Origin of the sequence: Lacibacter luteus (assembly GCF_004118265.1) — a bacterium.
GTDB classification, from domain to species: Bacteria; Bacteroidota; Bacteroidia; order Chitinophagales; family Chitinophagaceae; genus Lacibacter; species Lacibacter luteus.
The window spans coordinates 1,095,756-1,153,426 of record NZ_SDHW01000001.1 but is presented as its reverse complement, the minus strand read 5'-3'; the positions used below and the strand labels follow the sequence as shown (position 1 = coordinate 1,153,426).

Genomic DNA, 57,671 nt, shown 5'->3' with positions numbered 1-57,671 from the left:
TTGGAATTGGGCTATATCTTGTAAAGCAACTGGTGGAAGAACATAAAGGCAGGATCAGTTATGAAAGCAAAGAAGGAGGGGGCACAAGTTTTCTTGTTCAATTGAAAAAAGGAAAAGAGCATTTTGGCAATGTGGTTGTTCGTGAGGCAAGTGTAAAAAATGAAAGTTCACTGCTTGCAGAAATTGATGATGGAATGGAACCTGTGCCTGTTGCAGGTAAAATTGCAACAGATGGTTTGGAATCAGTAGTAAGCGAAAAGCCATCTATTCTTGTAACCGACGATAATGTGCAGCTTAGGAACTACCTGGTGCAGATTTTCAGAACTGCTTTCATTGTGCATGAAGCAGGAAGTGCAGAAGAAGGGTTAAAGCTTGCCAAAGAACTACAGCCCGATGTGATCATTAGTGATTTGGTAATGGAGGAAATGACGGGGCTGGACTTTTGTAAGGCGGTGAAGGAATCGCAAACGCTTGGGCATATTCCTTTTATATTAATTACAGGAACCGATTCGCCGGAATCGAAGCTGAAGGGGATTGAATACGGCGCCGACGATTATATTACCAAGCCTTTTGAAAAAGATATGTTGGTGGCAAGGGTGCAAAGCCTGCTTAAAAAGCAGGAAAATCTGCAGAAGTATTTTTACAACGAGATCACCCATCAGCAAAACAGCCTCAACATTTCCGGCGAGTACAAGGAGTTTCTGGAAGCTTGTATTGCCGTAGTTGAACGCAATCTCGACAGGGATGAGTTTAACATACAGGTGCTGGCAACCGAAATGGGTATGAGCCACAGCAAACTTTACAAAAAGATCAAGACCATTTCCGGGCAAAGTGCCAACGCCTTTATCCGTTTCATCCGGTTGCGGAAAGCGGCCGAGCTGTTCATCAACTCCGATTATAATATTAATGAAACGGCTTTTTATGTAGGTATTAAAGACATCAAATATTTCCGGGAGCAGTTTGCCAAAACCTTCGGTATGAAGCCATCAGAGTACATAGAAAAGTACCGGAAGAACCTCGGCAAGAACTATAAATTGAACGAAAAAGTAAAAAAATAGAAACGTTCTGGCTAGTTTGAAGGTCTCAAAATATTACCGTTAAAAATTTCGGCTGCCCCTTTATAGGGGCTTTTTTGTGGCATTTACCCCTGTTTTTTGGCTAAAAATCCGAATTTACCCCCTTATTGTACTGTATAGCCCCCTTTTTACCCCTCCCGTCATTTGTACTTTTAAATCCGATTTTCACATTAATGATTGCTAAGAAATTACTTGCTGTATGAGATTATTCAATTTTAAGTTCAAGGAACCAGCCCTGCCTGCCGAAAGGCAAATGCAGTTACTCCCCGGTTCCGTTACTGCCAAAACTAAGCCCCTAAACATTCCGATTATGACTAGAACCCCCAAAAGGGCACTGCTGCTTTTTGCCTGTGCGATAAGCATGGGTACGTTTGCCTCTGCCCAGGAAAAGAAAGAAAAAAAAGATAGCAGCAAGCCGGCTGCTGTCCCGGTTCAGTTGATTTACACGACTGCGCCGAAACATTTAACGGCAACCTCAACCGAGTCGCTTTACTCAAAAGACATTTTAAAGTCGCCGGTAACAAGTGTAAAAAGTACATTAACCGGTCGTATGGCTGGCTTGTACAGCTACCAGGCTTCGGGCCAACCCGGTGCCGATGGCGCATCGGTTAGTTTGCGTGGCCAGGATCCGTTGGTAATTATTGATGGTGTGGTGGCCAACCTCAGCATTTTTAATCTGGAAGATGTTGAAAGTGTTACCCTGCAAAAAGATGCATTAAGTACAGCTATGCTGGGTATGCGTGGCAGCAATGGTGCATTATTAATTACTACACGAAAAGGTAAGCCGCAAACACAAAGTATTTCGTTTACTGCGCAAACAAGTTTTCAAAGTTCATTAGGTTTTCCAAAAACACTGAGCGCTTACGACTATGCTACCTTACATAACGAAGCATCGTTAAACGATGGCGTACCTGTACGCTATACCCAAGCCGATCTGGATGCGTATAAAAACGGAACCGATCCTTTAGGTCATCCCAATGTTAACTGGAGAGATCAGGTGCTTACAAACAGTTCTCGTTTCGATCGCTACTCATTAAATGCATCGGGCGGTAACGGCTTTGCCCGTTATTATGTTTCGCTGGAGCATGTAAACCAAACGGGGTTCTTTGTAACATCCGATAAGAATAATTACAATACCAATAATAATTTTAAATCTTACGTTATCCGCAGTAATGTTGATATCAATGTAACAAAAGCATTAAGCGGTGGTATTTATTTATTAGGCCGTATTCTCAGTGGTGCAGAGCCCGGCAGCGGCACAGTTTCTATTTTAGGCTCATTAATAAACACGCCCAATAATTCGTATCCTGTTTATAATCCTACAGGAACGTTTGGTGGTACCAATCTTTTTCAGAATAATATTCTTGCACAAACCATTGCTTCGGGTTACCGCTTAAACTACAAACGTGATATGTTGGCCAACTTTTACCTCCAGCAAAAACTCGATGGTATTACTCCCGGTTTGTACGCTCAAATAAAAACATCCTTCAACGCAACACTGTCCGAAGATATTAACCGCAGTAAATCATTTGCTGTTTTTCAAGCCATCACAACTACCAATCCGGTAACATACAATCAGTATGGTGTAAACGGTACGCAGGCAAACGGCAACGGCATCGGTTACCAGGGACGTAACAACTACACTGAATTTTCTGTTGGTTACGATCGTGTATTTGGTAAACACGGTGTTAATGCAATAGTTCTTGCAAACAGCGAAAACAGTGTTAGTGGCGGCGATCTTCCATATACCATCAGTGGTATTTCGGGTCGTGCATCGTATAATTTTAATGAGAAGTATGTTGCAGAAGCTGCGTTTGGATACAATGGTTCTAACCGCTATCCTCCTTCAGGCGATTTTAAACGTGCATTTTTTCCTGCTGCAGGTTTAGCATGGAATGTTGATAAGGAAGAGTTTCTTGCACAGCAGAAATTCATCAGCCGTTTAAAGCTTTATGGTTCATTTGGTAAAACAGGTTGGGATGATCCCGGATATTTCAGTTACTACCAACGCTTCTTTGATGCAGGCAGCCCGTACTTCGGTACTTCTGCCGGAACGCAAACTGCTATTACCGAACAACCTCTTGCAAATCCGAACATCGATTTCGAAAAAGCAAATAAGTTTAATGCAGGTGTTGATGCCGCATTCTTAAATGATCGCTTAACTTTTTCAGTTGAATATTTCAATAACAAGTATTTCGATCTGTTACAGATCCGTGGCCGCAGTTCTTCCATTATCGGTAACACTTACCCTCGTGAAAACATTGGTATTAACCGTTACACAGGTTCCGAATTTAAACTGGGCTGGCAGGAAAAAACAGCAAAAGGATTTCAATACTTTGCCTTGTTGAATGCAAGTGTGTTGCGTACCAAAGTGATTTATATGGATGAAGTATTTCGTCCGTATTACTGGATGCAGCGTACAGGTTGGGCAGTTGGACAAACTTTTGGTTATGTAGCAGATGGATTGTTTCAAACACAGGATGAAATTAACCGCAGTGCAACAACTGTTGGATATACGCCACAACCCGGCGACATTAAATACAAAGATCTCAACAAAGATGGTGTTATCGATCAGCTCGATGAGAAAGCAATTGGTCGTAAATACCAGCCGCTTATCTTCTTTGGATTGTCGTTAGGTGCAGAGTTTAAGGGTTTTGATTTCAGTGCACTTATTCAGGGTGTAACCAATCGTGATGTATATGTTGGCGGTTCAAGCATCTGGGCTTTCCAGAACAATGGTTTCGGCCAGGCATATGAAAATAATCTCAACCGCTGGACACCTGCAACTGCTGCAACAGCAACATATCCCCGTCTTAATCTTGGTTCTAACGGTAACAATCATGCGCAATCTTCTTTCTGGTTACGTAATGGCGATTACGTACGCTTAAAACAAATTGAACTGGGTTACAGTGTTCCGCAAAAATGGATCACACGGATTAAGCTCGATAACATCCGCCTGTTTGCAAGAGGTTATAATCTCTTTACACTCGCCTCTAAAGAATTAGACGATCGTGATCCGGAAGTGATCAGTGCATTCAGTTACCCCATGCAACGATTAGTAAACTTTGGCTTAAACATTAAACTGTAAAACGCTGCTATATGAAACGAAGAATAATTTTAAAAGCTGCTCTTTGCAGTCTGCTGCTGGCAATGTTGTTTACCAACAGTTGTAAAAAAGTAGAAACCGTACCGAAAGATTGGTTTGGGTCGGATCTTGTGTTCGATACATTGGATCGTTTGGGTACAGTAGCTGCATTTAACTTAAATGATCTCTATAATTATATCCCCAACGGCTTTAACCGTATTGGCGGCGATTTCTTAGATGCTGCAAGTGGCGATGCAATACCAAGCCGTAACAATACCTTGGTGGAGTATTACACAAATCGCCGTGTAAGTGTGGTAAGTAACCCCGATCCTTATTGGGGAAACAGTTATGCAGGCATCCGCCGTACAAATATTTTTATGCAGAACATCAACAAAGTTCCTATTGTTGAAACAGATGCTGCAACAATTGCACAGGCAAAACTTACACGTCAATACTGGAGAGCAGAGGCCCGTTTTATCCGTGTACTTATGTATTTCGAATTGCTGAAACGTTATGGCGGAGTACCGCTTATCGGCGATAAAATTTTTACGCTTGATGACAATCTGCAGATTCCCCGTAACACGTTTGAGCAATGTGTAAACTACATTGTAAGCGAATGCAATATTGTAAAAGACAGCTTACGCAAAGAAGCGATTGCTGATGGCGATTGGGGAAGAGTACCACGTGGTGCAGCCATCGCATTAAAGTGCCGTGTGTTGTTATACGCTGCAAGTCCGTTGTTTAATGGTGGTGGTATTGAAACCGATCCTGTAAAGCGTGCGTTAGCAGGTTATCCTGCTTACGATGCAAACCGTTGGAATGCTGTAATTGCAGCGGCTGAGGAATTACGCAATCTTGCATATTATAAATTAAACGATGCAGGCACGCCTAATTTCTTTGCATCAACTTTTATTACAAAGAAGAATGCAGAAATTATTCTTGCTAAACAAAGCTCCAATAATACCGGCTTGGAAAATACACAGGCACCTGTAGGTTTTGCAGGTGTTGCTGCAAGCCAGGGTTTTACAAGCCCAACGCAAAACCTGGTAGATGCATTTCCGATGCTGAATGGTTTACAACCGTTTAATGCGGATGGTACAATCAACACAGCGTCGGGCTACAGCGCAAGTAACCCTTATACAAACCGTGATCCACGTTTGGATGTAACGGTGTTCCGCAATGGTTATGCATGGTTAGGCCGTACAGTAGAAACTTATGAAGGTGGTCGTGATAAACCAAACACCTCTTCTACAGCAGTACAAACAAAAACAGGTTATTACCTGCGTAAATTTTTGGGCAACTTTCCAACAGGTTCTACTTACTCAAATCAAAGTCACAACTTTCCCATATTCCGTTATGCAGAAACATTGTTGAATTATGCAGAAGCATTAAACGAAGTGGGCAGGGTGGAAGATGCTGTTACACAAATTGGATTAATCCGTAAACGTGCAGGAATTACTGCGGGCAGCAATAACCGTTATGGTATACGTGCCGGCATTACACAAACCGAAATGCGTGAAGTGGTACGTAACGAACGTCGTATTGAACTGGCATTTGAAGAGCATCGCTTCTGGGATATCCGCCGCTGGAAAACAGCTGCTGTTGAGTTAGCTGCTCCTGTATTTGGTATGCGCATCACTTTATCGGGAAGTACACTTACCTATCAGAAAGTACAGGTGGGCACACTTCAGTTTGATCCGAAATTGTATCACATGCCGATTCCTTACGATGAGATGATCAAGAATCTTGCGCTCATTCAAAACGAAGGATGGTAATCAATCAAACTAACAGCTTAAAAAAAAGACAATGAAAAAAATAATTTATATACTGTTTATTCAACTGCTTGCAATGGCACAGTTGCAGGCACAGAACAGAGTTGTTACCGGTTTGGTTTCCGATTCTGCGGGTCCTGTAGTTGGTGCCAGTGTGGTTGAAAGAGGCCTTACAAATAATGGAACTGTAACCGGTCCTGATGGCCGTTTTAAAATTACTTTAAAGGGAAAGAGTAATATACTTGTTGTTACAGGTGTGGGTTACCTGGAAATGCAGGTAAATGTTGCAAACAAATCGGAAATAAGTGTTGCGCTTACTCCCGATGCAGGTGGGCTCGAAGATGTGGTGATCGTTGGTTATGCCAAGCAAAAGAAAGTTACCTCAACAGGTTCGGTAAGTAGTGTGGCAGGTAAAGAGCTGCGTGATAATCCATCGGCAAGTTTGCAGAATACATTGGCCGGTCGTTTGCCAGGTTTCTTCTCGGTGCAGCCTTCCGGTCGTCCGGGTGCAGATGGTGCACAGTTTTTTGTACGTGGTATCAGCACGTATAACGGTTCTACTGCACCATTGATCATTGTAGATGATATTGAATTCAGTTACGATCAGTTTGCAAGACTCGATCCCAACGAAATTGAATCGCTGAGTATTTTAAAAGATGCATCCACAACGGCAGTATATGGTGTAAAGGGAGCGAACGGTGTGGTAATTATTACTACACGCAGAGGTAAAATTGGTGCGCCAAAAATTTCTGCAAGAATTGAAACGAGTTTACAACAGCCAACAAAAATTCCACGTTATCTCGATGCATACGAATCGGCTCTGTTGTACAACCAGGCGCAGATCAACGATAACAAGATCAATCCTGCAACAGGGTTTACTCCACGGTTTTCACAAACAGATCTTGATCACTACAAAAACGGAACCGATCCTTATGGTCACCCCAATGTTGATTGGTACAGTACATTGTTCAAACAATTCAGCAAACAGTACCGTGCCAACTTCGATATCAGCGGTGGTACAGAACGTGTAAAATACTTTGTGTCGCTTGGTGGTTTGTTCCAGGATGGTATGATCAAGAATTTCAGCAAGTCGCAGGATGTAAACGGCAACTATTATCACATGCGTTACAACTACCGCAGTAACCTCGATATTAAAGTAACCAATACAACCGATCTGCGTCTTGATCTTTACGGCAACATCGGCGAGATTAACACACCAAATGTTGGTAGCCCGTTTGGTTATAACGATGTGTTTTATGAATACAGCAGTTTTTATTCGTTAGCTCCGTTTGCTTATCCGGTATATAATCCCAATGGGACTTATGGTTACAGCACATGGCAGGTGAACGGTGGGTATAACAACGCATCGTACAACACCAATAACATTGTTGGCCGTTTAACTATGTATGGTTACAACCGTAACTACGAAAACAACATGAACTTAATTACTACTGCTACACAAAAACTCGACTTTCTTACGAAAGGTCTTTCGTTAAAGGGTACGTTAGCTTATGCAAGCAGTTATGGTTATTCAAGAAGTATGACGAGGGATCAGTTTCCGTCGTTTATACCAACTTACGATGCAGCAACATCTACCTACACTTATACTCCAAGAGACCCGAACGTGTATCGTGTGCGTCGTTTCTTTAGCGGATATGGTGCAGGAAGTACCATCCGTACATTAACAGCACAGCTGTTTTTAAACTACGATCGCACATTTGGTAAACATCATGTATATGGTTTGGCACTGGTAAGCCAAGGTACCGATCTGCGTTTCAGCTCCAACGCTATTTATAATTTCATTCCGAATAATTACCGTGGGTTTACAGGCCGTTTGGGTTATAACTTCAAAGAAAAATATCTTGTTGAATTTAACACGGCCTACAACGGATCTGATCGTTTTGCTAAAGCAAATCGATTCGGATTGTTTCCTGCAGCATCTGCAGGATGGAATATTGCGAAAGAAGATTTTGCAAAAAAACTACTCCGCAACTTTAACAACTTAAAACTCCGTGCATCGTATGGTTTAGTTGGTAACGATAAATTCGGCAGTGGCTTTTCTTACTACTATTTGCCAACATGGAGCAATTCCGGTTCCATCAACTTCGGTACAACTAGCAATGGCTTTACCGGTATTCGTGAAGGTGCTTTAGGTAACGACCAGGTTACCTGGGAAAAAGAAAAGAAGTTTGATCTTGGTTTAGACTTTGGGTTAGCTGGCAACAAATTTTCAGGTACATTGGAATATTTCAAAAACCAACGTTACGATATCCTTACTGCAAGAGGAACTGTTACGGCCGTATTCGGTCAAAGTTTGCCTCCTGTAAATCTTGGTATTGTTGACAATACAGGTTTTGAAGTTGAATTGAATTACAATGGTAAGATCGGTCGTGAATTTCAGTATCGTTTAAAAGCAACGTATTCGTTTGCAAAAAACAAAATTGTTTTCATGGACGAACCGAATTATGCAAACAAATACCAGGCTTTAACCGGCAACAGTATTGGTGTGCAACGTGTGTACCGCTGGATCGGCTATTATACTGACAGTACAGATATTGCCAACAGTGCAAGGCCCGGTCAAACACCTTACCCCGGCGATTTAAAATATGCTGATCTGAACAAAGATGGAAAAATTGATGGCTTTGATACTGAAGTAACAGGTTATCCAAACATACCTAATACAACATTTGGTTTCCAGATCGGATTTAACTACAAAGGATTTTCGGTAAACACATTCTTCCAGGGTTCAATGAACTTTAATGTACGTGCTGTTGCAGAAGCGATCCGTCCTTTTGCATCAAACCTGCAGGAGGTTCATAAATATGCATGGACTCCTGAATTAGGAAATAATGCACGCTTCCCAAGACTGTCGTTGGTGGCAGGCCCGAGTGATGCGTTATCATTCCCTTCAACATTTTATTTCATTTCAGGAAATTTCCTGCGTTTAAAAACAGCAGAGGTTGGTTACACCATTCCGCAGAAATGGATCAAACGTTTAAAGGTTGATAATATCCGCATCTATTCAAACGGCTACAATCTTTTTACATGGACAAAGCTTGACAAGTTGTATGAGTTCGATCCGGAAATTTCAACCAATACCGATCGTACAATTTATCCGCCACAACGGAGTGTAAACTTTGGTGTAAACGTTACTTTTTAATTCAATCCGAAATCATTAAGATATGAAGAAGATCATTTTTTTACTGGCCTTGCTTACAGGTTTACAAGCCTGCAAAAAGCAAAACTCTTTTCTCGACGGCCAGGCGATTGCGCTGGATGAAAACATGGTGTTTACAGATAGTATCCGCACCATGGCATTCTTAACAGGTATCTATTCCGATATTGCTTTCAGTTTTAATAAAGGCCGTTGGGATTCGCATGGTAATACCGAGCAGGCAACGGATGATGCAGAGTATACACTTTCAGGTGTTGCACAAATTGCAGTAATCTTATACAACGGTTCTATTTCTCCAACAACTTACGATACAAGAGGTATTGTTGGCGATTTCTGGAACACACCTTATACCAATATCCGCAGAGTAAATCTGTTGTTATCGAAACTGTCAAGTACTCCGCTTTCTGCTAGTTTGCAGGAACGTGTAAAAGGCGAAGCATTGTTTTTACGTGCATGGTACTATACACAGCTGTTAATTGCATATGGCGGTGTGCCTGTGGTTGGCGATAAAGTATATGGTAAAGATGATATCATCAATTTACCAAGAGAAACGTTTGCAAATACAGTTAAATCTATTACTGATGATCTTGATAAGGCAGCAGCATTGTTGCCTGCAATCTACCCGAACGACATTGATTATGGACGGGTAACAAAAGGGGCTTGCCAGGCATTAAAGTCGAGAGCATTGCTTTATGCTGCAAGCCCTTTATTTAACGGTGGATGTATTATTCCCGGTCACCAGGCAGAAGCATTGGTAAGTTACCCGGCTGCAAATACAAGTTATTGGCAGGCTGCTGCAGATGCAGCGAATGCAGTTATCGGCAGCGGAACTTATTCGTTGATGGTTGACAATACGACCAAGCCCGGTTATGGCTTTTACAATATGTTTTTACAACGTGTAAATCCTGAATACATTTTTGGTTACTATCGTGCACCGAACAGAGATTTTGAAGGTTATTATAATCCACGTACAAGAGGTGGAAGCTCTAACCGTTCGTTACCAACGCAGGATCTTGTTGATTGTTTCCCGATGAAGAATGGTTTGCAACCCTTCAATGCCGATGGTACAATTAATGCTGCATCTGGGTACAGTGCAACCAATCCTTACGTAAACCGTGATCCCCGTTTTAATAATTCCATTATCTACAATGGTTCAAGTTATTTTAATGCCACAGGTGGTCTTTCTCCGGTATATACTTTTGTAAACGGTACCGGTACCATTCCTGCACCTGTTGCTACACAGGATGCATTTGATGTTGGTACAACTACAGGTTACTTCAGTCGTAAAATGTGCGATTCGATGATCAGTGCAAACAGCAGTGCCAACACAAACCGTGCATGGCCGCTGATACGCTATGCAGAAATTTTATTGAACTATGCAGAAGCAATTAACGAAGCCGGACAAACTGCGTTGGCTTATCCGAAATTGATTGAACTGCGTCAACGTGCGGGTATCGATCCCGGTGCAAACAACATGTATGGTTTAAAAGAAAACATGACGAAGGAAGAAATGCGTGCAGTAGTACGTAACGAACGCCGTATTGAACTGGCGTTTGAAGATCATCGCTGGCACGATATACGCCGTTGGAAAATTGCGATGGTTACAAACAACCAGTACAATAAAGTGATGAAGATTACAAAGAACTCAAACGCTACATATACTTACGAAAGAAGAGAGTCTATCCGTCGTCATAACTTCCGTCCGGAAATGTATCTGATGCCGATACCAAGTGCAGAGATCAATAAAATGCCGGCGATGTTACAAAACCCCGGTTGGTAAAAAATAAAACAGATGAAGCTTACGAATTACCTGTTCCTGTTATTTGCTTTTCAATTGCATTGTTTGGTTGCAGTTGCGCAATCAACTGTACAAAATGCAACGCAGGTGAATGTAGGCGAAGGCTGGGCAGGTAATTCTGTTAATACCGTTGTGTTTCGTAAGAACTCATTGGTAACACATAAAGATGTTCAGTTTATCAGCTATTACGATGCAGATGGATTTGTGGTGTTGGGTAAACGAAAGTTGAATGAACAAAATTGGGAATTAAAACGCACTGCTTACAAAGGCAGTATCAAAGATGCACATAATAGCATCAGTATTGCTGTTGATGGAAATGGTTACCTGCACATGGCGTGGGATCATCACAATCATCCGTTGCGTTATGTAAAAAGTAAAGAGCCGTTGTCGCTGGAGTTGACAGAGAAAATGCCGATGACGGGTAAGGATGAAAACAAACTGAGTTATCCTGAGTTTTATCATTTGCCCAATGGTGATCTCTTGTTCTTTTATCGTGATGGCGGATCGGGCAATGGTAATATGGTGATGAACCGTTACGATGTTGCAATACAACAATGGAGTCGTGTTCAAACAAACTTAATTGATGGTGAAGGAAAACGTAATGCTTACTGGCAGGCTTGTGTAGATGCAAAAGGAACCATTCATGTTTCATGGGTGTGGCGTGAAAGCCCGGATGTGGCCAGTAATCATGATATGAGTTATGCATTGTCGAAAGATGGTGGACGCAGCTGGCAAAAATCAACGGGTGAATTGTATCAGTTGCCGATACGCATGGCAACAGCAGAAGTTGTTTGTACCATTCCGCAGAGCAGCGAACTCATCAACCAAACATCTATGACGACTGATGCTGATGGCAATGCTGTTATTGCGAGTTACTGGAAAGGAAAGAACAATGTGCCGCAATACAAGATCATCAGTAAAACAACAAAGGGTTGGGCTGTCACTGATCTTGGTTTTCGTACAAGCGATTTCAGTTTAAGTGGTGCAGGTACTAAACAAATACCGATTGCAAGACCGCAAGTGTTGTGTGTCGGCAGCGGAAAGAAAAAAGAAATCGTATTAGTGTTTCGTGATGCAGAAAGGGGCAATAAAGTTTCCATTGCCTGCGGTACTCCACAAAAATCAAACTGGAAAATTATTGATCTCACTACCGATGCTGTTGGCGCATGGGAGCCAAGCTATGATACAGAACTGTGGAAAGCAAAACAGCAACTGCATTTGTTTGTGCAACAGGTTACACAAGCCGATGGAGAAGGAGTGGTGAATACAAAACCACAAATGGTACAGGTGCTTGAGTGGCGTTTAAAAAAATAAATATCTGAATGAAGAAGGTAATTCATATGGGAAATTTGATCGCTGTTGTTGTATTGATGATTGCAGTAAGTTCCTGCAGTTCATCAAAACAAACAACAATAGCAGTATCGAAAGAAACGTTGTTGAGCATCATTGATAAAGCCAACACCTACTGGCAAACAACCAATCCTGTACATGGCCGGGCTTTTTGGGATAATGCTGCTTATCATACCGGCAATATGGAAGCCTATGCATTAACAAAGAAGGAAGCGTATAAAAATTATTCAGAAGCATGGTCGGTGAGGAATGAATGGAAAGGTGCAAAGAGTAATAATAAAGCCGAATGGAAATTCAACTATGGTGAGAAGGATGATTATGTATTGTTCGGCGATTGGCAGATCTGCTTTCAAACCTATATCGACCTGTATAATCTTGAGCCAAACGAAACAAAGATTGCACGTGCAAAAGAAGTGATGAGTTACCAGGTGAGCACTGCTGAAAATAAATACTGGTGGTGGGCCGATGGTTTGTACATGGTGATGCCGGTAATGACGAAGATGTATAAACTCACAGGCGATAAAATTTATCTCGACAAACTCTACGAATACTATACTTATGCCAACAGCATTATGTACGATGCAGAGGAGAAGATCTATTACCGTGATGCAAAGTATGTGTACCCCAAACACAAAAGTGCCAATGGTAAAAAAGATTTCTGGGCACGTGGTAACGGTTGGGTGTTTGCAGGTTTAGCAAAAGTGTTACAAGACTTGCCGAAGAATGATGCGCATTACAACGAATACGTAGAAAAATTCAGAGGCATGGCAGCAACATTAATAAATTATCAGCAGGCAGAGGGTCATTGGACAAGAAGCATTATGGATACAGCACATGCGCCGGGTTATGAAACAAGCGGCACTGCATTTTTCACCTATGCGTATTTGTGGGGAATGAACAATGGTTATTTAGATAAAGCAACTTATAAAGCAACAGCATTAAAAGGTTGGAATTATCTGCAGACAATTGCATTGCAGCCCGATGGTAAGATCGGTTATGTGCAACCAATTGGCGAAAGGGCTATTCCCGGACAAGTGGTTGATAAAAACTCTACAGCAAACTTTGGTGTAGGTGCTTTTTTACTGGCCGCATGCGAAATGGTTCGCTTTAGTGAAACGAAATAAGAAAGAGACAATTTCATATCAGTAGTTAATCGTAAACCGGCTGTTTCTACAGCCGGTTTCTTAAACAAAAACACAAAAAGTATTAAATCGAAAATATGTTCAGCAGAGTAGTTAGTCTATGTACCGCAGCATTGCTGCTTCTTAACAGTACAGCCTTTTCACAAACAACAAACGATTGGGAAAATCATCAGTTGATCGATGTAAACAAGGAAGCGTCACATGCTTCGTTTATGTTGTTTAATTCACAACAGGATGTTATTGCAGATGATTACAGTAAATCAGCGTTTCATCAATCGTTGAATGGCACCTGGAAATTTACTTATGTAGATAAACATGCAGACCGCATCAAAGATTTTTATCGTACCGATCTTAATACGGCAGCATGGAAAGAAATTGCTGTGCCTTCTAATTGGGAGTTGCAGGGTTTTGGTATTCCTATCTATACAAATATTACCTACCCACATCCGAGAAATCCTCCTTTTATCGGGGAGAATAATCCTGTGGGAACCTATCGTAAAGAATTTACCGTTGCAGATAACTGGAACGATAAAGAAGTGATCCTTCATTTTGGTTCTATCAGTGGCTGTGCGTTTATTTATGTAAACGGACAGAAAGTAGGCATGACCAAAGCATCAAAAACTGCTGCTGAATTCAATATCACAAAATACTTGCAGAAAGGAAAGAACCTGTTGGCGGTACAAGTGTTTCGCTGGCATGATGGAAGTTATTTAGAAGACCAGGATTTCTGGCGCTTCAGCGGTATTGAACGCAATGTGTTTTTGTTTGCGATGCCAAAGACAACGGTATGGGATTATTTCTTAAAGTCTGATCTCGATGCACAATACAAAAATGGTTTGTTTAGTGCCGATGTTGATCTGCGCCAGTTTGCAGGCAGCAATCAAAACAAAGGAACAGTTACAGTTGAGTTGTTTGATAAGCAAGGCAAAAAAGTATTCTCAGAAAAGAAAGAATATGTACCGGGTAAAGACAGTGTGCAGAAAATTTCTTTTGCAGGAACAATTAAGAATGTATTGAAATGGAGTGGTGAAACGCCGAATCTTTATAACTGTGTCATCACACATACAAGCGGTAATGAAACAACCTATACAGGAACAAGAATTGGTTTCCGTAAAGTGGAAATTAAAAATGCACAACTGCTGGTAAATGGTGTGGCAATTGAAGTGCGTGGTGTAAACCGTCACGAACATGATGCAGTTACCGGTCACACAACTTCAAAGGAATTGATGTTGAAAGATATTCAACTGATGAAGGAGTTTAACATCAATGCAGTTCGTTTATCACATTATCCGAATGATCCATTGTGGTACAAACTCTGTGATGAGTATGGCTTGTATTTGGTAGATGAAGCAAATATTGAAACACATGGCATGGGGGCAGAATTCCAGGCATGGTTCGATAAAGCAAAACATCCTGCTTACTTAGCTGATTGGGCACCTGCACATATGGATCGTATCAAACGCATGGTTGAGCGTGATAAGAATCATGCATCTATCATCATCTGGAGTTTAGGTAATGAATGTGGTAACGGTCTGGTGTTTCATGATGCATACAAATGGATCAAAGAAAGAGATAACAGTCGCCCTGTACAATTTGAACAGGCAGGTGAAGACTGGAATACAGATATTGTTTGTCCTATGTATCCACGTGTTGGTCACATGAAACGTTATGCGGATGATAAAACAAAAACACGTCCGTACATTATGTGTGAGTATTCGCATGCAATGGGCAACAGTAATGGTAACTTCCGCACTTACTTCGATATCATCCGCAGCAGCAAACATATGCAGGGTGGTTTCATTTGGGATTGGGTTGACCAGGGAATTGAAACAAAAGATGCAAACGGCAAAACATTTTATGCATACGGTGGAGATCTCGGTGCGTTCTATTGGCAGCATGATGAGAACGGTGTGGCCGATGGTTTAGTTAGCAGCGATCGTACACCTGATCCGGGTTTGTACGAAGTGAAGAAAGTGTATCAGCCAATTGATTTTTATGCAAAGGATATTGCAAAAGGAATCATCACGGTTAAGAACCGTTTCGATTTTACAAACACTAATCAATACAACTTTGCTTATACCTTGTTGCGTAATGGTGAAGTGGTGCATACAGGTGTATTTAAAGCAGATGTGTTACCACACGCTGAAAAAGACGTAACGCTTGAATTACCTGCCGATAAACTGAAAGAAGAAGGAGAGTATTTCCTGAATGTTGTTGCAACAGTTTCGAAACTGTCATCATCGGCAGTATTACCACTTGGTCATGCAATTGCCAATGAGCAGTTTACTGTGAAAGGAAATTATTTCCAAACGATTGTTGCTGCAAAAGCTGAACTGCAGATCAAGAAAGAAACAGACAAGATCAGTTTCCAATCAGGAAATCTTAGTGGTGAAATTGATTTGAAGCAAGGGGCTATCCGCAACTATCGAATAAAAGATGGTATGCAGTTAGGTCGTTTTCCTGAACCTTATTTCTGGCGCTCACCAACCGATAACGATTTTGGCAACGGTATGCCATGGAACTTAGGTATCTGGCGCAATGCACATCAAAACAGAAAAGTAAAATCAGTAAAAGCAGGTGAACAAACAGCCGAAGGTCTTGCTGTAAAAGTGGAATATGAATTAACAGGCATTGCAGTTCCTTACACCATCGATTATTTAATTCAGAATGATGGCAGTATTAAAGTAACTGCATCAATGGATATGACGGGAAGAGATTTGCCCGAGCTTCCACGCTTTGGTATGCGTATGCAATTGCCTTCGCAGTTTGATAGTTTACGTTACTACGGTCGTGGTCCTTGGGAAAACTATATCGATCGTAAAGAGAGTTCATTCCTCGGTGTTTATGCCGATAATGTAAGCAACCAGTTCTATGCGGGTTATATCCGTCCGCAGGAGAGTGGAAACAAAACCGATGTACGTTGGTTTACGTTAACAAGCCGTCGTGGTAATGGTTTGCGTATTGAAGGTGTGCAGCCTATCAGTTTTACTGCTATCAATCATTCGGTTGAAAGTCTTGATCCGGGTTTAAGCAAAAAGCAACAGCATCCAACCGATCTTCCTCCGGATAGAAATGTTTATCTCAACATCGATCTCAAACAACGAGGTGTTGGAGGCGATGATAGCTGGGGTGCATTGCCACACGATCAATATCGTTTGCTTGATAAAAAATACAGCTACAGTTATATTATTCGTTTGTTGAATTAGTTTTAGTACATCCATTCAAAATCTGTGTCCTTTATGTATGCTCTGTATCCTTCGTGTAACAGGGGTGCATAAAGGACACCAAGTTAAGAGCCACTTATAAATCGTTTTACAATCATGATCATTCGCTACTGCATTTATACATTCCTGGTCCTGGCTATTGCTTCCTGCAACAGGCATGCAGCAGGTAAAACAAAACAAACAACTGTTACGACAGATGGTTATACATTAGTGTGGGCCGATGAGTTTAACAGCAACGGCAAACCCGATACGGCCAACTGGAGTTACGAACGTGGTTTTGTACGCAACGAAGAATTACAATGGTATCAACCGGAGAATGCATTTTGTGAAAACGGCACATTAGTGATCGAAGCAAGAAAAGAACAGAAACCAAATCCTCGTTACCAGGCGGGCGCAAACGACTGGCGAAGAAAACGGGAAACCATCGAATACACTTCGTCTTGTTTGATCACTGCCGGAAAACGTCAGTGGTTGTATGGCCGTTTCGAAATGCGTGCACGCATCGACATACGCAGTGGTTTATGGCCTGCATGGTGGACGCTGGGTGTAAACAAACCCTGGCCCGGCAATGGCGAGATCGATATTATGGAATACTACCGTGGCAAATTGCTGGCAAACATTGCCTGCCTCGGCGGTAACCGAAAAGCTGAATGGTACAGCAATACCTTCAACATCGATTCGCTTGGTGGAAAAAAATGGGCCGATGCGTTTCATGTGTGGCGCATGGACTGGACAGAAGAATACATTGCGTTGTATTGCGATGAACAGTTACTGAATAAAGTAAATCTCGATGCGTTGGTAAACAAAGACGGCAGTAATTTTAATCCCTTCAAGCAACCGCATTACATGTTGCTTGATCTTGCTTTGGGAGGTATGAATGGAGGTGATCCTTCATCTACTCCTTTTCCAAACAGATTTGAAGTGGATTATGTAAGGGTGTATCAAAAAAAATAAAATGCAAACAAATAATAAACGATGACAGCCAGACGCAAGCAAGGTTTAATGCTGCTTTTTGCAGCACTGTGTTTAAGTGTATCAGCACAAACAAAGAAAGTATCTCCCAAAGAAAATTATTCAGCATACCTGTTTGCGTATTTCACAGGTAATGCAAAAGCAGAAGAGCAGATCTGTTTTGCCATCAGCAAAGATGGTTACAACTATCGTGCATTGAATAGTGGTAAGCCCATTATTCAATCAGCAGCTATCAGTGAAACAGGTGGTGTGCGTGATCCGCATATCTTACGTGGTGCCGATGGTAAAACCTTTTACATGGTTGTTACGGATATGGTTTCTGCTAATGGCTGGAGCTCCAACCGTGCAATGGTATTAATGAAATCAACTGATCTCATCAACTGGACTTCTTCTGTTGTAAATATTCAAAAACGATTTGCAGGTCAGGATAGTTTGTTGCGTGTATGGGCACCGCAAACCATTTACGATGCGGCTGCAAAAAAATACATGATTTATTTTTCCATGCAACATGGAAAAAATCCGGATAAGATCTACTATGCTTATGCCAACAAAGATTTTACTGATCTGGAAGCAGAACCCAAGCAATTGTTTTACAGTCCGGATAATGCTGCCTGTATTGATGGTGATATTGCAGAGAAAGATGGTAAGTTTTATTTGTTCTTTAAAACAGAAGATCGTCATCCCGGAATAAAAGTAGCTGTGTCCGATAAACTCACCGGTGGCTATCAAATGCAAAGCCCCGACTATGTGCAGCAAACAAAAAGTCCGGTTGAAGGTGCAGGCACATTTAAGCTGAATGATGGGAGTGGTTTTATATTGATGTATGACATGTACACCAGTGGCAAGTATCAGTTCACGAAAACAAAGGACTTAAAAGCATTCACTGTAGTTGATGAAGAAGTGTCGATGAATTTTCATCCACGTCATGGAACGGTGATGTCGATCACAACTGCAGAAGCAGAACGTTTGATGAAGAAATGGGGCGCTGCGGAAGATGTGCTGGGCAACGCTACATCCACACAAATAAAAAAGATCAACACCAAAGTTGATACGGTGAATAAAACAGTTTATCTGTCAGTAAAGCCAGGAACAAATCTCAAGGCATTCAATCCTGCTTTTCGTTTATTGCCTTCAACAACCGTTTCACCGGCAACAGCACAGGACTTTTCAAAAGCAGCGGTGAAGTATGTTGTGAATATTAAAGGGCAACAACCGCAAACATGGAATGTGATTGCAAAAGAAAATCACAATCCTGTACTGGAAGGATATTTTGCTGATCCTGATGTGTTGTATTCTGAAAAAACAAAGAAGTATTATATCTATCCAACAAGCGATGGCTTTAACGGATGGTCGGGCACTTACTTTAAAGCATTTTCTTCAACCGATTTAGTTAATTGGAAAGATGAAGGTGTAATTGTTGATCTGCTGAAAGATGTAAGCTGGGCAAAACGAAATGCATGGGCACCCTGCATTATTGAAAAGAAAGTAAACGGACAGTACAAATATTTTTACTACTTCACAGCTGCACAAAAAATTGGTGTAGCTGTTGCAGATGATCCTGCTGGTCCGTTTGTAGATATGGGCAAAGCATTGATCGATAAAAAACCGGAAGGAGTAAGAGGCGGACAGGAAATTGATCCGGAAGTATTCACCGATCCGCAAACAGGAAAAAGTTATTTGTACTGGGGCAATGGTTATATGGCTGTAGCCGAATTGAATGAAGATATGATCTCCTTGAAGCAGGAAACGTTGCAAACGATCAAAGTTGACAGAACTTTTCGTGAAGGAACAACGGTGTTCTTCCGCAATGGAGTTTATTATTTTTTATGGAGTGAAGATGATACACGCAGCGAAAACTATCGTGTGCGTTACGGAACATCCACATCGCCGCTTGGCCCTATCAATATTCCTGCAAACAATCTAGTGATAGCTAAAGATCCATCAACAGGTATTTATGGCACAGGACATAATTCTATTTTGCAAATTTCCGGTAAAGATGAATGGTATATCGTGTATCACCGGTTCAATTATCCAAAAGGAATTACCATGGGTAGTGCTGCAGGGTTTAACCGTGAAGTGTGTATTGATAAAATGGAATTTAATGCCGATGGAAGTATTAAACAGGTAACACCAACACATGAAGGTGTAAAGCCGTTGAAGTAAGTTTAACCGATCCAGGAATTCGCCAAAAAAAAGATGGGTTCGGAATAAATTAAATTCATTCACTCAAAAAATGGTCATGAAAAAATTGCTGCCTGTTATGCTGTTTTTGTTTGTAACCGTGCAAGCATGGTCGCAAAAACAAAAAGTAAAAAAGGAAACAGTAGTTGTGTTGGCTACAGGTGCTGAAGACCGTAAGTTCTGGCTGCAACAAATGGATAAGATGGTGCGGCCTGTTGTTCGCAGTCTTGCACACGATAGCTTACGCATCAATATGCCTACGAGGGTGTCTATAAAATCAGATAATCCTGAACACAGAAAGAAGGTGGCTTATCTCGAAATATTAGGCCGTGTATTAAGCGGAATAGCTCCCTGGTTGCAGGATAACAGTGGTAATGCGGAAGAAGTAGCATTGCGTAATCAATACAGAGAATGGGTATTGCAGGGACTTGCTAATGCAGTTGACAGTACCAAAAAAGATTTCATGCAGTTTGATATCGGTGGTCAACAATTAGTGGATGCATCGTTTGTAGCAGTTGGATTGATCAGGGCTCCGTGGATCATGGAGCATCTTGATGCAAGAACGAAAGAAAAATTGATTGCTTCCATTCGCACTACACGCCAGTTCCGTCCTGCATTCAGTAACTGGTTATTGTTTACTGCAATGAACGAAGCTTTCTTTGCAAAATATGGATATGAATGGGATGTGGTGCGTGTTGATTATGCGATGCGCCAGTTAGAACAATGGTATGTAGGCGATGGCATTTATATGGATGGAACATCTTATGCATTTGATTATTACAACAGCTTTGTGATACATCCTTACCTCGCAACAATATCAGAGGTCATCAGCAAAAAGACAAAGACTTATGATGCGATGATCGATAATATCTATAAACGCAACGAACGTTATGCTGTGATTCAGGAACGACTCATTAATGCTGATGGTACCTATCCGGCCACCGGTCGTTCGATCATTTACCGTGGCGCTGCATTTCATCATTTAGCAGATATGGCATGGAGAAAAAAACTGCCTGCTCAATTATCGCCTGCTTCTGTTCGTTGTGCACTTACGGCTGTCATTCAAAAAACATTGGAAAGTCCTACTACTTACGATGCGAACGGCTGGCTTACATTTGGACTTTATGGTGAACAATTAAGCATCGGCGACTCTTACAACAATGCAGGAAGTCCTTATTTATGTGATAATATATTTCTGCCATTAGGCTTGCCAGCTACTGATGATTTTTGGATGAAGCCTGCTGAGAAATTCAGTTCACAGAAGATATGGGCGGGAGAGGATTTTCCCGGCGATCATGCAAGTGGTCTTAAATAAAGTTGAAGAGTTGTATTAAACAGTAATAAACATAAAATGAAAGCAAGGTTATTTTTTTTAATTGTCATCTGTTTTCAATTGATGGGCAAAGCTCAAACGTATAAATTAAAAACCTTTGCGCTTTCTGATGTACGATTGCTTAACAGTCCGTTCAAACAGGCACAGGAAACAGATAAGAAATATATCCTTGCAATGGATATGGATCGTTTGCTTGCACCGTTTCTAAAAGAAGCAGGCATTGAAACAAAAACGATCGGCTATCCCAATTGGGAAAGCGATGGATTGGGTGGACATATTGGCGGGCATTATCTTTCTGCATTGGCGAATATGTATGCAGCAACAGGTGATGCAGAAGTTTTGCGGCGATTGAATTATATGATCGATCAATTAGAAAAATGCCAGCAGAAGGATGCAGATGGTTATGTAGGTGGCATACCCGGCGGTAAAAAAATGTGGCAGGATGTGGCTGCAGGAAAAATTAATGCCGGCGGTTTTTCGCTCAATGATAAATGGGTTCCACTCTATAATATTCATAAGCTGTATGCAGGATTGATCGATGCGTACAGCATAGCGGGCAATCAAAAAGCAAAAACAATTCTTGTAAAACTATCCGATTGGTTTTACAGTGTTGCATCGAAACTGACTGATGAGCAACTGCAAACAATTCTCCGCAGCGAACATGGTGGTATGAACGAAGCGTTTGCAGATGTGGCAGTGATCAGCGGCGATAAAAGATATTTAGAGCTTGCAAAACGTTTGTCACACAAAACAATTCTTGATCCACTGCTGCAACAAAAAGATGCACTCAATGGGTTACATGCCAACACACAAATACCAAAAGTGATCGGCTTTGCACGCATTGCCTCCATTGCAGGCGATAGCAGCTGGACAAATGCAGCCAACTTTTTCTGGAATACGGTTACACAACACAGGACTATTTCCATTGGAGGCAACAGCGTAAGAGAACATTTCAATCCGGCAACTGATTTTTCTTCCATGATCGAAACAAAAGAAGGCCCTGAAACCTGCAACAGTTACAATATGCTCAAGCTCTCGAAGCAATTGTTTCTTGCTCATCCTTCTGCTACATACATGGATTACTACGAACGTACACTATACAATCATATTCTTTCGTCGCAACATCCTGATGGTGGGTTTGTTTATTTCACACCTGTTCGTCCACGGCATTACCGTGTATACTCGCAACCGCAAATGGGTATGTGGTGTTGTGTTGGTACAGGTTTAGAAAATCATGGAAAGTATGGTGAGTTGATCTATGCACGCACTGCAAACGATCTGTATGTCAACTTCTTTATTCCATCCACACTTAACTGGAAAGAAAAAGGTTTGCAGGTAAAACAGGAAACAGCCTTTCCTTACAGTGAAGAAACGCAATTGAAGATCAGTATTAAAAAACCACAGCAGTTTGCAATTGTTTTCCGTTATCCTTCGTGGATAAAAGAAGGAGCGCTGAAAGTATTTGTAAATAATAAAGCAGTAGCCGTAAAACGAAATGCAGATGGTTATGCATCAGTAACACGTGTTTGGAAAACAGATGATGTGCTTACGATAAAATTACCAATGGAAATTAAAGCGGAGTTTTTGCCCGACAGTTCATCATGGGTATCATTTGTACGTGGCCCGATCGTATTAGCAGCTGCAACAGATTCAACAGGCTTAACTGGGCTGAAAGCAAATGAAAGTCGCAACGGACATATTGCAAACGGGCCTTCGTACCCGATAGATGATGCACCAATGTTCGTAACGGCTGATAAGAAAAATATTACATCACTGCAACCGGTAAAAGGCAAAGCATTTACCTATACTGCATCTTCATTTGTTTATCCGGCGAAGTATAAGGAGCTGCAATTAGTTCCTTTTTATACGATTCATGACAGTCGTTATATGTTGTACTGGCGATATGCCACACCAGCACAATTAGAAACCATTAAAGAAGAGATACGCAAAAAAGAAGAAGCGAAAATTGCATTGGAAAAAATAACTGTTGACCAGGTTGCTCCCGGTGAACAGCAACCGGAATCGGATCATTTTTTTAAAGGTGAACAAACAGAGTCGGGTGTGCATAGAGATGGTCACTGGCGCACAGCAAAGAAATGGTTCAGCTATGAATTGAAGAATGCAGATGCAACAGCACGCACATTACGCATTACTTATTTCGGGCAGGATCGTAACCGTTTGTTTGACATTTATGTGAATGATGTATTGCTGCAAACTGTTGAGCTGAACGGAACAAAAGGCGATCAGTTTTTTGATGAGGATTATGTATTGCCTGCTGAAGTAGCCAAACAAAAAATGATCATTGTGAAGTTTGTAGCAAAAGATAAATCAATCGCTGGTGGCATTTATTATGTGCGGTTGTTGAAATAAAAAATCATTTAAAAGTTGATAAATGAAAAAAGTATTACTGTTTTTGTTTTTTATCATGTCGTTTGTGAGTGCATTTGCACATCATCCCGACTCCGTTTTTGTAAAGGGATATACGACGGGTAAGAACGATAATAAAAACGGCTTGCACATCGCTTACAGTTTTGACGGTAAGAACTGGATCAGCATTGGTAACGAATTTTCTTTTTTGAGAAGCGATTACGGCAGATGGGGTTCAAGTAAAAAGATGTATGATCCTGTTTTGGTAAAGAACAGCAGCACAGAATGGGCTTGCTACTTTTTTACAGAAGCCGAGCATAAAGTGGTGGGCGTTGCAACCACGAGTGATCTTGTTTTATGGAAGCCGCAGGATTATTTTTTGTATGAGGAAGTGAAGAAAAAATTTCCGGCAATCAATAAAGCATTGAGCAATGCAACTGTTGTTTATAAACAACCTTGGAGTTTTGTGCAGGCGTTGATCAATCATACCGACCTGGAAGCATATCGGAATATGCAATACAGCGTAACAGCACAAAGTTTTGCAGAAAAAAATCCATCGCTGAAACCTGTGAATGTGTCATTAAATGTACACATGGATAGAAAGAAAACGATCAGCGATAAACTGGTTGGTGTGTTCTTTGAAGACTTGAACTATGCAGCCGATGGTGGCTTGTATGCAGAGCTGATCCAGAACAGGGATTTTGAATATTCATCGAAAGACAGAAGAGAATGGAACAGTACAACTAACTGGATAAATAAAAATGGAAAATTGATAATTGAAACTGCTCAGCCTGTTTCTAAAAATAATCCGCACTATGCTGTGTTGCAAAGCGGCGATGAAATTGTAAATAATGGATTTGATGGCATTGCTGTTACGGCAGGGGAGAAATATGATCTTTCCTTATTTGCACGTTCGGTAAACAAAGGAAGTCTGTCTGTTGTGTTGACAGATAGCAATGGCAACAAAATTTCAAATGAAATAACCATTGCGGCGAATGCTGCAAACTGGAAACAATACAAAGCAGTATTGATTGCAAACACATCATTCAAACATGCACGGCTTTCTGTTACTGCAAAAAAGAATGAAACAGCTGTTGATCTTATTTCACTTTTTCCACAAAAAACATTTAAGAACAGAAAGAATGGATTGAGAGCAGATCTTGCACAAGCCATTGCAGATATTAAACCTCGCTTTATGCGTTTCCCCGGTGGATGTCTGGCGCATGGCAATGGGTTGGATAATATTTATCAATGGAAAAATTCAATTGGTAAACTGGAAGAACGCAAACCTGATTTTAATTTATGGGGTTATCATCAAACAATGGGGCTTGGCTATTATGAGTACTTTCAGTTTTGTGAAGATATTGGTGCAGAGCCTTTGCCTGTACTTGCGGCTGGTGTTCCCTGTCAAAACTCAAGTCATCATCATCAAACAGGCATTGCAGGTCAGCAGGGTGGTATTCCGCTCAATGAAATGGATGCGTATATACAGGACATTCTCGATTTGATCGAATGGGCCAATGCAGATAAATCAACAACATGGGGAAAGCTGCGTGCAGCAGCAGGGCATCCTGCACCTTTCAATTTAAAATACATTGGCATCGGTAATGAAGATCTGATATCAGAAGTGTTCAAAGAACGCTTTGCAATGATCTACAAAGCCATTAAAGCGAAGTATCCTGACATGATCGTCATCGGAACAGTAGGGCCGTTTTACGAAGGAAGCGATTACAGTTTTGGTTGGGACTTTGCATCGGCAATGGGTGTGCCAATGGTGGATGAACATTATTATGTCCCACCGGCATGGTTGATCAATAACCAGGATTACTATGACAAGTACGATCGTACAAAACCGAAAGTTTATCTCGGTGAATATGCAGCACATGTAAGAGGCAGGCCCAACAATATGGAAACTGCTCTTGCAGAAGCGTTGTATTTGTGCAGTGTGGAACGAAACGGTGATGTAGTAGAAATGACTTCGTACGCACCATTGCTTGCGAAAGAAGGACACACGCAATGGAATCCGGATATGATCTACTTCAACAACAGCGAACTGAAACCCACGCCGGGTTATGAAGTCCAAAAGATGTTTGGCAACAATGCAGGTGAAGAATATATTGAAAGCAGTGTTACTGTCGATCATGGTAATGCAGATGTTCAAAAAAGGATTGCAACATCAATTGTAAAAGATGTAAAAACAGGCGACCTTATTATAAAGCTCGTTAACCTTTTACCTGTTGAAGCGACTGTTGATTTTAAAGATCTGCAGCTTGGCAATTATCAGATAGAAAAAACAGTACTACAAGGAAATCCTGATGATAAGAATTCAAAACCTGTAGTTACAAAGGAAGCTGTACAAAACAATAAACTGCTGTTGCCGAAATATTCTTTCACTGTTTTAAGAATAAAAATGAAATAACAATCGGATGAATAGTGAAGAGAAGTTGTTTCATGTCAATAGGCAGAATTGGAAATAAAGAGAAGGCGATTCAATTAGAATCGCCTTCTCTTTATAATAATAAATAAAAAAGCCACCCGAAGGCGGCTTTTAAAGCTGTGGAGAATACCGGATTCGAACCGGTGGCCTCTTGCATGCCATGCAAGCGCTCTAGCCAACTGAGCTAATTCCCCGATGGGTGGCAAATATAGCAGTTTTTAGAAAAGAAAATCATTCGCCTTTTTGCACTTATCTTGCGCTAACGATTGTAATTAATAAACTTTAGCTGTATGGATATTCAGTTCAACAGGAATGAAGATCAAATGAAACTTTCGCTTAGCGAAATGCGTAAACGTATGCAAAAGATCTATGAAGGTGGCGGTAAAAAATCAATCGAAAAACAACGTGAACGCAACAAACTTACTGCACGTGAACGCATCGACTATCTGAAAGATGCGGATAAACCATTTATTGAACTCGGTGCTTTTGCAGGTTACGAAATGTATTCAGAGCAAGGTGGTTGTCCGGCAGGTGGTACAGTTGCAGGCATTGGTTATGTGAGTGGACGGCAATGTATCATTGTTGCAAATGATCAAACAGTAAAAGCAGGTGCATGGTTTCCTATCAGCGGTAAAAAAAATCTGCGTTTGCAGGAGATAGCAATGGAGAATCGCTTGCCCGTTATTTATTTGGTTGATAGCGCCGGTGTATTTCTCCCAATGCAGGATGAAATTTTTCCCGATAAAGAACATTTCGGTCGCATCTTCCGCAACAATGCACGTATGAGTGCAATGGGCATCACACAAATTGCTGCTGTGATGGGCGCATGTGTTGCAGGAGGTGCTTATCTGCCGATCATGAGTGATGAAACATTGATGGTAGAAGGTAATGGTTCGATCTTTTTAGCCGGACCTTATTTAGTGAAAGCAGCAATTGGTGAAGATATTGATGCAGAAACATTGGGAGGTGCTGTTACACATACTGAGTTGAGTGGTATTGCCGATTATAAATTCAAGACCGAACAGGAATGCTTAGACGAAGTAAAGAAGTTGATGAGCAAACTAGGTGAAAAAAAGAAAGCCGGCTTTGATCGTATAGCTGCTAAGCTTCCAATAAAAAATGCTGAAGAATTGTATGGGTTATTCCCTGCCGATGGGAAGCCTTATGATATGCTTGAAGTTATTGAGCGAATTGTAGATGACAGCGATTTCGATCAGTTTAAACAGGACTATGGGAAAACCATTCTTTGCGGTTATGCACGTATCGATGGCTGGGCAGTTGGTATTGTAGCCAATCAACGAACCATTGTAAAGAATAAGAAAAATGAAATGCAGTTAGGCGGTGTGATCTATAACGACAGTGCCGATAAAGCTGCACGTTTTATCCTCAACTGTAATCAAAAGAAAATACCATTGGTGTTTTTGCAGGATGTAACCGGTTTTATGGTAGGTAGCAGAAGCGAACACAGCGGCATTATAAAAGATGGAGCTAAAATGGTGAATGCAGTTGCGAACAGTGTTGTACCTAAGATCACGATTGTAATTGGTAATTCTTATGGGGCCGGTAATTATGCCATGTGCGGCAAAGCATACGATCCACGGTTTATTTATGCATGGCCAACAGCAAAAATTGCGGTGATGGGCGGTGAGCAGGCAGCAAAAACATTGTTGCAGATACAGGTAGCTGCTATGAAAGCAAAGGGCAAAGAAGTAAGTGCGGAAGATGAGAACAAGTTGCTTGATGAAATTAAAGGCAGATACGAAGCGCAAACAACGCCTTACTATGCCGCTGCACGGTTATGGGTAGACGAAATTATCGATCCGGTTGAAACACGTAAAGTAATCAGCGAAGGAATTGCTGCAGCAAATAATAATCCGGATATGGATGATTTGCGAGTGGGGGTGTTTCAGGTGTAATGCAGCTTCGTCGGTACAGCCCCGGACCGGCAGACGTATTATAAAAGCAAAAGCCCCGATTCGGGGCTTTCTATATTTTGAAGCGTTATGTTTATCGCATCTCCTTCGACATCGCTCAGGATATTATTGCGCTGTTTTCAATTCCTTTGAGGTATTGAATAATGCATATCCACCAAAGAACATTGTGCAGAACAGAACTGTTGCAGCTAAGCTACCTCCGTAAAAAGGAATACCATCAACATAAGTTGCCATCAAACCTGCAAATGTTTTCGGATGACCATAACCACCACCACCGATCCATACTAAAAAGTTGCTGATAAGAAAATAAGCAGTCGGTCCGGCAAGTGCGCCAGCAAAAATCTGTAATACTTTCTTTTGGTTAATAAAGAAGCCGATTACCGTTAAGCCGACAAATAAAATATAGTTGGTTAACTGTCCGCCATAAAATCCTTTGATAGAAGAAAGCCCGGCACTGTATAGAACCTGGTACAATGCATCGCTAATGAACATGCTGAGGATAGGTAATGCAAATGCATATTTTTTATCCTTTATGACCGAACCTGCAAACAGTGCAATAGCGATTTGTGGTGCAAATCCGAACGGGCGACCGGGGATAATGCGGTAAAGTGCAGCTACAATAACGAGCGCAACCAATGTAATAATGTATGTTTTAGTCGACTTCATAAACCTGTATTAGGCAACAAAAATAACTAAAAACAGTTGCCGAACGTTCATTTTTTCAGGCTGCCATTCACGATATGTGGATAAGCGGGAATCGATTATTTTAGTGCTATGGCAAAACACATCAAAACAGGCGAAGAAGGAGAGGAGCTGGCAACAGCCTGGTTGCTTGCTCAGGGTTTTGCTATACTGCATCGCAACTGGAAGCATTCTTATTTTGAGCTGGATGTTGTTGCTGCTAAAAATGAGGTGTTGCATTTTGTAGAAGTTAAAACAAGAACAACCGACACCTACGGTCATCCTGAAGAGGGAGTAACAGAAAAAAAGTTAGAACGGTTGATGAATGCAGGTGAAGAATACCTGCAGCAATATCCCGGTTGGAAGAGGATTCAGTACGATATACTCAGCATTCGGTTACACAAATACAAAGCACCGGAGTATTTTTTTCTGGAAGACATCAGTTGATCACAAAGTGAATACCAACCATGCTATTATTGATGTATAATTTTTTTTGAAAATTTAATTATCTGATAAGAGCAAGGTTGCCTTTCCGCTCAACTTTTCCACAAAGTGTGTTTGCTTTTATGTAGTAAACATAATTGCCGAGAGGTGACTGCCGTTCTTTGAAAGTTCCATCCCAGCAAGCTATTGGGTTAGTTGTTGAAAAAACAAGTTCGCCCCAAATATTGAAAATCATGAATTGAAATTCAGTTATTACTCCCCAGTTTTTAACACCGAAACAGTCATTTAATCCATCGCCATTTGGCGAAAATGCATTTGCCATAAAATAGTTTCCAGTTGCAGCAACGTCTGGCTTAACAATGAGTTGAAGCGGTTGTGAAGAACAGCCAGAATTTTTATCACGCACAATTACATTATAATTATTGGGCGAAAGGTTTCGAAAAAGGAATGAAGATTGAAAGGAAACTCCATCAACACTGTATTCATAGTTATTACCAATAGGGGCTGTAATTGTAATTGTTCCCGAGGAAATTGTACAATTGGGTTGTTCAGTTACTGATGCAGTTGCAATTGTAGGAATAACAGGTTGCTGGTTGATGATTACATTGATACGTGAAGAGATACATCCATTACTGCTATTGTTTGTAGTAACGGAATAAGTGCCGGGTGTTAAACCTACAAAATTTCCTGAGGCTTGCGGATTGTTTCCATTGAGGCTATATAATAAATCTGCTCCTAAAGGAGAAACAATTGTAAAAGATCCCGTTTTAACCGTACACCCTGGTTGTGAAATAGCCCCAATAACCGGAATGGCAGGATTTGCGGGTACAGGATCAACAGATAATACTGTTGAAGTTGCAAGACAGCCGGTTAAATTGTTTCTTACAGTCACTGAGTAACTACCTGGCGATAAACTATTGAAAACCGTACCTGATTGAAATTGCACTCCATCAATACTGTAATCATAAAATGCTCCAAGAGGAGAATTTATTGTAATTGTACCGGTTGGTATAATACAATCTGGTTGATCTGTAACAAGGGCCTTTGGAACAGGGGCTGAGTTTGTTGCCGGATCAATTGAAACGGAAGATATGGGTGATAAGCATCCATTTGATTTGTTTCTTACGATAACATTGTAAGCTCCTGGTGCCACAGCAGTAAATACAGGACTGTTTTGAAAATTTGTACTATTAATACTGTATTCAAAATTATTGCCAAGGGGAGAATTGATAGTTATACTTCCAGTTGCAATTGTACATGTTGGTTGTAAAAGTGTAGCAACAGGTTGTTGAGGAGTAGCAATTGCTGTTATAGCAATTGTAATACTGTCTTTACACCCATTTATATCTTTAGCGATAAGTTTTACATCGTAGGATCCCTGATTGTTAAAAGTGTAGGATGCATTTTGTGTTGCTGCCATTCCAGCGTTTCCAAAAAACCATTGCCAACTATTAACAGGAAGACTATTCGTGAATCCCAAACCGCTAAACATATAAGAATTACAAACGGGGTTACTGAAGTTTATTCGAACTGAGTCGATATTTTTTTTGAAAGGGGCGGTACTAATAGGTAAAAAATAATTATACTGTGTTAATCCTTGTGTGCCAGTTTGCGCCCCAAAAGCGAAATTGCTATTATTTGTAATGATTCCGTTTGCTCCACCATTGTTATTAATTATTACATTGGTCGGCTTTGTAGCTTGTTTTAGAAGTACTATTCCGCCAGAACCGCCCGCCCCAGGCCCATGATTTTTTAATAGAGAAGATACTAAAACGGATGTGTTGTTTGCGCCTTTGCCACCTATTGCAGTTACAGTTAATGCAGAAACAAATTGATTGGCAGAAATGAAAACAGTACCCCCGGCACCACCGCCACCCATGCCTTCATTGCAATTAGTTGTACATGCTTTCCCGTCATTCCCATTTGCAATTATTTGAAATCCATTGCTCGTAATTGTTTCTGCGGATATCAGTATGATTCCACCACCATTTCCGCCATTAGGGTTAAATGCATTTCCCCCTAATGGATCATTTGCATCACCTGCGCCACCACCGCCTCCAAGAAATAGTTTATTTACTGCATTTGTATAACTTAAAGCTAAGCCCGGGCTACCACCGTTTGCGAATGGATTATTGCCACAACCTTCGAACTGGTTTCCTCCTTGTCCACCAGCCGTACCATTTGAACCACCACCACCACCTGCATTTACAAGATTTCCTCCACCGCCTCCATTTGCAAGCTTTCCTCTGCCAGACATTTTTGCACTGCTCAACTGAGCGATTCCTTCACCTTTACCTTGCGAAGCGTTTCCATTTGATGGATAAAAATAATTGTTTGATTCACAGCCTGGCTGCCAGCTATTTAATTGGCTATTGATTGCTACCCCACCTCGGAAACCTCTGCCAGAAACATCAATGTTTTGCCCCATGCTAAAGTTGTTTTGAACATTTAAAGCAAGTATGCCACCTTTCTTTCCATCCCAAGGAAGGCATGTGAGCACTTGTGTATTACTATAGGAAGAATAATAGGGAACACGAATCAGCTGAACTACTCCTTGGGGTATTTCATAAGTTCGTAGGAGCGTATTTTTTAAATCAATAACATTGCCATTTATTGCTCTTATGTAGTTATACTCATAGTTCCCAGCACTTTTGTAATCTGTTACATTGCCAAATGATGATGTGTTGGAGCTGTCAATTGCAGCGCCTTTCATTTGAAATAATAACACCGTATCTCCAACTTTAAATTCAGAAGCATCTTCTACAATAAGCTGATTCAGACAAATGTCATAGTTCAACACCGGGGTATATTTGTTAATAATGGTAGAATCAACAGGTAGGGCGATTTGCTCGCAGGAATCGATAACATAATTGCATGTTGGCAAAGTGCTATTTGAAATAGCTGAACCTCCCAAAGTACCGTTAAATGTGGTGTTCCCTTGCTTATTTAATAAATTGTCAAAAGTATAATAAGCCAAAAGCCCTGTTTGAGTTGTGGGATTCGGTAGTGATGTATTCATGTAGGAACGAATCTGAGCTTGCGATCTGACTGTATTCCAAATTCTAACTTCGTTTATATAGCCGATAAAATTCGTATTGTATGTATTGGCATCATAATATCCAATATGGGTATTCAAGTTGTTTTGAAAAAGGTTTCCAGATGCAGGTACACTACTAATGAGGTATCCGTTGCGATAAAATTTTAAAGTAACTCCGTCATAAACCATTGCTGCATGATAGACTTTATTAAGTTGTATGTTACAGGCAGGGGGTGTGCAGAAATAGCCATTACTTGTAGTTATTTCAGCATTATTAGGACGTAGCAAATAATTTACATCACTTGGTCCGGTGTGTTTTGACACAAGGTCTCCAGCCCATAAATATCCACCTGAATAAGGTGTTGTTCTTGAAAAAATTGCTTCCACCGTAACTTGATTACCAGAAATATCTAAGTCGCCAACATTAACAAATGAATTATATGAAGGCAACTGCAACCAATTATTACAAGGAATATTCAGCTGTGCAAAACAAAAGTTGCAAGTAAATAAAAAAAGAGAGGTTAGTAATTGTCGCATGGAAGTGGTTATGTGGTTATCACATAATTTATCTTTAAAATACACCCGTATAGTTAAAAGGCGAAATTTTCAGTAACTCTTTCTTTACCTCTGCACTCACTTTTAACCCTTTAATAAACGTCTGCATTGATTTTTGTGTAATTGCAGCATTGCCTCTTGTTAATTCTTTCAATGCCTCGTAAGGGTTAGGGTAATTTTCTCTGCGGAGAATTGTTTGAATAGCTTCTGCAACTACTGCCCAGTTATTTTCGAGATCTTGCCTGATTTTTTCTTCGTTCAACAATAATTTATTCAATCCCTTGTCGATCGATTTTAATGAAAGTATGGTGTGTGCAAACGGAACGCCGAGGTTACGTAACACTGTGGAATCAGTTAAATCACGTTGTAACCTTGAAACAGGAAGTTTGGCCGATAAATGCTCCCACAAGGCGTTTGCAATGCCCAGGTTACCTTCAGCATTTTCAAAATCAATGGGGTTTACTTTATGTGGCATGGCACTGCTGCCCACTTCACCTTTTTTGATTTTTTGTTTGAAGTAATCCATGGAAACATAGGTCCAGATGTCTCGGCATAAATCAATCAAAATGGTATTGATACGTTTGATGCTGTCCATTTGTGCAGCCAAACTATCGTAATGTTCAATTTGCGTTGTGTATTGCTGGCGCTGTAAACCGAGTTGTTGTTCAACAAACTCATTACCGAATTTTACCCAATCCTTTTTAGGGAAAGCGATGTAATGTGCATTAAAGTTACCGGTTGCACCGCCAAATTTTGCGGCAGTAGGTAAGGCCGACAGTTGTTGCAGCTGATTTTCTAATCGTTCAACAAACACCATTATTTCTTTGCCCAGCTTTGTTGGCGATGCTGCTTGTCCGTGTGTACGTGCCAGCAACGGAATATTTTTCCAATCTTTTGCAAAGCCTTTCAGTTTTAAAATGAGGGTTGAAACAGAAGGTAACAAATCGTTTTCCAACGCTTCTTTCCATGAAAGCGGAATAGCCGTGTTATTAATATCCTGCGATGTAAGACCAAAGTGAACCCACTCTTTCAGATCGTTGAGCTTTAATGCTTCCAGCTCACGTTTTAAAAAGTATTCGACTGCTTTTACATCGTGGTTGGTAATGCTTTCAAGATTTTTAATTTCCTGCGCCTGCTCAACCGAAAAGTTCGTTACAACATCTTTCAAGGCCTGCTTTTGCTGGGCAGTAAGTTTAAAGAACTTCTTTTCACTAAGGAAAAGGAAGTATTCAATTTCCACCAGCACACGGTAACGGATCAGTGCAAATTCGGAGAAATAAGCATCGAGTTGATGTAATTGGTTACGATAGCGTCCGTCTACCGGAGAAATAGCTGTTAGATTTTGAAGTTCCATGAAATTGTTTACAGTTTGTAGTTAATCAGTTGACTAAAGTATTGCTACATATGGTTGTTGCAACACAAATGTGCGACGCAACAGAAGCTCAATAGCAGCAAGCCGTCTGCCCACCAAAAAATCCTTTTCTTTGCAGCGCAAAAGTAAATGAATTGAAGAATACCGACGTAACAAAACCCCTTTCCCGGGTTTATTAATCGGCATTATGCTACAAATTTGTTTAAAGGAAATGATGAGCGAAAAGCATAAGATAAAAGTTGGCGCAGTAAGTTATTTAAACACAAAACCCATGATGTATGGTATGCAGAACGAAGCATTTCTGCAGGACCATGAATTGGTACCGGGTTATCCGGCGAGAGTAGCCGAAATGCTGAAAGCTGGAGAGGTTGATGTGGCCCTTGTGCCCGTGGCTTTATTGAAAGAATTACCCAACTATTTTATTGTAAGCGATTATTGTATTGCGGCAGAGCATGAAGTGGCTTCGGTTTGCCTGTTCAGCGAAGTGCCGGTTAACGAACTAACTACTGTTTATCTCGATTATCAAAGCCGAACTTCGGTGGCTTTGGCAAAAGTGTTGATGAACGAATTCTGGGGCATTCATCCCGAAATTATCAATGCGCAGGATGAAAGCTACCGTACCAAAATTGAAGGTAGAACAGGCGCAGTGGTAATTGGCGACAGGGCATTGGAGCAACGCCGACTCTCTACTTATATTTACGACCTGGCCAGCGAATGGCAGGCTATGACCAATCTTCCTTTTGTATTTGCCGTTTGGGTAAGCTTAACTCCTATGGGCGAAGATTGGATAACTCGTTTTAATGCTGCCAATGCCGAAGGTTTTTTACATATTGATGAAATTGCAGAAGCCCAAAAGTATCCGGTATACGATTTAAAGAAATATTATACGCACAACATCAGTTATTTGCTTGATGATAACAAACGTAAAGGCATGGAGAAGTTCCTGGCTTTTTTGAATGCATAATTTGTATTTTTAATGATGCAGCTTTACGGAAGACATCGTTTTTTTCTGCTGATTTTTCTTGCCTTTTTCCTGGCACATTGGAGTAATGCACAACAGCTGCGTTATGCATTTAAAAATTACACACCAAACGACGGATTGCCAAGTTCTGAAGTGCATAAAGTATTACAGGATGCACGGCATTACATGTGGTTTGCAACCGATCATGGTGTGTGCAGGTTTAATGGCTACGAATTTAAAACCTATAACCTGGCCGATAATTCCATTCTTGGCTTTTACGAAGATTATAAAAAACGCATTTGGGCATGGTCTTTTTCGGGCAGGCTGTTTGTGTTTGAAAATGAAAAGTTTGAAGAGTATAAGTGGAACAAAAAGCTGATGGCTTTAACACAGCCCGGAATTATTCAATCGTTTTATGTTGATACTGATGACAATTTGTTTGTTGCGAGTTCGGGACCGCATTCTTATAAAATTACCAAGAATGGAGATGCGATTGATTTAATAAAGATCAGGCCTTCGTCTAAAATCATTATGGCGCAGGCGGAGCAAGGGCATTTCTTTACTTATATAAGCGAATATCCAATACGATATAATGAGGGACCAAAATTACCTGAGATTTCAACATTTGTAAATATCCAAATGAACAAACGGACCTATCATGTTGAAGTGCCTGTAGTTGTAGTTCCTGAACGGTTTAAGATCCGGCAGATATCTGATTCGGAAGTTGTGATACTGTTGAGAGAATTTCAGGTTGATCTTAATTTACGAAACGGTAACTACCAGACCAAAAAGCTCAATTTGATCGTATACGACGCTGCTAACGTTGACGGTAATAAATACTATGCAACCGAAGATGGATTGGTAATTGAAAATAGCAGGAGTGAAATAGTCGCAACTTATTTAAAGGGTATTCATTTGGTGTCCATACTTAAGGATATGGAGGGAGGCTTGTGGCTAACAAGTTTAAATAGTGGAGTTTTTTATTTACAGCCGTCTCGAATTGCTCATCTTTCAAAGAATAATGAAATACTAAAGAAGAAGTTTTCTGCTCTTTATCAATTACAGGACAAAACATTACTCGCCGGGTTTAGTGATGGAGAAGTTGTACGTTTTAAGCCTCATTCTTTGTGGCAGAATTTCAACTTGGACCTAGAATCGGTTAATTCGTTTTATGAAGACACTTCGAAGGTGATTTTTGTGGGAGGTGTGATTTCGAATATACTTAGGGATGGAAGTTTTTTTGCCCGAACAGTTAATGGGCAGACCTTTCAAACAATTATCGGATTGTCAAATTTTGTAAAACAGAATGGAAATATCTACATCGGGATTACAAATAACATTGTAAAACTAAATTCCAAGAACAAGGAAGGGTTTGAGTTAATAACGCAGGAATCTTTCAGAGCCTCGAGGCTATTTGTTAACAACAAAGGAGATATGCTTGTAGGCAATGTGTTTGGTTTGTGGTATTACAGAAATGGAAGAATTGTTCCTTACGATTCAACAAAACCGCTCTTCTCTTCCCGGGTGACAGATATAGCAAAATTTAATGGAGGCCAGCTTTTGGTTGGCACCCGGGGAAAAGGGCTTTTGATAGAAGATGCAGACTCGTTAATTCAGTTAACAGAAAATACCGGACTGATAAGTAATAATATCAGGCGCATATTAGTTGATGAGGATAACGTATGGGTTGCGAGTAATAAAGGAATATCGATACTTCGTTTTACATCTTATGCACCACTCCGGTTTTCAATCAACAATATCAATGCAAGCGACGGTTTGCTTTCGAACGAAGTAAATGAATTGATCACCTATAACGATTATGTAATAGCCGGTACAAATACCGGTGCTTCATTTCTTTCAAAAAAAGCCTTTATCGGAAAAAGCTACGAACCCTTACCGTTGTATGTATCATCTATACGTATAGGTGAGCAAATAAGCTCAGAGGAGGCGTTGCTGGATGTAAGCAGCTTTAAGAGAAATTTAATTGTTCGTTACGAAGCACTCAGTTATTCAAATGTTGGCAAATTAAACTATCGTTACAGGTTGGCAGGTTTCGATTCAACATGGTTTTATACAAACAATCTCGAGATACAGTTTAATCCTTTACCATATGGCAAATATCGTTTGGAAATTCAGGCAAAACGGGAGTTTGAGCATTGGAGCGATCGTGTTGCCACAGTTTCGCTTTCAATACAGTGCAAAGCCCCTTTGTGGAAAACGCCGGTTTTCTGGGCCATACTTACGATGTTGTTGATTGCCGCCATATTCTTCTACTACAAGAAAAGAGAAAAGGAAATAAGTAAGCGACAACAAGAGAAAGAACTTTTACAACACCGGATCAGCGAAACAGAACAGCTTGCATTAAAGTCGCAAATGAATCCGCATTTCATTTTCAACAGTCTTAATTCAATTCAACAATATGTAATCGATCGTGATGTACAAGGTGCCAACAGTTTTATTTCCGGATTTTCGAAGTTGATGCGGCAAACACTCGATTTCTCATCGAAAGAAAAAATCACCTTAGAAGAGGAAATTGGCTATTTGAAAAATTACCTTGAGCTAGAGCGCATGCGTATGGAAAGCAAATTCGATTTTACAATAACAGTAGATGCTGTTTCTCCTGCTGCGGAACTTCGGTTGCCACCGCTGATGTTACAACCTTATGTTGAAAATGCATTGCGGCATGGTGTTCGTTATCTAAAAGATAAGAACGGGCACATTCAGCTTTCCTTTATTGAACGAAATGCTGTGTTGGAATGTATTGTTGAAGATAACGGCATTGGTCGTGACAAGGCAGGTAAGTTGAAGGCTGTTAATCCAATCGAATATCAATCGAGAGGTATGTCTTTAACGGCAGAACGGGTTGAACTGTTAAACAGAAATGCCGATAGAAAGATTGTTATTATAGTGAAAGATCTTACGAATGAAAGTGGCGAAGCCTGTGGCACAAGTGTTTCTGTAAAGTTTCCTGTTTAAATATGATGTTGCATGTAAATGCTGCTTACTTTTAATATTCTAATAGATTAAAATTGCTTTTATGCTTAAAGTGTTAACCGTTGATGATGAGCCGAAGAATTTGCGCATAATAAAAGAATTGTTGAAGGAGTATTGTCCACAGGCAGAACATGTTGGCGAAGCTGATAACATCGACACGGCCTACGATTTAATTAGAGAACTAAAGCCCGATCTGGTGCTGCTCGATATTGAAATGCCGCATGGGAATGCTTTTGATCTGCTGGATAAGATTATGCCGGTAAATTTTGAAATTGTGTTTGTTACAGCATTCGATTCGTATTCGTTAAAAGCCTTTAAATACTCTGCACTTGATTATTTATTAAAGCCTGTTGATATTAATGAATTAAAAGCTGTTGTAGCGAAAGCTGAATTAAAAGCAGGCCAAAAAAACATCAATGAACAACTGCGGTTTTTAATGCAGAATATTAAACAGCCAACAGGCGGCTTGCAGAAAATTGCGGTACCTACGTTTAAAGACCAACTGGATTTTGTCGATTTTCAAGCGATTTTATATTGCGAGGCAAGTGGTGCATATACTTATATTTTTACGGTAGACGGTCAAAAACTTATTTCCTCAAAAAGCCTCAAAGAGTATGAAGATATTTTGCCCGAAGACAGCTTCTTTCGGTTGCACCATTCCTACCTCATTAATCTTAATAAAGTAAAGAAATACCATAAGGGTAGAGGAGGGGAGGTTGAGATGGAAAATGGCACTTTCCTGGAAGTTGCAACCCGTAGAAAAGACGATTTTATGAAGCGGATCGGGTATTAGCCATAGCTTTTACACAGTTGTAAGTTTTTGCGGCACGGTTATATAGTTCCCCTTTGCAGGGCGAAACGTTTGTCTTTATTTCGTATTCGAAGGCCGTTGCGAAAGCCATTATGACCCATCTATATGCATTGAACCCCTGCTACAGTTAAATTAAAATAGGCTGTCCGTGGGTTCTTTTTCTTTTATAGCCCTGCTTTGTATATTTGTCACATAAGGCAAAAATGAGTTCCTCTCCTTTAATATCTATCTGTATTCCTGCTTACAAGAATGTTGTTTACCTGGAAAGGCTGTTTCAATCAATTCAGTCGCAAACCTTTCAGGACTATGAAGTGGTTGTAACAGACGACAGCCCAGATGATGCTGTAGGTAAACTGATTGATCAGTATCGCCCATCTCTGCCAATTTCATATTACAGAAATGCTACACCTCTTGGCTCTCCCGCTAACTGGAATGCTGCCATAGCACATGCAACAGGCCGCTGGATAAAAATTATGCACGACGATGATTGGTTTGCAGATGAACATAGTCTGGCTGTATTTGCAAATGCAACAATGCAAACAAAGGCTGTATTCATTTTTAGTGGTTTTGTAAATGTGCAGCTTGAAACAGGAGAGCAGCAATCTTTTGTACTCAGCAGCTCACAGGAACAAATGTTGCGGCGAAATCCTTTGTATTTATTTCGTACCAATTATGTAGGACATCCAAGTACAACACTCATCAAAAACGAATTAAAACAATGGTTTGATGAATCGATCAAATGGGTGGTTGATTTTGAATTTTATATCCGTGTGCTTCGGGAGCATTCGTTTTATGCTGTTAAACAACCGTTGATTCATATTGGCATTGGCAGTGAACAAATAACCAAAGCTTCTTTCCGCAAGCGGGAAGTTGAGCTGCCGGAGAATTTTTATCTGTTACACAAATTGGGCGCACAAGCGCTCAGTTATTTTTTTGTGTACGATTATTACTGGCGCTTAATGCGGAACCTGAAAATAAAAACAACTGTAGAACTGGAAGAGTATGTGCAGTTGCACCATGTTCCTGCTGTAATTAAAAGTATGATCAGCTGGCAGCAGAAACTGGGTGTTGATGCGCTGAAAAAATATGGGGCTTATTCAAAAATATGTATGAGCATTCATTATGCTTTGCACAGCCCGGGTAAGAAACAGTAATGCACTAGTTTTTTTTCAGAAAGCAAATAATATTTTCTCCCTGAAAATACATTTTACTGAAGTTGTTGTTTAAGGCAGCGAAGAATGCATTCGCAGTCCCATCTTTATACATATCGTGCAGCTCAATAACAAGAATGGTTACTTTTTTTAACCATTCAACAGGGCCTTGTCCGAAGATCTCTTTTTCTGCACCTTCCACATCCATTTTTAAAATGTCGATGTGCTCAATTTTCAGCAGATCCATAATGGCATCAATGGAATAGCCCTGTATGCCTGTTGTTTTGTTACTGCTGTTTAAAGTAAGGCCGGCACTAAACCCTTCGGGATTTTCTATTTGCAGCAATTCGTTCTTAAACCATACTGCAGCCTGCAAATGCTGAATATTTCCATAGCCTGAAGTATTTTGTTTAAGTAAATTAAAATTGGCAGTTACCGGCTCAATGCAATAGATCTTCGATTCGGGAAACAAATTGGCAAAGTAAACGGCGGCTAAACCAATATTGGCACCTGCATCAACAATAACAGCAGGATTCAGCTGTTCAATATCTTTCCATTTATATTGCAGCTCTGCAAAAACCTGGTTGAAAATATCAATATCAGAATCTTTTTTGCGTAAGTGTAAACGGTTTTTAAATAAACGGCTTTGTATAACGGCCGTTTGTGAAAACGAAAGGTTGATTTGTCTCCAGATTGAAAATCCTTTCCAGGCTCCGTAATTTCTGATTAAAAGAATGCATTGTATAATACTGTATCCGAGCCTTCGTAACATTCTGCTTAAGATATAAGAACGGGAATAATGTTTGTAAAAATTCGAAGATAGTAAATAACTTTCAGTCCTGATTTTATGAGTAAGAACTACGATCTGGCAGTAGCCTGGCGCATATATCCCGGTGTTTCAAAAACGCCGATCATTTTTCCGGATAACAAGTTTCAACTTGTTAAAACCTGTCTCCAATCTTTTCGTTTATCGGCTGATGGATTGCGGGTGCGTTATTTTTTTATTCTGGATGGATGTCCGCCATCGTATAATGAACTTATTCATTCAATCTTTCCTATAACAGATACAACAATTATTGAAACGCCGTCAATTGGCAACTGGGCCACTTTTAAAAAGCAAATTGAAATTTTACTTGAACAGGAGAATGCTGATGCTGTGTATTTTGCAGAAGATGATTATTTGTACCGCCCGGGAGAGTTTAAAAAAATGCTTGAAATGTTGAGGAGCGGAACTGATGTTGACTTTTTAAGTTGTTATGTACACATGGATACGTTTACACATCCAATCCATCAACATCCGAAAGAGCAACGTATGGTAAACGGGCAGCATTGGAAAACCGACAGCTCAACCTGCTTAACTTTTCTTACAACCAAACAAACATTACTTGCAACCAAGGATGTGTTATTAACGTATTCGAATGGCAATAACGATTGTGCAGTTTGGCTCGTGCTTACAAAAACATTTATTTTAAATCCGGTTGCCTATATCCGTTTCTTTTTTACGAATAAGGAGAGTTTCAATATTCTTAAAATGGCGGTGAAATACAGCCTTCGCTATTTCTTTTCCGGAAAAAGATACAAACTCTGGATACCATACCCGGCCATTGGAACGCATTTGGAAAAGGATCTTGTAAGCCCCGATGTTGACTGGTTAGGGTTGAGTAAAAAAATTAATGATGCGGATGCGTTTACTGCCGAGGCTTAAAAGCGTACAATAAAACATCCTGAAACTTTCCGGCTTCGTTGAAGTGCGTTATGAGATTATACTCAAATCCACTTTCTTCAAGCGTGTGTAACATTTTCGAAAAATCTGATCCGGAACGATCGATCATGTGATGGTATTCCATTACAATTTGTTGCAGATGGATTAATGCTCCTGTTTCTTTTAACTTAGGAAATACTTTTTTCTCAGCCCCTTCAATATCAATTTTTAAAAGGGAAGGCTTTGTGTTATTTAGAAATGCTGCAAAATCAATTCCTTTTACGGTAATCTTTTGTTCATCCATGCGGCTTGCAACTGTACTCATCATCAACGATGCTTTATGACTTGCGGCTGTATAAAAATCAAGTTCACCTTCTTCAGCCATTGCTGCATTGTTATAAAGAAAAACATGCTGCAGATTATTTGCTTTTGTATTTCGCTCCAGCATACTGTACGCAGAAGGATCGGGTTCGAAAGAGTGTATGGTTGCGTTGGGAAATTTCCATTTAAGATAAAGTGTAGCCATTCCGATATTAGCGCCGCAATCCACAATAACTGGGCTCTTTAAATCTGTTTGAAAATATTGGTATTCTTCCTGCACAAAAATTTCACGGAAAAGGATGCATAAGTTTTCGTAGCCATATCCGCTAAAAGTAAAATCAAGGATAGAGATTGTTACAATTTCATTATAACCTGCGTTTGTGTAGGATTTATATTCGAGGTACAGCAATGTTTTAATAAGCTGACGTTTTTGGCGTTTGCTTAATTGTTTTTTTTGATTGATCTGCTGAATTAATCCCAGAATACGCACAATTTTCTTCATAATCCGTTTATTTGCATGGCAAATATAGGCAGCTGTTCAGAAGCCTATTTAAATAGCTGAGAGCAAATTTTGAAAATAGCCGTAAATACAAGACTGCTGCGTAAAAACCGGATGGATGGAATCGGGTGGTTTACGTTTAACACGCTGCGTTATATTGTCCAAAAAAATCCGCAGATTGAATTTCATTTTCTTTTCGATTCAATGCCTGATCATTCGTTTATTTTCGGACCGAACGTAACAGTTCATGTGTTGTTTCCTCCCGCCAAGCATGCAGTATTAAATGTACTTTGGTTTGAGTGGAGCGCAAAGCGGCTGCTCAATAAAATAAAGCCCGATCTGTTTGTTTCACCCGATGGAATATTGTCGCTCGGTTACAAAGGCAAACAGTTTGCAGTTATCCACGATATTAATTTCTTTCATAATCCTGCCGATCTTAAATTCAGCAACCGCAACTATTACAATTATTTCTTTCCAAAGTTTGCAAAGAGGGCGGTGCAAATCGCAACAGTGTCGGAGTACAGCAAACAGGATATTTGTATCAACTATCACATCAGCCCCGAAAAAATTGATGTGGTGTATTGCGGCATCAATTCGTTTTATAAACCGATTGATACAACGCTTATCCGCAATACACGAAATAAATACAGTAAAGGCGAACCTTACTTCATTTTCATTGGCACATTAAGTCCACGCAAAAATATTCAGCGGCTGATGGAAGCATTTGACTTGTTTAAACAGGAAACAGGTACAACCTCCAAACTGCTTATTGTTGGGGGCAGCATGTATAAAACAGATGAGCTGTTTGCAACACAACAAGCATTAAGATCCGGGAGTGATATTGTTTTTACCGGTCGTTTAGGGGACGAAGAATTAAACCTTGTGCTTGCATCGGCATTGGCTTTGGCGTTTGTTCCTCTTTTCGAGGGGTTTGGTATTCCTGTAATAGAGGCGATGCGTTGCAGCGTGCCCGTTATTGCATCGAACGTAACATCTGTGCCCGAAGTAGCCGGTGATGCTGCGTTAATTGTAGATCCAACAAACACAGTTGCCATTAAAGATGCAATGAAACAACTGGCAGCAAACGAATCGTTACGTCAGCAATTAATTCAAAGAGGAGTGGAGCGAAGCAAACAGTTTACCTGGGAAAAAACAGCTGAGCTATTGTGGCAAAGCATTAACAAATGTTTATAGTGCTGCAACCCGTTGCGTAATATTTTTCCACGAATACATAGTGTAAAATTCATCTGGCGTAGCATGTTCCTGTTTTGATGCGGCTATAACAGCTGCTATAAACAGCGGCCAGTTATCATCGGTAACTACCACCAATTTGTCACCACATAATTCTTTCTTAACACCCATTGCCCCTGTTGTTGTAGCAACTACTGCAGTATTCATGCCAAGTGCTTCAATCATTTTTGTTTTTACACCACCGCCACTTGTAACAGGATTGAGTAATACATCTGCTGCCTTTGTATAGAGATCAATATCATCAACAAAACCGGCATAGCTTACGTTTACATTATTCCATTGCTTCAATCCGTTAAACGATTCGGGTAAACGTTTACCTGCAATAAGAATGTGATACGGAAAATCTGTTTGCAACAGGAGTGGATTGATTTTTTCCAATATCGTTGTTAAAGCATCTGTATTGGGTTTGTAATCGAGCAAACCGTTAAAGAAAAGTATTTTTTTTGAAGGGTCGATCTGATGTTGAGCACAAACCTGTTTTTTGCAAATGGCTTTGTCTGCGGGAGCTGTTTCGTTTGTAATGCCATAAGGAACAAGTACACATTTTTTAGCCTGTACCTGCATTTTGTTAATCATCCATTCCATGTCTTCATCAGAAATGCAAAAAACAGTGTCTGCCGATCGAAGCACTGCAGTTTCGTACCACTTCAATATTTTCCACCAAGGTTTACCTACACTGCGGAAACGTTCATGTTCAATATTGTGTGTATGCACAATCAGCCGGGCTCCGGTTGCTTTTCGCAACAACCATCCAAGCCAACCGAAGTAAGGATGTTCAATAATGATCGTATCTATCTTTTTAGAACGAATCAATTTCTGTAAACGAAAAAAAGCCGTTACGTCTAAAAAACGTACACGGCTGTTTCGTAAAAAAGGATAGAACGTATAATGTTTTGCTAATGCTGCATTGTTGTTAGCAGTGCCTGCAACATGCAGTTCGCATGCCTCTCCAAGGTAAGCGTTAAACTGCGCAATGAGTTTTTGTCCTCCTGAGAAATAAGGAAGAAAAGGATAGGGGACAATACTCAAAACCTTGTTCATGCAATTGCTTTATTGCTGCTTCTCCATGCCATAAACAAACTTCCAAACACAACAAGGTACACTAAGATCGATGCAATCATAGTTATCTTATCGCCCATGATAAATGCTTTTGGCTCAAACTTAAATTCAATTTTGTGTTTACCTGCAGGTAATGCCAATCCACGCAAAGCATAGTTCACTTTAATGATCTCAGCTTCTTTCCCATCGATAAACGCATTCCATCCTCTTGGATAATACACTTCGCTGAAAACTGCAAACTGATTGGCAGACGAAGATGACTCGTACTGTATATAATCATTCCTGTTTTCAATAAAACGGATGCTTGCAGTTGAATCAGCACCGGGCTGCGCACCAACAGCAGTTTTAAATTTGGTTTGTATAACAGCTGTATCACGCAGATTAATGCTGTCGAGTGCTTTCATTTCTTCTTTGCCATCTGCTACAAAATGCACATGCTTCACCAACCATGCCGGTCCGAAAGCTGCAGGATTCATTTGCGCTATTGGCGCACCTGTTTGCGGATTTTGCACAATAAAATATTTTGTATTGAGCATATTCAATACCTGCATATTGTTTTTAGCGATCTGGTTTTCGATGAGGTCTTGATAGATCTGCAGTTTTGCAGGGTGATAACCACCAATTGAATTATGATAGTAAGATGTATTTGATTCGTTGGTGAAATCTGTTGTAGTGTTTAATACACGATAGTAACCCGCATCCTGTTTGATCTGTTTGTCAGCTTCAGTCATTGTAAAAGCATTATCAAAATCGCCTTGCTCAACAAATTTTGTATCGTTGAGGTAACGCCTGTCAACAAGCAGCAGGTCAAATGAACCAATAACCAGTAAGACAATTAATGCAGGCATTGCTTTTAATTTGTTTGCAGCAAAAGCCCATATTAAGCCAATGCCTAACACTAAAAGAAATGCAGTACGCATCAGATCGCTGCCAAACAAACCCTTTCTGTCGGCTTGTATAGCTGCAACAAATCCTTTACCAAAAGTTTCTGCCTGTTGCTGCATTTCAGCTGTTGGTTGTTTCCCTTGTTGAGCAAATTGTTGCAGCATAGCTCCGGACATATTCTGCTTAATACCACTGTCGTTAGGTGAAACATAATCGAAGCTGAAATAAAGGAGAGCTGCAACAGCAAGAATCGCCGCAGTTGCAATTGCAGTGTTCTTCCATGCCTTTTTTATTTGTTCTGCAGCGTTGTTACCGAACAACAGGTTGTTAATGGCAACTGCTCCTAAAAGAACAAAGCAGATCTGCGGCATTACCAAACCCATCGATGGTGCACGGAATTTTTTATACAGCGGCATGTAATCAAAAAGGAAATAGTTGATCGCTTCTGCATGTTTACCCCAGGCAAGTACAACACCAAACACACCTGCTGCAAGCAAACTCCACTTTAACCATCCTTTTTCAAAGAACAATGCAAATACAAAGAGTAACATGAAAATAGCGCCGAAATAAACCGGTCCCGATGTTGGTTGTTGTCCGCCCCAATAAGAAACTTGGTTTGCAAATTGCAAAGCCTGATCTTCCGGATAGCCAACTTCCATTAGTTTATCAGCAAACTGCGATTTTTTGTATTCATCGCCACCATTGCTGCCGCCGTAAATACCGGGTATTAACAACGTGTATGTTTCTGCAATGCCAACACTATATTTAAAAGCATAATCTTTATCTAAACCGCCGCTGGTTGTATTCTTGTCGCCACTTTGTTTTAATTCACTTACACCACCACGCATACTTTCTTTTGCATAATCCCAGTTGGTAAGTGTATGAATGGCGTTGCTGCTGAAAGCAAGTATACCAATCAGTAATGCCAGTGAAAGGCTCTTAATTGCATGAGCAAGTTCTTTCTTTTTAAAACTGTCAATTAAAAATCCAATACTCAATGCACCTAAAATAAGCAGTGTGTAATAAACGATCTGCAGGTGACTGGTGCTGATCTGTAAGGTTGCGCCAGCTGCAAGGGCAGCTATACCAGCCCACCATCTTTTCTGAAACAGTAAAAGCAAACCTGCAATTACAAGTGGTGCGTAGGCAATGGCAAGCATTTTTGTATCATGACCGGCTCCAATAATAACTGGGTCGTAGGTAGAGTAAGCATAACCTAAAGCTCCCAACACGGCTACCCATGGGTTTAAACGTAATGCAAGCCCGAGTATATAAAAACAGATACATGCAAGAAAAAAGAAGTTAGCAGGTTTAGGCAAACCAAGTGAAAGCACTTTTTCAACATGTCCGAACAATACACTGTGTGTTGCTTCCATTGCAACCTGGTAACCCGGCATACCGCCAAACATGCTGTTGGTCCAGTTGGGTATATGACCATACTTTTCTTTGGCTTCAATCGACTGTTGTGCCATCCCTTTCCAACCAATATTATCGTGAGCATTCAATACCATGCCCTGTATGGCAGGCTTACAATAAACTAATGCTACAACAACAAAAATTACAACCGCAATTACATGGGGTAAAAGTTTCTTGAAATCAAACTTCATATACTCTTGTTTAAACGTATAAAGTGTAAAAGACCTGCATCAATTTCCGCTTAGGAATAAATTTTCAGATTCAGTGAGGCAAAATAATGGTATTTTGGGGATTGAGGGCATTTTTAACAGTACGAAATATTCAGGAAGGATTATTCGGTATCTTTTAAAGCAAATGCCTTGGTAATTTGAAAAACAGTATGAACAGATGAAGGGATTTTTGTTTGTAAGTAAACTGGCATTTATTTTAAATCTTTTGTTTGTTGTATGCCTGGTATTACGTTTAAGCCCGGTGCAACTATCTGGTTCCTGGGTTTCGGTTTTAGTAATTGCAGGATGGTTTCTTGCATTTCTTGTAAACATACCTGTAACGGCCTGGTTTGCGATTTTACTTGCAGGTAAAAAGCTGACTTTTGAAGTAAAAAGTGTTCATTTTTTTAATGCAGCTATACTCATTATTCAATCTATCTTTTTCTTTTTATGATAAAACAGATACTGAGCGATAAACCAACCCGATTATTCCTGGTGCTGGCCGGTTTTTTTATTGCCAATGCCATGATTGCAGAGTTTATAGGTGTAAAGATTTTTTCGCTGGAAGATACTGTTGGAATCAAACGTTTGAACCTGCCTTTATTTGGCAGCAACTTCAGTTTTCATCTTACTGCGGGTGTATTGCTTTGGCCTGTGGTGTTTATTATGACGGATATTATTAATGAATATTACGGCTCAAGAGGAGTGAAGTTTCTTTCGTACTTAACTGTAACATTAATTACGTATTCTTTCCTGATGTTCTCCGGTGCTATTTATCTAAAACCATCGGAGTATTTTACCATTGGCAATGGCATTGATAATGCGAATAATGCATTTAAAGGCATCTTCGGACAAGGTTTGTGGATCATTATCGGATCAATGGTGGCATTTCTTATCGGGCAAATATTGGATGTGCTGGTGTTCCACCGTATAAAAAAAGTAACGGGCGAAAAACGCATCTGGCTCCGTGCAACCGGTTCAACATTAATATCGCAACTGGTAGATAGTTTTGTTGTGCTGTTTATTGCTTTTTACATTGGCAGAAGAATACAGGAAGGGCAGGGCGATGCGTGGACATTAAAACAAATACTTGTTACCGGAACGGGAAATTATATTTACAAGTTTACGGTAGCAGTAGTGCTTACTCCTGTAATCTATTTCATACACGGAATAATTGAACGTTACCTCGGTCATGCATTAGCAAAAGAAATGAAGGATGCAGCTATGAACGATTAGAAGATGTGCTTTTCTTTCAGCATGTCAGCAACCACTTTATCAATGGGCAATGTTACTGCATCTGCATTAAACTTATCCCAATTAACTAAACGGATTACTTCTGCTTCACCTTTTGGATCGGCAACCTGGTGCGGTTGAAAATCGAAAGGAACAGTTTTGTACGGAAGTGTAATTGTTTCCAGGGGCTTTACATAATAATAAATGGAAATGATCTGGTAAGCAAGATTAAATGCACTTTGCTGATAGAAGTCTGTTGTATAAATATGATCACCGATCTCGGCATCAATCAATAACTCTTCTTTCATTTCACGCTTCAGGCAGTCCCTTGTGCCTTCACCAATTTCCAAGCCACCGCCCGGGAATTTTGTTATATATGCGCCACGGATAAATTCATCGCTCACCAATACTTGCTTCTCTTCGTTAATGATAATGCCGTATACACGTACGTTAAGCGTCATAGTTTAAAACAATTTCTTTCTTAAAAAATAAATGCCCAGCAAAAGCGAAAGCCCGAGCGAAATTAAAATAGGGAAGTAAAATGCAAAGCTTGAATGAGCACCGGGAATTGGTACGTTCATACCATAAATACTGGCAACCAACGTTGGCAATTGCAGCATTACTGTAACAGAAGTAAGGCGTTTCATTACCTGGTTCTGGTTGTTGCTGATGATGCTTGCAAACGCATCCATTGTTGAGCTGAGGATGTTGGTATAAATGTTCGCCATCTCCAATGCCTGGCTGGTATCTACGATCAGATCCTGCAAAAACTCATCTTCTTCATCGTTCAACGCTAAAAAGTTGGTGCGTTGCAGTTTCATCAACAACATTTCATTACTGCGTAAAGCCGTAACAAAATACACCAGGCTTTTTTGTATACGCATCAGGTCGAGCAATTCTTCGTTACGGTTTGCGTCGTACAATTTTTGTTCGAGTAAGTTGCGGCGATGGTTGATTTCTTTCAGAAACTCCATGTACGCCTGCACCACCTTTTCAAATATTTTCAACACCATCATATTCCGTTTATCGGGATGACGGTTTTGAAATGTGTTCAGGAATTTTTTGATGGCACCGTTATCGAACGAGTTAACGGTTACAATCTGGTTATGGGTAAGGATAATACAAATAGGAATGGTGATATAAAAAGCATCACTATCGTTAAACGAATTGTTTTCCGTAGGCGTTTTTATAACAATGAGCTTAACATTGTCTTCCAGTTCGTAACGTGAACGTTCATCAATATCCAGCGAATCGGTTAAAAAGTCGAGAGGGATATCTAATGCATCTGCAATTTCAGTAAACTCTTCCTGCTTCAGAGGGGGTACAATATTTACCCACGCACCTGTTTCAGGTTTCTCGATGGCAAGTGGTTTGCCGTTTTCGTTTTTAAAGAATTGCAACATAGCGGCGCAAAGGTAAGCGCCACAGTTTAATCAACCGTTGAAAATTCGATGGCTTCGTTTTTTCGGTTTCGGATGGTTTTGTAATGGTGTGTGTTATGAAACAGGTTAAAATAAAGCAGTTCTCTTATGGTAACAAAGCCGAATAAAGAATTAGGCACCTGGTATTGATCCATGGTCTCATCTTCCCAATAATACCGTACCTGGTCGAGGTACTTATTGGCTATTTGTTCAAAGCGTGCAATTAAGCGTTGCTTTGCATCTTTTTCTTCAACAACTGTAGGTATAAAACGTTTTTCGGTTTCGTAACCGGCTTCCAGTTTCTGATAGTATAACTGTACCAGTTCTTCGTATGAGTAAGAAGGGCGTTCGGGTTTACCAAACTTCCATTTCAAAATAATTTTCGGAGTAAACAAATTAAGCCAGCCTTTATTCATTGTGAGCGATAGATGTTCAAGATTTTCTGCTACCGACCATTGTTCTGATTTGTAGAAGAAAAGATGATCATCCATTTGCCTGCATTGCTTGAGAATATCCTCGATGGTATTCTCAGCATGGCTGATGATTTGAAATTTGTTTAAATGATAGCGTTTTGCAATCATTGGGTGCAGGGTTAGGGTTTAGGATATGGGATTAAAGAGTAATCGTACCGGCGAAAACCAATTTGGCAGGTCCACACAGCCAAATGTTTTCAAAGGACGATTCGGATTTTTTTTCAAACTTCACTTTCAACTCTCCGCCCGGCGTAAGAATTTTTCGTTCCTGAAAGCCGATGCTGTCATTGCTGGCAGCTATTGCTGCAGCCGTTACACCGGTACCACAAGAAAGGGTTTCGTTTTCTACACCCCGCTCGTAGGTTCTTACGTTTAGCGTATCGTTGAGAAGCTGAACAAAATTAACATTGATGCCTTCTTGAAAAAATGGGGGGGAGTAGCGGATGCGTTTTCCCTCATCAAAAACTGCGGTTTTTGCGATGTCGTTTTCCCACTTGATGTAGTGGGGCGAACCTGTATTTAAAATGGAATATTCCGGCGATTTTTCGATGTTGTTTACGTCTTTCATTTTTAATTCAATCCATCCGTTATCAAGCACCTTTGCCTCGTGAAACCCGTCTGTAGCAAGGAATTCAGCGTTTTTGTCTATAACACCTAAGTGTTTTGCGAAGGCCACTAAACAGCGTCCACCGTTGCCACACATACTGCCTTCGTTGCCATCTGCATTGTAATAAACCATTTCAAAATCGTAGCCATCTTTCAGTTGTAAAAGCATCAATCCGTCGGCACCTATGCCAAATCTTCTATCGCATAAAAAGGCTATTTCTACGGTAGAGAGTTGCGTAAAATTACCGTTCCTGTTATCGATGATTACAAAATCGTTACCCGTACCCTGGTATTTATAAAATGGAATTGTCATTATGAATTGTTAGAGGGGAGTGGTAAGTAGCCAATGGGCTAAACCAATTTCCTCGTTTTAAGTGTTATTTTATTGTTGTGCTAAATTACAACAAAGTCGCATCTCAGCCTCTATGTACTGTGATGCGACTTTATGGTATGCCAGTCAGTTAAGCGTTACTACATTCCGGCAATAATCTCCAGCGATTTTTTAATCAGATTTTCAACTGCCAGCCCGCCATCTTTACTAAACTCCTTTTTAACCCTGTTGGCTACAATGGCACTGATAGACAGGCATTGATGCCCCATCATTTTACCCAAGCCATAAATGGCTGAGGTTTCCATTTCAAAATTAGTAATGCGGTGTTGGCCAAATTGAAACTGGGTTAATCTGTCTACAAAAGTTGGATTAGAAAGTCCCAGACGTAATACACGGCCCTGCGGACCATAAAAGCCAGGGCAGGTAATAGTAATGCCATGATGATAGCCTTGCACAAAATGTTTGAGCAGTTGCGATCCAGCACTACTGATATACGGATACGAAAGACTATCCTGTACCTGTGTATGCGTTACAAAGGCATGCACCAATTGTTTTTCTTCTTCGTTATTATCGTGACGATAGAAATGCAACAGGTTATCGATGCCTAAGCCATGTGTTGAAACTACAAATGCATCAACAGGAATATCGGCCTGCAACGAACCTGATGTTCCAAGACGAATAATATGCAGCGGGGCGAGTTGCGGCTTAATGGTGCGGCTATCAAAATCGATATTCACCAATGCATCCAATTCGTTCAACACAATATCAATATTATCCGGACCAATACCTGTTGATACAACCGATATTCGTTTTTTTCCAATGTAGCCTGTGTGTGTAATAAATTCACGGTGTTGTAATGTATGTTCAACCTTATCGAAATGTTTTGAAACTTCTTTTACCCGATCGGGGTCGCCAACTGTAATAACTGTACTTGCAAGTTCATCGGGGCGTACATTTAAATGGTAAACTGCACCTCTGCTATTGATGATCAATTCACTTTCTGCAATTCTTTGCATAGTTCTTTGGGAGTATTTGTTCGAATATACTACATTTGCACCTCACAAATTGGTCCTGTGGCCGAGTGGCTAGGCAGAGCTCTGCAAAAGCTCCTACAGCGGTTCGAATCCGCTCGGGACCTCTAAAAAAAGAAAAGCGTTGGAAACACTCCTGCGCTTTTTCTGTTTACAGCTTATGCGTTATTCAAATTACATTGGTATTGTAGCGGGTTTGTTGATGATTTTTGCTGCAACTTTTAACTGGATTTATATTCCTTCCAAATCGGCTTATGTTACCGGCTTTGGTTCTGATGTTGTAACAATCTTCGGAAAACCCGTTTTGATGAATATTATTATGCTTGTTCTTACAACTGCATTTTTCCTCATTCCTAAATTATGGGCTAAACGGGCAAATCCATTCGTTGGCGCAATCAATTTTGCATGGGCTTTACGTAATCTCTTTTTACTTTCTACCTGCCGCAATGGTGAATGTCCGCAAACAACTGCCTGGCTTTACATTTACTTTGGCGCATCGCTGGTTGTATTGGTGATGACGGTGTTACCTGATATGAAAGTAGTTGAGAAGAAGTAAGGTACAAGGCACAAGATTCATGCACCCCGTAACACATAACTCTTAACCTTTAACTGCTTTTTTTTAAGCCGCAGAAACTGCAGCCGGCAATTCATCTTCCGGTTCAAGTTCTATCCGGTGCAGAATATCCTTTAAGGTTGATGTTCGCTGAATCATGTATGGTACAGTATCCAAACCTGTTACAAATTTGAGAATGTAGGTATAGATGCCGATCATGTCACCTGCCTGCAACGACTTGCCATTTACCGATGACACAGTGATCAACGAAGCTGTAATAATCACCATCACCAACAATTCCATAACACCAAAATTCCACGCTTCCTGGTCGCTGATCTTGATTTGCCATTTACGCAGTTTGTTGTAATGTTCACTGATGCGTAAGGGATTTCTTGTTGCAAGAATATTTACCTGCTGTTCCAGTTCATCGTTCTTGAATTTATTTAAACGACGCATGCGCTTGCCATACAAATAGCTGGTAATGCTTACTGGTATCAACATCAGCAAACAAAGTAATACAACCTGTGTATCATAAAAGAATAACAATACAAGCGAACCGATAATGTTGTAAGCAGCTTCAATAATGTAGTTAAGATCGAACTCAAGAAAATCAATGAACTCACGTGAAAGTGTTGAGTGTGCACTCAGTTTCGAAAGATCGCTGTTGCGGTTACGGCTCATGAGTTTTACCACCAGCGAAGTATAAATGTTGGAGTAGGTACGTGAATCGTAACGATGACGAAGTGTACCCATCACTACCCAAAGTAAATGTGCTCCTGCCAGATAAAACAATCCCTGGTACGAACCTTTAATTAAACCGTTTACTGCCTCGCCTAAAAAATACGGGCGCAATAACAAGCCCAGCATTTCTATACCAAACAGCGAATAAGTTAGCAGCAATTTGTATTTATAGCGGCCGATAATTGTTTGAATGATCCATTTGCCGGGCATAACCGTTCCTTCCTTTTTTATGTGTACCAATAATTGACTGTGCAGAACCGCTGCAGTTTAGTGGAGCAAAAAACTTCCTTTAAACAGCGTAATGGATTAGTAGGGAGGGCAAAGTTAGGCCGATGGCTTGTCAGTGGGGCCTGTTAATTTGTTCCTTCTGTGTGACAGAATTGCCTTTGGCGCCGGAAATGATTTTGCGGCAGTCGGGTGTACCGCACTGGCAGTCAAATGTTTCGGCACTTTCATTCAGCAGTTCGGCGTAGTCGAGCGTAAGCTCCTGGCCGGGCAAAATGGGGTGCAGTGCTACCAGATTAAGGCCATTGTAAGCAGTGTTTGGTCGGCAGGAGTGGTTTTGCGGAGCCCATTCCGATGGATTATTATCCCACAGCACATATACTTCGGTGCTGAGCGGAACAGCATAATGTTTAAAGAGCAGCTTTTCTTCGGGCAGCCAGTTTTCATCAACCCAGCGTTTGGTAACGATTCGTTGCGGACGTTCTTCGCCTTTAAAAATGATGTCGCCTTCAGTAATATGTGTTGTGGCATAAATACCGAAACCGGCAATGGAGTTGCCCTTCATGACATACTTCTTTTGTCTGCGTTTATGCCGGGCTATCCCTTCTTCAATAATATGTTTCAGAAAACCGGTCTGGCCAATACCATCGGCTTTAATAATGTAATCGGCACTGCCTTCGTAACCATCAGTATAAAAAACAGAACAGGTGAAGTTTACTTCCAAAAAGAAAAGTTTGCCTGCATCGTTCATACGGAAATCCATGCGGGCATAACCCACGCCGCCAAAACTTCTGAAAATGCGTTGAGCCGCTTCCGTTAGTTGTTGTTTGATGGATGCATCGGTAACAGGAATATTGCTTTCGGGATGAAGCTCCGATGTTTTGAGTGCGTATGTTTTAAACGTTCGGCCTTCAGGAAAAATAAATTCAATGGGCTGAAACACTCTGCATTTCTTTTCATCTTTTGCATCGGCAGCAACAAGTACCGTAAACTCTCTGCCTGCAATGTATTCTTCAACCAGCAGTTGCGGATAATCCAATAACACAGTAACTGCTTTCTGATACAATTCATCAATGGTAGCACAAACAGAATGCTCGTCTATACCCAAACTGTCGCCTGCTTTAGCAGGTTTTACAAACAAAGGAAAGTTGAGGTGTTTGATCTGCTCTTCAAGATTGTCTGTTGTGTCGATCAATGCATAATTAGCAGTTGCAACACCTTCGGTGTAGGCAACATATTTCATTAATTCTTTTGGCGGATCGTATAACAAACTGTTTGGTCCGGTGAATGGCAGATTCAATAATTCCAACGTATAGATCACATCAATGGATGGTACTTCCCATTCGAGATAACCTTCGCACAAATTCACAAAACAATCAAAGCCTTGCTTACTTAACTGCAACAGTTGTTTGTAGGTAGTAAGTTTGTTGAGCAAAACATGATGAAACTCAACATCGGGCAATAAAGCCGATAAATTTCTTGCAGGATCGTAATATTGGTAATCAACAGCAGAAGTGGAGTAGTCGGGTTGCAGTACACAGATCTTCATAAAACTTCATGCTGTTAACGTACAGCCACTGTCTTTTTTTGTTTTTTGTAATGACGCTGCATAGCATCCTGCAGAATATGAAGGATCAATCCGGAATAGGGTTGATTACTTAAACGAACAATGGCTCCGATGGATGTATAATTTTCATCTTCACTCAAACCACATTGTGCATTTACTTCCAGTACATATAATTTGCCGGTTGCTTTATCCATGCGGATATCAATGCGTCCATAACCTGTTCCTTCTACTGCACAGTAAGCTTTCCAGCTGAGGTCCATAATTTTTTTATGCAATGCAATAGGAGGTAAATGGTACTGATAAAAATCTTCGTATTCGCCCAATGGTTTTTCCTGTTCATAGGTTTCCCACAAACGATCGAAGGAGAGAAATTTTTCAGTATCAGGTAAGTCTTTATGAAAAATACGCTCAACAGGTGGATATACTTTTCGGCTACGTGGTGCGTGATGCGAACCGGAAAGAAACACCGTGTATTCTGGCCCGTTAATAAACTGTTCAGCTACCAATCCACCGAATGAAAAATCCCAGCCACGGTAACCTTCAAACAATTCCTGTACTAACGTATTCAACTCTTCATCGTTCTGTACAACATTCTTTACACCTAAACCCATACTGCCACCACTTACTGCAGGTTTTACAATTAAAGGCGTGCCCACATAATTGCAAATACCTTTTAGTTTCTGATCACGTTTTGTAATAGCTACCCATTTGGCATGTGGAATACCGGCATCATCAAACATCTTCTTCATAACGATCTTTGAAGTAGTGTTATCATAAAACGCCGCATCAGCTCCGGTATAAATGAGTTGCTTTTCTTTTAAGTAATGAATAACGGAAACACCGGGTGTTCCATTCACTTCATCTCCATCGCACAAATTCAATACAACAGGTGTTTGAAATGATGTTGTGGCTGCAATATCATCAATGATCGATTTATAGTTTTCCTGTGTAACAGGTTGCCATTTCCAGTTGAGTTGCAGTTGCGCAAAAATCTTTGTGTATTCTTCGATGCTCTGTGAAAAATCGTAGTAGTAATCAATATTGGCATCGTTGGTTTGCAGATGCGGAGCCAGTACCCAAATGAACAAAGGATGTTGTGTAACAGGAAGAGATGATACCGGGTTTAGAAGCATAAGTAAATGTAACTTATTAATCGTTTCGTTGCTGCACTTTACGTTGTATAAAATCAGTTAAACGGTAATCTTTTAAAACGTCTTTTGTTAACTCTTTCGCTCCTTTTATTGTACCAATGCAATTGGCCTCGCCGCAACGGCATGCGAATGGTTCTGCCATAAACCATTCGGTGCTCGGATAAAAAAAGGTAAACTCATCGCCCGGTACAATAGCACGCAATGCAATTAATTCCATTGTAGTGGTATTGAAAAAAGCATTGGGGTTACAGCTGTGATTAATGTATTGCAGAAATTCAGGTTGCAGAATAATATGTTGTGTTTCGTTTACCTGTACAGTAAAGCGTGAAGGAGCAGCATGAATTTCTTTTGCACCGAATGTGCAGATGGTTTCTTCGGGCTGAAAACTTTTTGTTGAAACCAACAGATGATGATTGACATCGGGCAGCTTGTGAATTTCAGCAAAGCCATAGTGGCCCGATAGAACGGTTGCAGAAAGAGTGGTAACTGACATGGGGTGATTTTGTGTTAATACCTGAAATTAACTATTAGAACGTATAAGGCCGAATTAGTTTAACAAATGTTGAATGAATGTGTATAAAGGGGAGATGAGTGATGAGTAGGGTGTGTCGTAAAATCATCTGCTAAAACAAAAACCCGTTTCGTAAATGAAACGGGTTTTTTATGATCGTTGTAATGTTTTATTACATGTGCTGTTCGATCTTCTTAACAAAATTACCTTTTGGTTGTGCACCTACGAGTTTGTCAACTACCTGGCCATTCTTTACGAAGAGGATAGCAGGAATTGAAGTGATACCGTAATTCATGCTCACTTGTGGGTTTTCATCCACGTTTACTTTACCTACTTTCACTTTACCATCGTATTCTTTTGATAATTCTTCAATAACCGGTCCGATTGCACGGCAAGGTCCGCACCATTCTGCCCAAAAATCGATTACGCTTAATTTATCTGAGCTGAGTACTTCGCTCTGGAAGTTTGCATCTGTAAATTGGAGTGCCATAATGTATATCCTTTTAATTTTTATGTGAAATGAAGGGACAAATTTAAGCCCATTCCGCCGAATCTGATGAACTGTCATTATCCACAGCTGTTCACAAATAAAAAACAGGTGCTTGTACTACAAAACTGACAGTTAAAATGGCTT

General features: G+C 40.4%; 41 protein-coding genes and 2 tRNA genes (1 of these 43 only partly in view). 25 read left to right on the top strand and 18 right to left on the bottom strand.

The annotated features are described in order from the left end of the window. The 13 genes from ESA94_RS04360 to ESA94_RS04300 form a co-directional block, all read left to right on the top strand. On the top strand, positions 1-1,058 hold the end of the coding sequence (locus tag ESA94_RS04360) for a hybrid sensor histidine kinase/response regulator transcription factor (protein WP_205755905.1). 2,989 nt of this gene lie to the left of the window's left edge; 1,058 of the gene's 4,047 nt are visible here — the last part of the coding sequence; its start codon lies beyond the left edge, outside the window; it ends in the stop codon at positions 1,056-1,058. Between the two features lie 328 nt (positions 1,059-1,386). Continuing rightward, complete coding sequence (locus tag ESA94_RS04355) at positions 1,387-4,164, top strand: SusC/RagA family TonB-linked outer membrane protein (protein WP_164972644.1); 2,778 nt, start codon at positions 1,387-1,389, stop codon at positions 4,162-4,164. Positions 4,165-4,175: 11 nt separating this feature from the next. Continuing rightward, complete coding sequence (locus ESA94_RS04350) at positions 4,176-5,936, top strand: RagB/SusD family nutrient uptake outer membrane protein (RefSeq protein ID WP_129129620.1); 1,761 nt, start codon at positions 4,176-4,178, stop codon at positions 5,934-5,936. Between the two features lie 31 nt (positions 5,937-5,967). Then, the gene (locus ESA94_RS04345) at positions 5,968-9,093 is read left to right on the top strand and encodes a SusC/RagA family TonB-linked outer membrane protein (protein ID WP_129129619.1); all 3,126 of its coding nucleotides are present in this window, start codon (positions 5,968-5,970) and stop codon (positions 9,091-9,093) included. A 22-nt stretch (positions 9,094-9,115) separates the two neighbouring features. Continuing rightward, on the top strand, positions 9,116-10,888 hold the full coding sequence (locus ESA94_RS04340) for a RagB/SusD family nutrient uptake outer membrane protein (RefSeq protein ID WP_129129618.1): 1,773 nt from the start codon (positions 9,116-9,118) through the stop codon (positions 10,886-10,888). Positions 10,889-10,900: 12 nt separating this feature from the next. Then, positions 10,901-12,220 carry a BNR repeat-containing protein gene (locus ESA94_RS04335; protein ID WP_129129617.1) on the top strand — a complete coding sequence of 440 codons (1,320 nt, stop codon included), beginning with the start codon at positions 10,901-10,903 and terminating at the stop codon, positions 12,218-12,220. A gap of 8 nt (positions 12,221-12,228) precedes the next feature. Then, entirely contained in the window at positions 12,229-13,380 is a 1,152-nt protein-coding gene (locus ESA94_RS04330; protein WP_129129616.1) for a glycoside hydrolase family 88/105 protein, read from the top strand. Positions 13,381-13,475: 95 nt separating this feature from the next. Next, positions 13,476-16,604, top strand: a complete 3,129-nt coding sequence (locus ESA94_RS04325) for a glycoside hydrolase family 2 TIM barrel-domain containing protein (protein ID WP_129129615.1) — start codon at positions 13,476-13,478, stop codon at positions 16,602-16,604. A gap of 114 nt (positions 16,605-16,718) precedes the next feature. After that, a complete protein-coding gene (locus tag ESA94_RS04320; protein ID WP_129129614.1) occupies positions 16,719-17,576 on the top strand; it encodes a glycoside hydrolase family 16 protein in 858 nt (285 codons plus the stop codon). A gap of 21 nt (positions 17,577-17,597) precedes the next feature. After that, entirely contained in the window at positions 17,598-19,757 is a 2,160-nt protein-coding gene (locus tag ESA94_RS04315; RefSeq protein ID WP_129129613.1) for a family 43 glycosylhydrolase, read from the top strand. Positions 19,758-19,833: 76 nt separating this feature from the next. After that, positions 19,834-21,090, top strand: a complete 1,257-nt coding sequence (locus ESA94_RS04310; protein WP_129129612.1) for a DUF2264 domain-containing protein — start codon at positions 19,834-19,836, stop codon at positions 21,088-21,090. A 36-nt stretch (positions 21,091-21,126) separates the two neighbouring features. Continuing rightward, positions 21,127-23,478, top strand: a complete 2,352-nt coding sequence (locus tag ESA94_RS04305; protein ID WP_129129611.1) for a glycoside hydrolase family 127 protein — start codon at positions 21,127-21,129, stop codon at positions 23,476-23,478. Positions 23,479-23,500: 22 nt separating this feature from the next. Next, positions 23,501-25,894, top strand: a complete 2,394-nt coding sequence (locus tag ESA94_RS04300) for an alpha-L-arabinofuranosidase C-terminal domain-containing protein (protein WP_129129610.1) — start codon at positions 23,501-23,503, stop codon at positions 25,892-25,894. A gap of 138 nt (positions 25,895-26,032) precedes the next feature. Here the strand turns inward: ESA94_RS04300 and ESA94_RS04295 are convergent. Continuing rightward, positions 26,033-26,106: transfer RNA gene (locus ESA94_RS04295), tRNA-Ala, on the bottom strand. Between the two features lie 96 nt (positions 26,107-26,202). On the opposite strand from ESA94_RS04295, the gene ESA94_RS04290 reads away from it, so the two are divergent. Beyond that, positions 26,203-27,828 carry an acyl-CoA carboxylase subunit beta gene (locus tag ESA94_RS04290; protein ID WP_129129609.1) on the top strand — a complete coding sequence of 542 codons (1,626 nt, stop codon included), beginning with the start codon at positions 26,203-26,205 and terminating at the stop codon, positions 27,826-27,828. A 123-nt stretch (positions 27,829-27,951) separates the two neighbouring features. Here the strand turns inward: ESA94_RS04290 and ESA94_RS04285 are convergent, their stop codons facing one another. Further along, entirely contained in the window at positions 27,952-28,512 is a 561-nt protein-coding gene (locus ESA94_RS04285) for a DUF6580 family putative transport protein (protein ID WP_129129608.1), read from the bottom strand. A gap of 108 nt (positions 28,513-28,620) precedes the next feature. Between ESA94_RS04285 and ESA94_RS04280 the strand changes: the two genes are divergently transcribed. Then, on the top strand, positions 28,621-28,974 hold the full coding sequence (locus tag ESA94_RS04280) for a YraN family protein (RefSeq protein WP_129129607.1): 354 nt from the start codon (positions 28,621-28,623) through the stop codon (positions 28,972-28,974). A gap of 58 nt (positions 28,975-29,032) precedes the next feature. On the opposite strand, the gene ESA94_RS04275 is transcribed toward ESA94_RS04280, so the two are convergent. Both ESA94_RS04275 and purB read right to left on the bottom strand, forming a co-directional pair. After that, complete coding sequence (locus ESA94_RS04275) at positions 29,033-32,545, bottom strand: T9SS type B sorting domain-containing protein (RefSeq protein ID WP_129129606.1); 3,513 nt, start codon at positions 32,543-32,545, stop codon at positions 29,033-29,035. A 34-nt stretch (positions 32,546-32,579) separates the two neighbouring features. Next, positions 32,580-33,917, bottom strand: coding sequence for an adenylosuccinate lyase (purB, locus tag ESA94_RS04270; RefSeq protein ID WP_129129605.1), 1,338 nt, complete (start codon positions 33,915-33,917; stop codon positions 32,580-32,582). 205 nt (positions 33,918-34,122) lie between these two features. Between purB and ESA94_RS04265 the strand changes: the two genes are divergently transcribed. The 4 genes from ESA94_RS04265 (at position 34,123) to ESA94_RS04250 (ending at position 39,855) form a co-directional block, all read left to right on the top strand. Beyond that, positions 34,123-34,899 carry a menaquinone biosynthetic enzyme MqnA/MqnD family protein gene (locus tag ESA94_RS04265; protein WP_129129604.1) on the top strand — a complete coding sequence of 259 codons (777 nt, stop codon included), beginning with the start codon at positions 34,123-34,125 and terminating at the stop codon, positions 34,897-34,899. A 12-nt stretch (positions 34,900-34,911) separates the two neighbouring features. Then, the gene (locus ESA94_RS04260; RefSeq protein ID WP_129129603.1) at positions 34,912-37,872 is read left to right on the top strand and encodes a sensor histidine kinase; all 2,961 of its coding nucleotides are present in this window, start codon (positions 34,912-34,914) and stop codon (positions 37,870-37,872) included. A 61-nt stretch (positions 37,873-37,933) separates the two neighbouring features. After that, positions 37,934-38,683 carry a LytR/AlgR family response regulator transcription factor gene (locus ESA94_RS04255; RefSeq protein WP_129129602.1) on the top strand — a complete coding sequence of 250 codons (750 nt, stop codon included), beginning with the start codon at positions 37,934-37,936 and terminating at the stop codon, positions 38,681-38,683. 221 nt (positions 38,684-38,904) lie between these two features. Continuing rightward, positions 38,905-39,855 carry a glycosyltransferase family 2 protein gene (locus tag ESA94_RS04250; protein WP_129129601.1) on the top strand — a complete coding sequence of 317 codons (951 nt, stop codon included), beginning with the start codon at positions 38,905-38,907 and terminating at the stop codon, positions 39,853-39,855. 4 nt (positions 39,856-39,859) lie between these two features. Here ESA94_RS04250 and ESA94_RS04245 read toward each other — a convergent pair whose 3' ends face one another. Continuing rightward, a complete protein-coding gene (locus ESA94_RS04245; RefSeq protein WP_129129600.1) occupies positions 39,860-40,624 on the bottom strand; it encodes an FkbM family methyltransferase in 765 nt (254 codons plus the stop codon). Between the two features lie 75 nt (positions 40,625-40,699). On the opposite strand from ESA94_RS04245, the gene ESA94_RS04240 reads away from it, so the two are divergent. Further along, positions 40,700-41,557, top strand: coding sequence for a glycosyltransferase family 2 protein (locus tag ESA94_RS04240; RefSeq protein WP_129129599.1), 858 nt, complete (start codon positions 40,700-40,702; stop codon positions 41,555-41,557). Here ESA94_RS04240 and ESA94_RS04235 read toward each other — a convergent pair. Beyond that, positions 41,541-42,377, bottom strand: a complete 837-nt coding sequence (locus tag ESA94_RS04235; RefSeq protein ID WP_129129598.1) for an FkbM family methyltransferase — start codon at positions 42,375-42,377, stop codon at positions 41,541-41,543. The genes ESA94_RS04240 and ESA94_RS04235 overlap by 17 nt on opposite strands. A 69-nt stretch (positions 42,378-42,446) precedes the next feature. On the opposite strand from ESA94_RS04235, the gene ESA94_RS04230 reads away from it, so the two are divergent. Next, positions 42,447-43,568, top strand: coding sequence for a glycosyltransferase family 4 protein (locus ESA94_RS04230; protein ID WP_129129597.1), 1,122 nt, complete (start codon positions 42,447-42,449; stop codon positions 43,566-43,568). Here ESA94_RS04230 and ESA94_RS04225 read toward each other — a convergent pair. Further along, positions 43,563-44,666 (bottom strand): glycosyltransferase family 4 protein, encoded by a 1,104-nt coding sequence (locus ESA94_RS04225; RefSeq protein WP_129129596.1) that lies wholly within the window; start codon positions 44,664-44,666, stop codon positions 43,563-43,565. The genes ESA94_RS04230 and ESA94_RS04225 overlap by 6 nt on opposite strands. Next, on the bottom strand, positions 44,663-47,176 hold the full coding sequence (locus ESA94_RS04220; protein ID WP_129129595.1) for a YfhO family protein: 2,514 nt from the start codon (positions 47,174-47,176) through the stop codon (positions 44,663-44,665). Before ESA94_RS04220 ends, ESA94_RS04225 begins: the two co-directional genes overlap by 4 nt. Before the next feature lie 196 nt (positions 47,177-47,372). Here ESA94_RS04220 and ESA94_RS04215 point away from each other — a divergent pair, with 196 nt between their 5' ends. Both ESA94_RS04215 and ESA94_RS04210 read left to right on the top strand, forming a co-directional pair. Continuing rightward, positions 47,373-47,648 carry a hypothetical protein gene (locus ESA94_RS04215; protein ID WP_129129594.1) on the top strand — a complete coding sequence of 92 codons (276 nt, stop codon included), beginning with the start codon at positions 47,373-47,375 and terminating at the stop codon, positions 47,646-47,648. Then, positions 47,645-48,430 (top strand): queuosine precursor transporter, encoded by a 786-nt coding sequence (locus ESA94_RS04210; RefSeq protein ID WP_129129593.1) that lies wholly within the window; start codon positions 47,645-47,647, stop codon positions 48,428-48,430. The genes ESA94_RS04215 and ESA94_RS04210 overlap by 4 nt, the downstream gene beginning before the upstream one ends. Here the strand turns inward: ESA94_RS04210 and ESA94_RS04205 are convergent. The 5 genes from ESA94_RS04205 to ESA94_RS04185 all read right to left on the bottom strand — a co-directional run bounded on the left by ESA94_RS04205 (position 48,427) and on the right by ESA94_RS04185 (position 52,274). Beyond that, positions 48,427-48,888, bottom strand: a complete 462-nt coding sequence (locus ESA94_RS04205) for an NUDIX hydrolase (protein WP_129129592.1) — start codon at positions 48,886-48,888, stop codon at positions 48,427-48,429. The genes ESA94_RS04210 and ESA94_RS04205 overlap by 4 nt on opposite strands. A 3-nt stretch (positions 48,889-48,891) precedes the next feature. Next, complete coding sequence (locus ESA94_RS04200) at positions 48,892-49,830, bottom strand: magnesium transporter CorA family protein (RefSeq protein ID WP_129129591.1); 939 nt, start codon at positions 49,828-49,830, stop codon at positions 48,892-48,894. Between the two features lie 26 nt (positions 49,831-49,856). Beyond that, positions 49,857-50,429, bottom strand: a complete 573-nt coding sequence (locus ESA94_RS04195; protein ID WP_129129590.1) for a DinB family protein — start codon at positions 50,427-50,429, stop codon at positions 49,857-49,859. A 31-nt stretch (positions 50,430-50,460) separates the two neighbouring features. Then, positions 50,461-51,240: a diaminopimelate epimerase gene (gene dapF / locus ESA94_RS04190; protein ID WP_129129589.1), complete on the bottom strand. Its 780-nt coding sequence runs from the start codon at positions 51,238-51,240 to the stop codon at positions 50,461-50,463. Between the two features lie 158 nt (positions 51,241-51,398). After that, on the bottom strand, positions 51,399-52,274 hold the full coding sequence (locus tag ESA94_RS04185; RefSeq protein WP_129129588.1) for a nucleoside phosphorylase: 876 nt from the start codon (positions 52,272-52,274) through the stop codon (positions 51,399-51,401). Positions 52,275-52,325: 51 nt separating this feature from the next. On the opposite strand from ESA94_RS04185, the gene ESA94_RS04180 reads away from it, so the two are divergent. Next, positions 52,326-52,396, top strand: a tRNA-Cys gene (locus ESA94_RS04180). Between the two features lie 53 nt (positions 52,397-52,449). Further along, complete coding sequence (locus ESA94_RS04175; RefSeq protein ID WP_129129587.1) at positions 52,450-52,845, top strand: hypothetical protein; 396 nt, start codon at positions 52,450-52,452, stop codon at positions 52,843-52,845. Positions 52,846-52,908: 63 nt separating this feature from the next. Here ESA94_RS04175 and ESA94_RS04170 read toward each other — a convergent pair whose 3' ends face one another. The 5 genes from ESA94_RS04170 to trxA all read right to left on the bottom strand — a co-directional run bounded on the left by ESA94_RS04170 (position 52,909) and on the right by trxA (position 57,527). After that, complete coding sequence (locus tag ESA94_RS04170) at positions 52,909-53,823, bottom strand: ABC transporter six-transmembrane domain-containing protein (protein WP_129129586.1); 915 nt, start codon at positions 53,821-53,823, stop codon at positions 52,909-52,911. A gap of 100 nt (positions 53,824-53,923) precedes the next feature. Then, on the bottom strand, positions 53,924-55,357 hold the full coding sequence (locus ESA94_RS04165; RefSeq protein WP_129129585.1) for an SET domain-containing protein-lysine N-methyltransferase: 1,434 nt from the start codon (positions 55,355-55,357) through the stop codon (positions 53,924-53,926). Positions 55,358-55,371: 14 nt separating this feature from the next. Then, positions 55,372-56,508: an ATP-binding protein gene (locus tag ESA94_RS04160; RefSeq protein ID WP_129129584.1), complete on the bottom strand. Its 1,137-nt coding sequence runs from the start codon at positions 56,506-56,508 to the stop codon at positions 55,372-55,374. 16 nt (positions 56,509-56,524) lie between these two features. Beyond that, positions 56,525-57,019 carry an SET domain-containing protein-lysine N-methyltransferase gene (locus tag ESA94_RS04155; RefSeq protein ID WP_129129583.1) on the bottom strand — a complete coding sequence of 165 codons (495 nt, stop codon included), beginning with the start codon at positions 57,017-57,019 and terminating at the stop codon, positions 56,525-56,527. Between the two features lie 190 nt (positions 57,020-57,209). Then, entirely contained in the window at positions 57,210-57,527 is a 318-nt protein-coding gene (gene trxA, locus ESA94_RS04150; RefSeq protein ID WP_129129582.1) for a thioredoxin, read from the bottom strand. Positions 57,528-57,671 lie beyond the last annotated feature (144 nt).

Coding starts and splice junctions, on each gene's coding strand:
- ESA94_RS04200 (WP_129129591.1), bottom strand. CDS start 49,830: ATGTTGCAATTCTTTAAAAACGAAAACGGCAAACCACTTGCCATCGAG.
- trxA (WP_129129582.1), bottom strand. CDS start 57,527: ATGGCACTCCAATTTACAGATGCAAACTTCCAGAGCGAAGTACTCAGC.
- ESA94_RS04160 (WP_129129584.1), bottom strand. CDS start 56,508: ATGCTTCTAAACCCGGTATCATCTCTTCCTGTTACACAACATCCTTTG.
- ESA94_RS04325 (WP_129129615.1), top strand. CDS start 13,476: ATGTTCAGCAGAGTAGTTAGTCTATGTACCGCAGCATTGCTGCTTCTT.
- ESA94_RS04250 (WP_129129601.1), top strand. CDS start 38,905: ATGAGTTCCTCTCCTTTAATATCTATCTGTATTCCTGCTTACAAGAAT.
- ESA94_RS04300 (WP_129129610.1), top strand. CDS start 23,501: ATGAAAAAAGTATTACTGTTTTTGTTTTTTATCATGTCGTTTGTGAGT.
- ESA94_RS04285 (WP_129129608.1), bottom strand. CDS start 28,512: ATGAAGTCGACTAAAACATACATTATTACATTGGTTGCGCTCGTTATT.
- ESA94_RS04265 (WP_129129604.1), top strand. CDS start 34,123: ATGCTACAAATTTGTTTAAAGGAAATGATGAGCGAAAAGCATAAGATA.
- ESA94_RS04255 (WP_129129602.1), top strand. CDS start 37,934: ATGCTTAAAGTGTTAACCGTTGATGATGAGCCGAAGAATTTGCGCATA.
- ESA94_RS04225 (WP_129129596.1), bottom strand. CDS start 44,666: ATGAACAAGGTTTTGAGTATTGTCCCCTATCCTTTTCTTCCTTATTTC.
- ESA94_RS04245 (WP_129129600.1), bottom strand. CDS start 40,624: ATGTTACGAAGGCTCGGATACAGTATTATACAATGCATTCTTTTAATC.
- ESA94_RS04235 (WP_129129598.1), bottom strand. CDS start 42,377: ATGAAGAAAATTGTGCGTATTCTGGGATTAATTCAGCAGATCAATCAA.
- ESA94_RS04175 (WP_129129587.1), top strand. CDS start 52,450: ATGCGTTATTCAAATTACATTGGTATTGTAGCGGGTTTGTTGATGATT.
- ESA94_RS04220 (WP_129129595.1), bottom strand. CDS start 47,176: ATGAAGTTTGATTTCAAGAAACTTTTACCCCATGTAATTGCGGTTGTA.
- ESA94_RS04345 (WP_129129619.1), top strand. CDS start 5,968: ATGAAAAAAATAATTTATATACTGTTTATTCAACTGCTTGCAATGGCA.
- ESA94_RS04165 (WP_129129585.1), bottom strand. CDS start 55,357: ATGAAGATCTGTGTACTGCAACCCGACTACTCCACTTCTGCTGTTGAT.
- ESA94_RS04185 (WP_129129588.1), bottom strand. CDS start 52,274: ATGCAAAGAATTGCAGAAAGTGAATTGATCATCAATAGCAGAGGTGCA.
- ESA94_RS04275 (WP_129129606.1), bottom strand. CDS start 32,545: ATGCGACAATTACTAACCTCTCTTTTTTTATTTACTTGCAACTTTTGT.
- purB (WP_129129605.1), bottom strand. CDS start 33,917: ATGGAACTTCAAAATCTAACAGCTATTTCTCCGGTAGACGGACGCTAT.
- ESA94_RS04240 (WP_129129599.1), top strand. CDS start 40,700: ATGAGTAAGAACTACGATCTGGCAGTAGCCTGGCGCATATATCCCGGT.
- ESA94_RS04260 (WP_129129603.1), top strand. CDS start 34,912: ATGATGCAGCTTTACGGAAGACATCGTTTTTTTCTGCTGATTTTTCTT.
- ESA94_RS04155 (WP_129129583.1), bottom strand. CDS start 57,019: ATGTCAGTTACCACTCTTTCTGCAACCGTTCTATCGGGCCACTATGGC.
- ESA94_RS04315 (WP_129129613.1), top strand. CDS start 17,598: ATGACAGCCAGACGCAAGCAAGGTTTAATGCTGCTTTTTGCAGCACTG.
- ESA94_RS04320 (WP_129129614.1), top strand. CDS start 16,719: ATGATCATTCGCTACTGCATTTATACATTCCTGGTCCTGGCTATTGCT.
- ESA94_RS04350 (WP_129129620.1), top strand. CDS start 4,176: ATGAAACGAAGAATAATTTTAAAAGCTGCTCTTTGCAGTCTGCTGCTG.
- ESA94_RS04195 (WP_129129590.1), bottom strand. CDS start 50,429: ATGATTGCAAAACGCTATCATTTAAACAAATTTCAAATCATCAGCCAT.
- ESA94_RS04210 (WP_129129593.1), top strand. CDS start 47,645: ATGATAAAACAGATACTGAGCGATAAACCAACCCGATTATTCCTGGTG.
- ESA94_RS04305 (WP_129129611.1), top strand. CDS start 21,127: ATGAAAGCAAGGTTATTTTTTTTAATTGTCATCTGTTTTCAATTGATG.
- ESA94_RS04280 (WP_129129607.1), top strand. CDS start 28,621: ATGGCAAAACACATCAAAACAGGCGAAGAAGGAGAGGAGCTGGCAACA.
- ESA94_RS04335 (WP_129129617.1), top strand. CDS start 10,901: ATGAAGCTTACGAATTACCTGTTCCTGTTATTTGCTTTTCAATTGCAT.
- ESA94_RS04330 (WP_129129616.1), top strand. CDS start 12,229: ATGAAGAAGGTAATTCATATGGGAAATTTGATCGCTGTTGTTGTATTG.
- ESA94_RS04340 (WP_129129618.1), top strand. CDS start 9,116: ATGAAGAAGATCATTTTTTTACTGGCCTTGCTTACAGGTTTACAAGCC.
- dapF (WP_129129589.1), bottom strand. CDS start 51,240: ATGACAATTCCATTTTATAAATACCAGGGTACGGGTAACGATTTTGTA.
- ESA94_RS04355 (WP_164972644.1), top strand. CDS start 1,387: ATGACTAGAACCCCCAAAAGGGCACTGCTGCTTTTTGCCTGTGCGATA.
- ESA94_RS04310 (WP_129129612.1), top strand. CDS start 19,834: ATGAAAAAATTGCTGCCTGTTATGCTGTTTTTGTTTGTAACCGTGCAA.
- ESA94_RS04290 (WP_129129609.1), top strand. CDS start 26,203: ATGGATATTCAGTTCAACAGGAATGAAGATCAAATGAAACTTTCGCTT.
- ESA94_RS04205 (WP_129129592.1), bottom strand. CDS start 48,888: ATGACGCTTAACGTACGTGTATACGGCATTATCATTAACGAAGAGAAG.
- ESA94_RS04215 (WP_129129594.1), top strand. CDS start 47,373: ATGAAGGGATTTTTGTTTGTAAGTAAACTGGCATTTATTTTAAATCTT.